The 57671-nt window shown below is 53.1% G+C and carries 53 protein-coding genes (2 of these 53 running past the window's edge); 40 read left to right on the top strand and 13 right to left on the bottom strand.

Features of this window, described 5'->3' with window-relative positions; genetic code table 11:
• Together rlmM and QQZ17_RS00830 are read left to right on the top strand one after the other, a co-directional pair.
• Positions 1–549, top strand: the end of a protein-coding gene (rlmM, locus tag QQZ17_RS00835) for a 23S rRNA (cytidine(2498)-2'-O)-methyltransferase RlmM (protein WP_152402390.1). 552 nt of this gene lie to the left of the window's left edge; only the last 549 of its 1101 coding nucleotides appear in the window; the start codon falls outside the window, past its left edge; the stop codon is at positions 547–549.
• 578 nt (positions 550–1127) lie between these two features.
• Positions 1128–1295, top strand: a complete 168-nt coding sequence (locus QQZ17_RS00830; RefSeq protein ID WP_061075167.1) for a YhfL family protein — start codon at positions 1128–1130, stop codon at positions 1293–1295.
• A gap of 584 nt (positions 1296–1879) precedes the next feature.
• Here the strand turns inward: QQZ17_RS00830 and fucR are convergent.
• The 4 genes from fucR to fucI form a co-directional block, all read right to left on the bottom strand.
• Entirely contained in the window at positions 1880–2590 is a 711-nt protein-coding gene (fucR, locus tag QQZ17_RS00825; protein ID WP_152402392.1) for an L-fucose operon activator, read from the bottom strand.
• Positions 2591–2632: 42 nt separating this feature from the next.
• Positions 2633–3055 (bottom strand): L-fucose mutarotase, encoded by a 423-nt coding sequence (gene fucU / locus QQZ17_RS00820; protein ID WP_152402395.1) that lies wholly within the window; start codon positions 3053–3055, stop codon positions 2633–2635.
• Between the two features lie 10 nt (positions 3056–3065).
• Positions 3066–4463, bottom strand: a complete 1398-nt coding sequence (fucK, locus tag QQZ17_RS00815) for an L-fuculokinase (protein WP_152402397.1) — start codon at positions 4461–4463, stop codon at positions 3066–3068.
• Positions 4464–4569: 106 nt separating this feature from the next.
• Complete coding sequence (gene fucI, locus QQZ17_RS00810) at positions 4570–6345, bottom strand: L-fucose isomerase (protein ID WP_152402399.1); 1776 nt, start codon at positions 6343–6345, stop codon at positions 4570–4572.
• Positions 6346–6823: 478 nt separating this feature from the next.
• Between fucI and QQZ17_RS00805 the strand changes: the two genes are divergently transcribed.
• The 5 genes from QQZ17_RS00805 (at position 6824) to fucA (ending at position 12179) form a co-directional block, all read left to right on the top strand.
• Complete coding sequence (locus QQZ17_RS00805; RefSeq protein ID WP_152402401.1) at positions 6824–8323, top strand: sugar ABC transporter ATP-binding protein; 1500 nt, start codon at positions 6824–6826, stop codon at positions 8321–8323.
• 3 nt (positions 8324–8326) lie between these two features.
• Positions 8327–9310, top strand: coding sequence for an ABC transporter permease (locus QQZ17_RS00800; protein WP_152402403.1), 984 nt, complete (start codon positions 8327–8329; stop codon positions 9308–9310).
• Positions 9311–9383: 73 nt separating this feature from the next.
• Complete coding sequence (locus QQZ17_RS00795; RefSeq protein ID WP_046486542.1) at positions 9384–10334, top strand: ABC transporter substrate-binding protein; 951 nt, start codon at positions 9384–9386, stop codon at positions 10332–10334.
• A gap of 141 nt (positions 10335–10475) precedes the next feature.
• Positions 10476–11474 carry a LacI family DNA-binding transcriptional regulator gene (locus QQZ17_RS00790; RefSeq protein WP_152402405.1) on the top strand — a complete coding sequence of 333 codons (999 nt, stop codon included), beginning with the start codon at positions 10476–10478 and terminating at the stop codon, positions 11472–11474.
• A gap of 57 nt (positions 11475–11531) precedes the next feature.
• Entirely contained in the window at positions 11532–12179 is a 648-nt protein-coding gene (fucA, locus tag QQZ17_RS00785) for an L-fuculose-phosphate aldolase (RefSeq protein WP_152402406.1), read from the top strand.
• A 64-nt stretch (positions 12180–12243) separates the two neighbouring features.
• Here fucA and xni read toward each other — a convergent pair whose 3' ends face one another.
• The 5 genes from xni to queF all read right to left on the bottom strand — a co-directional run bounded on the left by xni (position 12244) and on the right by queF (position 18704).
• Positions 12244–12999, bottom strand: a complete 756-nt coding sequence (xni, locus tag QQZ17_RS00780; protein ID WP_152402408.1) for a flap endonuclease Xni — start codon at positions 12997–12999, stop codon at positions 12244–12246.
• Positions 13000–13153: 154 nt separating this feature from the next.
• Positions 13154–14521 (bottom strand): L-serine ammonia-lyase II, encoded by a 1368-nt coding sequence (gene sdaB / locus QQZ17_RS00775; protein WP_152402410.1) that lies wholly within the window; start codon positions 14519–14521, stop codon positions 13154–13156.
• A 60-nt stretch (positions 14522–14581) separates the two neighbouring features.
• On the bottom strand, positions 14582–15871 hold the full coding sequence (locus QQZ17_RS00770) for an HAAAP family serine/threonine permease (protein WP_046486535.1): 1290 nt from the start codon (positions 15869–15871) through the stop codon (positions 14582–14584).
• Positions 15872–16378: 507 nt separating this feature from the next.
• Complete coding sequence (gene ppnN / locus QQZ17_RS00765) at positions 16379–17743, bottom strand: nucleotide 5'-monophosphate nucleosidase PpnN (protein ID WP_152402412.1); 1365 nt, start codon at positions 17741–17743, stop codon at positions 16379–16381.
• 112 nt (positions 17744–17855) lie between these two features.
• The gene (gene queF / locus QQZ17_RS00760; protein WP_152402414.1) at positions 17856–18704 is read right to left on the bottom strand and encodes an NADPH-dependent 7-cyano-7-deazaguanine reductase QueF; all 849 of its coding nucleotides are present in this window, start codon (positions 18702–18704) and stop codon (positions 17856–17858) included.
• Between the two features lie 68 nt (positions 18705–18772).
• Between queF and syd the strand changes: the two genes are divergently transcribed.
• The 8 genes from syd to QQZ17_RS00720 all read left to right on the top strand — a co-directional run bounded on the left by syd (position 18773) and on the right by QQZ17_RS00720 (position 27304).
• Positions 18773–19318: a SecY-interacting protein gene (gene syd, locus QQZ17_RS00755; protein WP_152402416.1), complete on the top strand. Its 546-nt coding sequence runs from the start codon at positions 18773–18775 to the stop codon at positions 19316–19318.
• A 636-nt stretch (positions 19319–19954) separates the two neighbouring features.
• Entirely contained in the window at positions 19955–20284 is a 330-nt protein-coding gene (locus QQZ17_RS00750) for a YqcC family protein (protein WP_152402418.1), read from the top strand.
• Positions 20284–21078, top strand: a complete 795-nt coding sequence (gene truC / locus QQZ17_RS00745) for a tRNA pseudouridine(65) synthase TruC (RefSeq protein ID WP_152402421.1) — start codon at positions 20284–20286, stop codon at positions 21076–21078. Before QQZ17_RS00750 ends, truC begins: the two co-directional genes overlap by 1 nt.
• 6 nt (positions 21079–21084) lie before the next feature.
• Positions 21085–21534: a flavodoxin gene (locus QQZ17_RS00740; protein ID WP_061075142.1), complete on the top strand. Its 450-nt coding sequence runs from the start codon at positions 21085–21087 to the stop codon at positions 21532–21534.
• 482 nt (positions 21535–22016) lie between these two features.
• Positions 22017–23375, top strand: coding sequence for a galactarate/glucarate/glycerate transporter GudP (gene gudP, locus QQZ17_RS00735; RefSeq protein ID WP_152402423.1), 1359 nt, complete (start codon positions 22017–22019; stop codon positions 23373–23375).
• Positions 23372–24712, top strand: a complete 1341-nt coding sequence (locus QQZ17_RS00730; protein ID WP_152402426.1) for an enolase C-terminal domain-like protein — start codon at positions 23372–23374, stop codon at positions 24710–24712. Before gudP ends, QQZ17_RS00730 begins: the two co-directional genes overlap by 4 nt.
• A gap of 20 nt (positions 24713–24732) precedes the next feature.
• The gene (gudD, locus tag QQZ17_RS00725; RefSeq protein ID WP_152402428.1) at positions 24733–26073 is read left to right on the top strand and encodes a glucarate dehydratase; all 1341 of its coding nucleotides are present in this window, start codon (positions 24733–24735) and stop codon (positions 26071–26073) included.
• Positions 26074–26161: 88 nt separating this feature from the next.
• Positions 26162–27304 carry a glycerate kinase gene (locus QQZ17_RS00720; RefSeq protein WP_152402430.1) on the top strand — a complete coding sequence of 381 codons (1143 nt, stop codon included), beginning with the start codon at positions 26162–26164 and terminating at the stop codon, positions 27302–27304.
• A 38-nt stretch (positions 27305–27342) separates the two neighbouring features.
• On the opposite strand, the gene barA is transcribed toward QQZ17_RS00720, so the two are convergent.
• Positions 27343–30099 (bottom strand): two-component sensor histidine kinase BarA, encoded by a 2757-nt coding sequence (gene barA, locus QQZ17_RS00715; protein WP_152402432.1) that lies wholly within the window; start codon positions 30097–30099, stop codon positions 27343–27345.
• A 57-nt stretch (positions 30100–30156) separates the two neighbouring features.
• Here barA and rlmD point away from each other — a divergent pair, with 57 nt between their 5' ends.
• The 8 genes from rlmD (at position 30157) to queE (ending at position 40150) form a co-directional block, all read left to right on the top strand.
• Positions 30157–31452 carry a 23S rRNA (uracil(1939)-C(5))-methyltransferase RlmD gene (gene rlmD / locus QQZ17_RS00710; RefSeq protein WP_152402434.1) on the top strand — a complete coding sequence of 432 codons (1296 nt, stop codon included), beginning with the start codon at positions 30157–30159 and terminating at the stop codon, positions 31450–31452.
• A 259-nt stretch (positions 31453–31711) separates the two neighbouring features.
• Positions 31712–33946: a GTP diphosphokinase gene (gene relA / locus QQZ17_RS00705; protein ID WP_152402437.1), complete on the top strand. Its 2235-nt coding sequence runs from the start codon at positions 31712–31714 to the stop codon at positions 33944–33946.
• A gap of 117 nt (positions 33947–34063) precedes the next feature.
• Positions 34064–34891: a DUF4225 domain-containing protein gene (locus tag QQZ17_RS00700; protein WP_152402439.1), complete on the top strand. Its 828-nt coding sequence runs from the start codon at positions 34064–34066 to the stop codon at positions 34889–34891.
• 2 nt (positions 34892–34893) lie between these two features.
• Positions 34894–35217, top strand: a complete 324-nt coding sequence (locus tag QQZ17_RS00695; RefSeq protein WP_152402441.1) for a hypothetical protein — start codon at positions 34894–34896, stop codon at positions 35215–35217.
• A gap of 68 nt (positions 35218–35285) precedes the next feature.
• Entirely contained in the window at positions 35286–36095 is an 810-nt protein-coding gene (gene mazG, locus QQZ17_RS00690; RefSeq protein ID WP_152402443.1) for a nucleoside triphosphate pyrophosphohydrolase, read from the top strand.
• 224 nt (positions 36096–36319) lie between these two features.
• Entirely contained in the window at positions 36320–37957 is a 1638-nt protein-coding gene (pyrG, locus tag QQZ17_RS00685) for a glutamine hydrolyzing CTP synthase (protein WP_152402445.1), read from the top strand.
• An 88-nt stretch (positions 37958–38045) separates the two neighbouring features.
• Complete coding sequence (gene eno / locus QQZ17_RS00680; RefSeq protein ID WP_042322547.1) at positions 38046–39341, top strand: phosphopyruvate hydratase; 1296 nt, start codon at positions 38046–38048, stop codon at positions 39339–39341.
• Positions 39342–39478: 137 nt separating this feature from the next.
• Complete coding sequence (gene queE / locus QQZ17_RS00675) at positions 39479–40150, top strand: 7-carboxy-7-deazaguanine synthase QueE (RefSeq protein ID WP_152402447.1); 672 nt, start codon at positions 39479–39481, stop codon at positions 40148–40150.
• 84 nt (positions 40151–40234) lie between these two features.
• Here the strand turns inward: queE and queD are convergent, their stop codons facing one another.
• On the bottom strand, positions 40235–40597 hold the full coding sequence (gene queD, locus QQZ17_RS00670; RefSeq protein WP_152402449.1) for a 6-carboxytetrahydropterin synthase QueD: 363 nt from the start codon (positions 40595–40597) through the stop codon (positions 40235–40237).
• A 305-nt stretch (positions 40598–40902) separates the two neighbouring features.
• Between queD and cysJ the strand changes: the two genes are divergently transcribed.
• From cysJ to QQZ17_RS00650, 4 genes are all read left to right on the top strand, one after another.
• Positions 40903–42702 carry an NADPH-dependent assimilatory sulfite reductase flavoprotein subunit gene (gene cysJ, locus QQZ17_RS00665; protein ID WP_152402451.1) on the top strand — a complete coding sequence of 600 codons (1800 nt, stop codon included), beginning with the start codon at positions 40903–40905 and terminating at the stop codon, positions 42700–42702.
• On the top strand, positions 42702–44414 hold the full coding sequence (cysI, locus tag QQZ17_RS00660; RefSeq protein ID WP_152402453.1) for an assimilatory sulfite reductase (NADPH) hemoprotein subunit: 1713 nt from the start codon (positions 42702–42704) through the stop codon (positions 44412–44414). Before cysJ ends, cysI begins: the two co-directional genes overlap by 1 nt.
• Positions 44415–44574: 160 nt before the next feature.
• Complete coding sequence (gene cysH / locus QQZ17_RS00655) at positions 44575–45309, top strand: phosphoadenosine phosphosulfate reductase (RefSeq protein ID WP_152402456.1); 735 nt, start codon at positions 44575–44577, stop codon at positions 45307–45309.
• 113 nt (positions 45310–45422) lie between these two features.
• On the top strand, positions 45423–45704 hold the full coding sequence (locus QQZ17_RS00650; RefSeq protein ID WP_152402458.1) for a DUF5339 domain-containing protein: 282 nt from the start codon (positions 45423–45425) through the stop codon (positions 45702–45704).
• Positions 45705–45804: 100 nt separating this feature from the next.
• On the opposite strand, the gene QQZ17_RS00645 is transcribed toward QQZ17_RS00650, so the two are convergent.
• A complete protein-coding gene (locus QQZ17_RS00645; protein WP_152402460.1) occupies positions 45805–46842 on the bottom strand; it encodes an aminopeptidase in 1038 nt (345 codons plus the stop codon).
• A 274-nt stretch (positions 46843–47116) separates the two neighbouring features.
• Between QQZ17_RS00645 and cysD the strand changes: the two genes are divergently transcribed.
• The 12 genes from cysD (at position 47117) to rpoS (ending at position 56869) form a co-directional block, all read left to right on the top strand.
• The gene (cysD, locus tag QQZ17_RS00640) at positions 47117–48025 is read left to right on the top strand and encodes a sulfate adenylyltransferase subunit CysD (RefSeq protein ID WP_152402462.1); all 909 of its coding nucleotides are present in this window, start codon (positions 47117–47119) and stop codon (positions 48023–48025) included.
• 9 nt (positions 48026–48034) lie between these two features.
• Positions 48035–49462: a sulfate adenylyltransferase subunit CysN gene (gene cysN, locus QQZ17_RS00635; protein ID WP_152402464.1), complete on the top strand. Its 1428-nt coding sequence runs from the start codon at positions 48035–48037 to the stop codon at positions 49460–49462.
• Positions 49462–50067, top strand: a complete 606-nt coding sequence (gene cysC / locus QQZ17_RS00630; protein WP_152402466.1) for an adenylyl-sulfate kinase — start codon at positions 49462–49464, stop codon at positions 50065–50067. The genes cysN and cysC overlap by 1 nt, the downstream gene beginning before the upstream one ends.
• 46 nt (positions 50068–50113) lie before the next feature.
• Entirely contained in the window at positions 50114–50437 is a 324-nt protein-coding gene (locus tag QQZ17_RS00625; RefSeq protein ID WP_152402468.1) for a DUF3561 family protein, read from the top strand.
• Positions 50438–50620: 183 nt separating this feature from the next.
• On the top strand, positions 50621–50932 hold the full coding sequence (gene ftsB, locus QQZ17_RS00620) for a cell division protein FtsB (RefSeq protein WP_042288707.1): 312 nt from the start codon (positions 50621–50623) through the stop codon (positions 50930–50932).
• A gap of 18 nt (positions 50933–50950) precedes the next feature.
• A complete protein-coding gene (gene ispD / locus QQZ17_RS00615) occupies positions 50951–51661 on the top strand; it encodes a 2-C-methyl-D-erythritol 4-phosphate cytidylyltransferase (RefSeq protein ID WP_152402470.1) in 711 nt (236 codons plus the stop codon).
• Positions 51661–52140: a 2-C-methyl-D-erythritol 2,4-cyclodiphosphate synthase gene (gene ispF / locus QQZ17_RS00610; protein WP_152402472.1), complete on the top strand. Its 480-nt coding sequence runs from the start codon at positions 51661–51663 to the stop codon at positions 52138–52140. The genes ispD and ispF overlap by 1 nt, the downstream gene beginning before the upstream one ends.
• Entirely contained in the window at positions 52137–53186 is a 1050-nt protein-coding gene (truD, locus tag QQZ17_RS00605) for a tRNA pseudouridine(13) synthase TruD (RefSeq protein ID WP_152402474.1), read from the top strand. The genes ispF and truD overlap by 4 nt, the downstream gene beginning before the upstream one ends.
• On the top strand, positions 53167–53928 hold the full coding sequence (gene surE / locus QQZ17_RS00600; protein ID WP_152402476.1) for a 5'/3'-nucleotidase SurE: 762 nt from the start codon (positions 53167–53169) through the stop codon (positions 53926–53928). Before truD ends, surE begins: the two co-directional genes overlap by 20 nt.
• Positions 53922–54548: a protein-L-isoaspartate O-methyltransferase gene (gene pcm / locus QQZ17_RS00595; protein ID WP_042322593.1), complete on the top strand. Its 627-nt coding sequence runs from the start codon at positions 53922–53924 to the stop codon at positions 54546–54548. Before surE ends, pcm begins: the two co-directional genes overlap by 7 nt.
• Positions 54549–54737: 189 nt before the next feature.
• A complete protein-coding gene (gene nlpD / locus QQZ17_RS00590) occupies positions 54738–55814 on the top strand; it encodes a murein hydrolase activator NlpD (RefSeq protein WP_306464037.1) in 1077 nt (358 codons plus the stop codon).
• A 62-nt stretch (positions 55815–55876) separates the two neighbouring features.
• Complete coding sequence (rpoS, locus tag QQZ17_RS00585; protein WP_000081550.1) at positions 55877–56869, top strand: RNA polymerase sigma factor RpoS; 993 nt, start codon at positions 55877–55879, stop codon at positions 56867–56869.
• A 118-nt stretch (positions 56870–56987) separates the two neighbouring features.
• On the opposite strand, the gene QQZ17_RS00580 is transcribed toward rpoS, so the two are convergent.
• Positions 56988–57395 (bottom strand): MarR family winged helix-turn-helix transcriptional regulator, encoded by a 408-nt coding sequence (locus QQZ17_RS00580; protein WP_152402480.1) that lies wholly within the window; start codon positions 57393–57395, stop codon positions 56988–56990.
• 171 nt (positions 57396–57566) lie between these two features.
• Between QQZ17_RS00580 and QQZ17_RS00575 the strand changes: the two genes are divergently transcribed.
• Positions 57567–57671 carry the beginning of a non-oxidative hydroxyarylic acid decarboxylases subunit B gene (locus tag QQZ17_RS00575; RefSeq protein ID WP_152402482.1) on the top strand. It continues 489 nt past the right edge of the window, so only the first 105 of its 594 coding nucleotides appear in the window; its start codon is at positions 57567–57569; its stop codon lies beyond the right edge, outside the window.

Raw genomic sequence — 57671 nt, 5'->3', positions numbered from 1 at the left:
CCAAGCCGCTCGACGCTGAAGCTGGAAGAAGCGCTGCACGTGTTTATTCCGCAAGATGAGTGGGATGAGCGTCTGGCAAACGGGATGTACGCGGTGGATTTAGGGGCCTGCCCCGGCGGCTGGACCTATCAACTGGTCAAACGCAATATGTGGGTGTATTCAGTCGATAACGGCCCGATGGCGCAAAGCCTGATGGATACCGGGCAGGTCACCTGGCTTCGCGAAGACGGCTTCAGGTATCGCCCCAACCGCAGTAACATCTCGTGGATGGTGTGCGACATGGTTGAGAAGCCGGCGAAAGTGGCGGCGCTGATGGCGCAGTGGCTGGTCAACGGCTGGTGCCGGGAAACCATCTTTAACCTCAAGTTGCCGATGAAAAAACGCTACGAAGAGGTTTCGCAGAACCTGGCCTATATCCAGGCGCAACTCGACGAGCACGGCGTGAATGCGCAGATTCAGGCGCGTCAGCTGTATCATGACCGTGAAGAAGTGACGGTGCACGTCCGCCGCCTGTGGGCAGCGGTCGGTGGGCGTCGCGACGAGCGCTAGCGTCTGCTTTTGTCTTTTGCCAGAGTAACCACAGCGCCGTCAGGCGCTGTTCTTCCCATCAGTATTTCTTATTTTCATCAGCATTAATCCGGCCTGAGAATGGGACACATCAATATTAGTATCATTAAAATGCTAATTATTTACTTTGGCAGGTATAATTAATACCCTAAAGATAAAACGCTGGTTTGTGTAGTTTTGAATGGACAAAACACTGAATGTTGCCATGGAATAAGATATTCATGTATCCATCAAGGAATGTTATTAGACTGATAGTCATATAAACGTCCAAAAACAGATAAAGTCGATAATGTTTATATTGTCCTAATTTTCTTTTATGTATTGCGTTCGTCAGAGCTTGTTGATAATAATAGTTGCACGTTTTCCCGGTCAGGTTTGTTATCTGAACGAAAAACAGCAAAGCTGACATTGTATTGAATGTGAATAATCGTGGTACTCTGGATTTTTTGATGTTAAGGATAAAACGTAATGTTAAATTCCATAATATGGCAGGTTAAATTGCCAGGGCTTAATGGCTAAAAACGTTAGGTTGGCATCATTTTTTATACCAAGGAGACAACATGTCAAAGGTAATTAAATTCTCGCTGCTTGCTATTGCTATCTCTGTGATTTCTGGTTGCACAGGTAGTGTCTATAACAAACAAAAAAATTGTGATTACGATTATTTGTTACACCCGGCAATTTCTATTTCTAAGATTATTGGCGGTTGTGGTCCTGTAGATCAGTAATCCTTTGTCTGAGCCAACCGCTCTGGTTGGCTCAGCATCTGTCTTACCCACGTAAAGTCAGCACACTCTGAGAAATCATTCTTTTATCCAGCAGATCAATGCGTAAGTACCACGTTACTATGACACAGTAAAAACTCAACTTTTGCCTGAATATCATTGATTGAAACCGATGATGTGAAGAAAAGGGTGACGTGTTATAATTTCGGTCTAATGACTTAATTATTCATCTCGTCTTGTCAGCGAAGAGAAATATTGACGGAATCTGTTTTATCGGGGAGATGAAGGCGTATTTCACCTTCCGACAGCCATTCCACACGCCAGGCCATTACCTCTGTTGAACCCACACGATCTGGGGTTGCAATCAAAAAGAAGATTGTTATCTTTATGTGTTTTTAATGGTTTTTTTCTTGCTTTGTATTTTACAGAGGAGTTGAGTTAATGAACTATTTTAATTTATTATGTTAAATAATAATTTTGTGGTTAATTATTCTTATGATTGTTTCTGGCGCGATAGATGATATTGTCAGGGACATTGCCACTGTAGCGAGAGCAATGACTTTTATTTGTTGAATGTGATGACCTGATTACATCGACGTACTGTCCGACACAATATGCGTTACGTCATCCAGATGCCCGAGTCGGGCTTCTCCTGAGCGATTGAATTTACTCTTATCGATCAGCAATAACGACTGCGACGCGCGTTTCAACAGGACCGATTTGAAATCGGCGTTAAAGGTGCTGGAATCCCATAGTGCGCCGCCGCCGTCGATCCCTTCGCAGGAAAAAATAAACAGGTCGACCTCAAGGGATTTGAGCTGCGAAATGAGCGCAGGATTGACGTAACAGCCATGCTTGCGCTCGAGTCTGCCGCCGGAACTGATGAGCTGAATATGCTGGCGCTTACCGAGTTCCTGGCAAATGGGCTGGCTGTTGGTAAAGACCTGTATATTGATATCCGGCAGTTGCCGAGCCAGATACCAACAGGTAGAACTGGCATCCAGCGCAATGACCATGCCTTCTTCAATCCAGCTCAACGCCTTTCTGGCGATATCGGCTTTATGCGCGTAATGGCTCTTCAGGCGCATATGAAAGGGATCGCCGCTGTCCGGATTTTCCCGCAGGATCCCTTTCGCGCGCCCGTGGTTGCGCAGTATTTTTCCTTGAATCTGCAGTTCGCTGAGATCGCGGCGGATGGTCTCTTTACTGACGCTGAGCTGAACGGCCAGTGTCTCGGTGGTCAGGCTTTTATACTGACTGAGCAGATCCACGATCGCCTGCTGACGTGCCGCTTTCATCTCTTATCACCTCTCAATCAAATGCCCCAACCGCGATTGAGATTACGGTGTTACCCCTTTTTTTAAAAGAATATTCCCATACTTTGCGCACTCGCCGGTGATGACAATCGCAAAAGCCTTTTGCGCACGCTCGTAGAAGGCGAAGCGATCGATACGAGTAATCTCCGGACACGGCGTCTGTGCGGAAAGTGCATCGCGATAGCGCGCTTCAACGCGCGGGTCGAGCGTGTCGCCTTCGACGGCAGCCATCATGACCAGCGGTGGCGCATAGCTGTCGAGCTCAAACAGCGGGATCACGGCTCGCAGCAGGTCGCTGACGCTGAGACCATCGGCACGGATCACCTGCGGTCCCATGCTGTGCGCCGGGAAGTGCGCGTCTGAGAAAATAATTTCATCGCCGTGACCCATTTGCGTCAGAACTTTAAGCAGTTCTGGTGAGATGAGAGGAGAAATGGTTTTAAGCATATATATTCCTTTACTCTGTGCGGGGATAGAAATAACGGTACTGGTAGCGCACCTGTTCTCTGGCCTGCTGCGGACTGGAAAACGCGCCGATGCCATACCAACCGTACATCGCCGCGCCGGCAACGGTGGTTTCCGCGTCATCCAGCACTTTGATAGAGATCTCAAGAGTATTGGCCTTGATCTGATTCCACAGCGCATTGCGGCTCCCGCCGCCGACCAACAGCAGTTCCGTCGCGCTGAATTGACCAATTTTTTCCAGCGTATGCAGGTTATGTCGCAGTTGCTCCGTTAATCCTTCCAGCGCCGCGCGATAGAAATGCGCGCGGGTGGTATTGAGCGTAACGCCTCGCCAGCCTGCGTTTGCAGAAGAGAGCAGTTCGCACTGCATCTGCACGCCATCGGACCCGGCAGGAATCGCTTGCGCTTGTGCAATCAACGTTTGCCAGGGGGTTTCGGGTGTCCACAGCAGCTTGCGCACCCATTCAAGTACGCCGGAAGCAAGCCACTGCATCCCCGGATTATAAAGTCCTGACTGGCTGTCCAGTTCACAGGTTGAACCCGCATGTCCGCTCAATAGCGACGTATCAACCCTCGCGCTACGCACCATCAGGATCTCCCACGTGCCGGAAGAGAGAACCGGTTCGTCTTGCTCCGCGCCGGCGCCAAACAGCGCAAACTGGGTATCGTGTCCGGCGGAGATCACGGGAATTCCCGGCGGGAGACCGAGTATCGTTGCCATAGCAGGCTGTAGCGAACCTGTCTGTTCACCCGCCTCTACAAGTCGCGGGAAGAGCCGTCGCGGCAGTCCTGTGGCCTGTAAAATATCGGTACTGAAATCCCGCTGCTGGATATCCAGCATCTGGCTGGTGCCAGCCATGGTGATGTCAGTGGTGAATTCGCCGGTCAGACGATGATTAATGAGTGAAGAGATAAACAGCCAGGCGTGGGCCCGCTCCAGCAGCTGTGGGTAATTTTCTTTAAGCCATATCAGCTTGTACAGCGTGTTGAAGCTAAATGCGCCGACGCCGGAAAGGGTCTGAAGTTGACGCGGCGACATAAAACGACGGATGTTTTCCATCACCGAGGCGGTGCGTGGGCATTTCCAACTGATGATGGGGTAGAGTAACTCGCCGCGTTCATCGACCAGCGCGCCGTCAACGCCAAAAGTGGTGACCGTGATGCCGCGAATCCGACAGGCCGAGAGTTCAGCGGATAGTTTCTGGCAGCATTGTGCAAAACGTTGCAGGATGGCATCCAGCGACCATTGGTGCCAGGCACTGTTTTCTACGGCAATCTCGCTGGCATTGGCAACCGCAGCACGGGCGACAATGTGTCCCTGACGATCGACGGCAATGGCCCGCACGTTTGTTGCGCCGCAGTCGAGAACCAGGATGATTTCATTTTTCATTATGACTCCCGTTGCCGGATGGCACTGCGCTTATCCTGTCTACACGTTGTTTACCCGTAGGCAGGATAAGCTGTCTCAGCGTCGCCATCAGGCAATTGCGCAATGCTTAACGTTTATACAGTGGCCCGTAGTTCTGACAGGCGCGGTAATCCTGGCCTTCTGTATCCATACCGTGCGCGGCCCAGGCGGAGGGGCGGTAAATTTTCGCCTCTTCCACGTTGTGCATGCAGACCGGAATGCGCAGCATGGCGGCGAGGGTGATAAAGTCTGCGCCGACGTGGCCGACGGTCAGGACGCCGTGGTTCGCGCCCCAGTTAGCCATCACGGAATAGACGTCGGAGAATGGTCCTTTACCGGTAAGGCGTGGTGCAAACCAGGTGGTGGGCCAACTGGAATCGGTGCGTTTGTCGAGGGTGTCATGCACCGCTTTCGGCAGTTCGACGCTCCAGCCCTCTGCAATTTGCAGTACCGGCCCCAGACCTTTGATGATGTTCACGCGGGTCATGGTGAACGGTACGCCGCCTTCAGTCAGGAAGCGTGATGAATAGCCGCCGCCGCGGAAATATTCATGGATAGCCGGACACCACTCTGTGGCCGCCAGGCAGGCGTCAGCCTCCTGCTGTGTCACCTCCCAGTGCGGTTTCACCGTCGGTTTTCCTTCGCTGTCGCGCTGTTTACAGGTACCATCCAGCGCGGCGGAACCGGAGTTGATCAGATGGATAATGCCGTGTTCTGCACGTCCGGTCAGCGCTTGACCCGTCACACGTTCAACCGCTTCTGGCGACCAGTAGGTACGCACATCGGCAAAGACCTGTGCGGTGCCGGTCAACTGATGTCCAAGCAGCATGGCGACGCCGTTCAGACTGTCGTTTTCGGTGGCGACCACAAATGGTTCGCGCACGCCGTTCCAGTCAAACGAACTGTTCAGCAACGCTTCGGCGGTATCGCCGTTGGGGTATTGATCGGTCCAGTGACGTTGCCCCTGAAAGCCCGCGGCAATCGCGTTATAGCCGAGTGACTCTTCCACGCGTCCCTTTTCTGCCAGCTTAGGGTTCCCTTGCATCATGTCGCGAATGCACATTGCCATCAGCAGGCTTTCCCGCAGGATCGCCCGGCTTTGTTCGGCGTTACGCTGATACTGTTTAGCATTTTTATCTTCGCCATAGCGGAAGTGTTTATCCGCCCATGCCAGCGCCATTTCCAGTTCAGCTTCGTCATAGATTTTTTGATCGATGCGGCGACGCAACTCGGTCATATCGACGGACTGGACCTTCATCCCTAGCCAGGACTCAAAGAAATGATGATCGACGATGGAACCGGCGATCCCCATCGACACCCCGCCCAGAGAGAGGTAGCTCTTACCCTTCATGCTGGCGACGGCAAGTCCTGCCCGGGCGAAGCGCAGCAGTTTTTCCTCAACATCGTCCGGGATAGACGTATCGCCGGCATCCTGTACATCCTTGCCGTAGATGGAGAACGCAGGGATCCCCTTTTGGCTATGCGCCGCCAGCGCCGCAGCCAGGTAAACCGCGCCCGGGCGTTCAGTGCCATTAAAGCCCCAGATGGCTTTCGGACGTAGAGGATCCATATCGATGGTTTCGCTACCGTAGCACCAGCACGGCGTCACGGTGATCGTCAGACCGACATTCTGACGACTGAATTTTTCCTCACAGGCGGCGGATTCCGCCATTCCGGCAATACAAGTGTCGGCAATAACACATTCAACCGGCGTGCCGCAGGCGTAGCGCAACTTCTCCGTCAGCAGGGCTGCAGTCGCCTTTGCCATATTCATCGTCTGTGCTTCCAGTGATTCACGAACGCCCATTCGGCGTCCATCAATGACCGGACGAATACCAATTTTCGGTAGGCTGATCTTCTTCATTCGGGGTTCCTCATCTCACGTATTGGCGCGCTGCTCAGGCGGATGAAAAGAGCACCACCGCAGCAGGCGGCTGAAACAGATAAAATTGCTAACTCGAGTTAGCTTAGATATTGGTGTGTTTTTTACACAACTTTTTTCTGATGGGATTGTGAGTGGCTTCACGAGAAGTGGTTAAAATTCGATCTGCATCAAATAATTCAGAGGCAGTCAAATTTATTAAAATATTTAAAATCAAATAATTAGAAATAAATGTCTGTCCGGTATCACAGTTTTAACCCAAATGATTTGGCTATTTTTGGTGGCTAAAATAGCTTTAAAAGGGCAAATCGCTAACTCGAGTTAGCAATATCTGGCAACATATCGACGTGACGTATACGTGTTTTCAGGAAGTATTCACATTCATGGTGACGCTCGCTCCCTGAGAATGCACTTCGCCTGATTCACTGCCTGCAGTTTCTGATTATTGAGGAAAGCAGCAATGTCCGAAACATTTTTACAGATGAATCATATAACCAAACGCTTTCCCGGCGTATTAGCGTTGAGCAATGTGAACTTTACTCTTCGCAAAGGCGAAGTGCATGCGCTATTAGGCGAAAATGGTGCAGGAAAGTCCACGCTAATGAAAATTTTATCCGGTGTTTATCAACCGGATGAAGGGAATATTATATTTGAGGATCGTCCTGTGTCATTCAGCGATCCGCTCAGTGCGAAAAATGCCGGGATCACTATTATTCATCAGGAATTTAATCTCTTTCCGGAATTAACCGTGGAAGAAAATATCTTTATTGGCAGAGAGTTTTGTAAAAATAACCGTTGGCGACTGGATGAAAAGCAACAGCGACAGGCGGCAAGCGAGATTTTGCAGAAATTAAACCTGAATATTTCGCCAGAAACGCTGGTGGCAGACCTGACGGTGGCACAACAGCAGATGGTGGAAATCGCGAAAGCGATATCCGTCAATGCCAAAATCCTGATTATGGATGAACCTACGGCGGCGCTGACGGAAACGGAAATAGAAAGTTTATTCCAGGTGACCCGGTTGCTTAAAGCACAGGGAACCGGGATTGTCTACATCTCGCATCGTCTGGAAGAACTGGCGCTGATTGCCGATCGCGCGACGGTTATGCGCGACGGCCAGTACATTGATACCGTTGATTATGAAAACGTGAAGATAAGCGACCTGATTGCGATGATGGTCGGGCGTGAATTGGGAAACATCTATCCTCGCCGCGAAGCGCGGGCACATCAGGAACCGGTGCTGGAAGTCAGCGGCCTCACGCGCAAAGGCGTTCTCAATAACATCGACTTTACGTTGAATCGGGGAGAGATCCTGGGTTTTGCCGGTTTGATGGGCGCCGGGCGTACGGAACTGGCGCGGGCCATTTTTGGCGCCGATCCTATCGACAGCGGGACCATTACGCTGAACGGCAAGGTCATTGTGATAAAGAGTATTTCTGACGCCATTGCGCAAGGTATTAGCTATTTAACCGAAGATCGCAAAAAAGAGGGGCTGGCGCTTAATTTGTCCGTTGAGCGCAATATCATGTTGGGGAATTACCCTGAATACGCCGACCGTTTTGGTAACGTTGATTCGAAACGCTGCCAGCAAACCAGTGAAGAACAGGTCAGGGCGCTCAGAATTAAAACGCCGCACCTTGAACAGGCGGCCCTGAATCTGAGTGGGGGAAATCAGCAAAAAATAATTATTGCCCGCTGGGTGTGTAAAGATACCGATATTCTTATTTTTGATGAACCCACCCGGGGAATTGATGTCGGCGCAAAATTAGAAATCTATGAATTAATGAATCGTCTTGTGGCGAAAGGGAAGTCGATCATTATGATTTCCTCGGAATTACCGGAGGTTCTGGGCATGTGCGATCGTATCTTAGTCATGCGCAGTGGTCGTATTACCGGAGAATTAACTGCTGATAACGCCACCCAGGAAAAAATCATGCAATATGCGACGTTAGAGGATTAAATCATGACCATCTCTGTAACCTCTTCAGACAGCAATAATAAGAAAATAAAAATTAATAAAGAACTTTTAATGCGCCTTGCGCCGCTGTTCAGTTTGATTATTTTGGTTGTCTTCTTCAGTTTCAGCTCGCCGTTTTTCTTTAATACCGAAAATATTATGACGATTGCGCTGCAAACGTCGGTTATCGGCATTATGGCCATTGGCGTCACGTTTGTGATTATTACGGCAGGAATCGACCTCTCCTTAGGGTCGGTGGTGGCGTTTTCCGGCGTTGCGGTGGGCATCTGCGCGACACTCGGACTGCCCCTGCCGGTCTGCATTCTGGCTGGCGTGCTGGCCGGGGGATTATGCGGCTACGTGAACGGTTTGCTGGTGACCAAAATGACGATCCCGCCGTTCATCGCTACGCTGGGGCTGATGATGTCCGTCAGGGGAATCAACATGGTGATGACCGACGGTCGCGCCATCTATTTTGCCGATTACCCCACCTTTAAATTGCTGGCGCAGGGACGTTTATTCGATGTGCTGCCGTATCCGGTGTTCTATCTGGTGATTGTCGCCCTGGTTGCCGGTTACATCCTCAAGAAAACGGTGATTGGTCGCTACGTCTATGCCGTGGGCAGTAATGAAGTGGCGGCACACCTTTCCGGGATCAAAGTCCAGCGCGTCAAAATTTTTGTCTATGCCTTTTGCGGGCTGTTGACTGGTATTGCCGGGGTGATTCTGGCCTCGCGCCTGAACTCCGGTCAGCCAACGGTCGGTGTTGGTTATGAACTGGAAGCCATCGCGGCAGTGGTGATTGGCGGCACCAGTCTGATGGGCGGGATTGGCACCATCGGCGGCACCATCATTGGCGCATTCATTATGAGCGTATTGAAAAACGGCCTGAACCTGATGGGGGTCTCCCAGTTCTGGCAAATGGTTGCGATGGGGGTTGTGGTCGTCGCCGCCGTCTATCTCGATACATTACGCAAAAAGATTCGTTGATTTACGCTCCCGGCAGTCACGGGGAACACTGACCCTGACGTTAAGGGTGACACACTTACAACGGAGTACCACAATGAAAACCAGGCATTTTGTCTACGCGTTATCCCTGCTGGCGTGCATCACGTCCAGCGCGTTAGCGAAAGATTTGAACCTTCCGGTCATCAGTAAAGGTTTCCAACATGAATTCTGGCAAACCGTGAAAATGGGGACGGAAGCGGCGGCGAAAGAGTTGGGCGATAAAACCAGCTATGTCGGACCTGCGGACGAAACCCAGATTGCGGAGCAAATTCAGCTGGTTGAAAACGCCATGGCGCAAAAACCGAACGGCCTGCTGCTGGCCGCGCTGGATGCGAATGCGCTTGCTCCGCTGGTGGAAACGGCAAATTCACGTGGCATTAAGGTTGTCACCTTTGACTCTGGCGTGAACTCCGATATTCCAGTCAGCTTTGTCGCGACCAATAACCGTAAAGCTGGCGCTGAAGCGGCAGATGCGCTGGCGGCGCAGGTGAATAATAAAGGTAAGGTCGGCATTATCGCTCACGTCGCCGGAACGTCATCGGCGATTGAGCGCTCGGAAGGGTTTATCGCCCGCATGAAGGAAAAGTATCCGGATATCAAGGTGCTGCCCGTGCAGTACAGTGATGGCGATCCGCAAAAAGCGATGGATAAGACCATTGATATGATTCAGGCCAACCCCGATCTGGCTGGGATCTATGGCACCAATGAAGGCTCAACGCTGGGCGTCGCTAACGCTATCGACAGTCAGAATCTGAAAGGGAAGGTGAAAGTCATTGGTTTCGACAGTACCGAAGCCATTATTAACTTCCTCAACACCGGGGTTATCCAGGGCTTTGTCGTCCAGGACGCTTATCAGATTGGTTATCAGGGGATCAAAACCCTGAATGCCGCGCTGTCCGGGCAAACGGTCGCGAAAGAGATCGATATCCCGGTGAAATTCGTCAGCGCTCAGAACATCAATACGCCAGAAATTGACAAGCTGTTACATCCTTTCGGCAAGAAATAAACAGGCAGGGGGCGGCGTCTGCGCCCCCGCTTAGCTGGTGAGATCAACAGCGTGCGCTTAACCGACTGATGCGGTAAGACAAAAGTGTAAAATGCTTTTATGATTGTCAATTGACGCGTGGACGGTGACTGGGGCACATATATGGCTAAAACAGTAGAACAGATAGCCAGCGACCTGAATTTATCGGTGACAACCGTGAGACTGGTGCTAAACGGAAAAGCTGAACAGTATCGGATCAGCCTCAAAACGCAAACGCGTATTAATGAATATGTTGAGCGATATGGTTATGTGATTAACCATTCCGCCCGCAGTCTGAAGCTGAATAAAACGGATACGCTAGGTCTTATCGTACCGAATATTTCTAACGTCTTCTTTGCCACGCTGGCGGAGAAACTGGAGCAGCGCTGTCGCCGCTCCGGTTACCAGTTGATGATTAGCTGTACCTATGATGATGTCGATTACGAAAACAAAATAACTAAGGCCTTAATAGCCCGTAATGTGGACGGCCTGTTTATTGTCCCGTCGACGTTAGAAAATCAGCAGCATCATTTACGTCAGGTGAGAAAACCGATGGTATTGCTGGACCGTGATTTTAAGTACACGGATAACGCGCTGGTGGAAAGTCACAATATTTCAGGCGGTGAACAATTAACCCAAAATCTACTGGATGCAGAAAAGCTGCCGATCTGGTTTCTGGTCGGCGACACCGGTTTGCCGAGTATCAGCGATCGTCTGTCGGGCTATCTGAATGCGCTCAGTAAAAAAGGGATTCATCACCGCGACTGGGTGCGTGAAGGACCGGTGAATACCCCGGAAGGGGGATACCAGATCATGCAGGCGCTGATCGACGAAGTGGGATGCCCACAGGCGTTTATCGCCTCGTCGTTACCGGTGCTGGAAGGCGCGGTAAGAGCCATCCGCGACCGTTTTGGCGTCATTCCACCCGAGATCAATATCGGCACGTTCGACGAACATCCGATGCTGGGATTTCTGTCCAATAACGTGTGGTCAATGCAGCAGGACGAGAATGCCTGGGCGGAAAAAGCCTTCGCGATGATGCTCAATGCCATTGAAGATCGTCCCGTCCATGAGACGGTAAAAGTGGAAATGAAATTAATTAAGCGCTTAAGACAAAAATAATACGCGCGATAAAAAGAGCGTTATCAGTCATTGAACCGATTACCCCGGAGAACTGAGATGGAAAGAACTCGTTTATCTCGAGAAATTATCGAAACCTGTCTGGAAATGACGCGCCTGGGTTTAAACCAGGGGACCGCGGGAAATGTGAGCGCGCGTTATCAGGGCGGTATGCTGATTACCCCGAGCGGTATCCCTTATGAGCGAATGACCGAACAGATGATTGTCTACGTGGATAACGACGGCAAATACGAAGAGGGGAAATTACCGTCCAGCGAATGGCGTTTTCATCTGGCGGCTTATCAGACTCGCCCGGAGGCGAATGCGGTTGTGCATAATCACGCCATTTACTGTACTGCGGTGTCTATTCTCAACCGACCTATTCCGGCAATCCATTATATGATTGCGGCGGCGGGGGGAAATTCTGTTCCCTGCGCGCCTTATGCTACCTTCGGAACCCGCGAGCTCTCTGAACATGTCGTCGTGGCACTGAAAAATCGCAAAGCCACGCTGTTGCAACATCACGGTTTAATTGCCTGTGAGGCGAATCTGCAAAAGGCGCTGTGGCTGGCACATGAAGTAGAAGTGCTGGCGCAACTCTATATGAAGACGCTGGCGGTGGTGGATCCGGTGCCTGTGTTATCCGATGAAGAGATCGCCGTTGTGCTGGAGAAGTTTAAAACTTACGGATTACGCATCGAAGAATAAGCGGCGGAGAGTCCGTCGCTGTTTGTGTGTCGGGTCAGACGGTCTGCGCCATCTGGCCCTGACACTACCGCGTCAGGCGTAACTGTTGCAGGTTACCGTCAAGATGCAAATCGGTTTGCAAACGCGCGATATCACGGCACAGGAATGCCATCTCCTGGTGAGCTTCCAGTTTCTTGCGCCATTTATCCGGCACCTCATCCAGATGCGCGTAGAGACCTTCCAGCGTCTGAAACTGCACCAACAGTTGGGTTGCGCTTTTCGGGCCAATACCGGCGACGCCTGGCACTTTTGAACTGCTGATCCCCGCCAGTCCCCAGTAATCCGGCAACTGCTGCGGTTGAACGCCAAACTCTTTTTCGATGAACGGTGCGTCCAGCCAACGCTTCTGAAAGTAATCACGAATGCGTAAGGTTGGGGAGAGCAACTGGCAATAGCCTTTGTCAGTCGACACGATGGTGGCCTGATGGCCCGCTTGCGCAACTTTTACCGCCAGCGTTGCCGCCAGGTCGTCGGCTTCATTGCCGCTCGACACCCAACACGCGACGCCTCGCTGTTCGAAGGCGGCACGCAGGGCGGGCATCTCATCGTGCAGTTCGTCAGGCATGGGGGGGCGACCGGCTTTGTAGTCCGGAAGGCGTTGATGACGCCAGCCGCTGCTCCGCGCTTCATCATCAAACACCGCCACGGCGTGGGTGGGCTGACTGTGGACAATCAACTGATCAAGCGCGTGCAGACAGGTCTGCGCACAGGGCGACCCCTGAACGGCGTGGATCCGGCGAATTAAATTGAGCGCGTCGACGATGAGCAGATGGACAGCCACGGTGTTCTCCCTTACCAGTCAGCGTATAGGGTAACATTCACCGCAAATTGTGGCTAATGTCAGGAGTCAGTCCGTAGGTCTGATAAGCGTAGCGCCATTAGGTAAAACAAAGCCGGATAAGGCGCATGCGCCTTATCCGGCCTACAGGCAGGTCTTAATCGCAGGTGACAATCTTCATGGCCAGGCCGCCGCGAGAGGTTTCGCGATACTTGGCGTTCATGTCTTTGCCGGTTTCATACATGGTTTCGATGACTTTATCGAGGCAGACGCGCGGTTCACTGGTGCGACGCAGCGCCATACGCGCCGCGTTGACCGCTTTGACGGAAGCAATCGCGTTACGCTCGATGCACGGTACCTGAACCTGGCCCGCAACCGGGTCGCAGGTCAGACCGAGGTTATGTTCCATGCCGATTTCCGCTGCAATACACACCTGTGTCGGACTGCCGCCCAGCAGTTCTGCCAGACCGGCTGCCGCCATCGAACAGGCCACGCCGACTTCACCCTGACAGCCCACTTCCGCGCCGGAAATGGAGGCATTCATCTTGTACAGTGAGCCAATCGCGCTGGCGACCAGCATATAGCGCGCCAACGAGTTAGCATTCACTTCGCGGATGAATTTGTCGTAGTAGGCGAGGACTGCCGGCACGATACCGCAGGCACCGTTCGTTGGTGCGGTAACCACGCGTCCGCCAGCGGCGTTCTCTTCATTCACCGCCAGCGCGAACATGTTGATCCAGTCAACAACCGCCATCGGATCGGTGGTGGTTTTGTCACTGCTTACCAGCATACGACGCAGCGCCGCAGCACGGCGTGGTACGCGCAGTTTTCCTGGCAGTACGCCTTCGGTGGTGATGCCGCGCTCAATGCCGCCGCGCATCACGTCCCAGACGTTAGCAAAGTGCTGTTCCAGCTCTTCTTTGCTGTGCAATGCCAGTTCGTTTTGCATCATCAGGCCGGAAAGAGAAAGCCCGGTTTCCTGGCAGTGTTTCTGCAGATCGGCAGCCGATTTGTACGGATACGGTACGTTGACCGGCGCACTGTTCGGTAAACCGAAATGTTCTTCATCAACGATGAAACCACCGCCAATAGAGTAGTAAGTCTGGCTGTAGAGAACGTTATCGCCCGCCAGCGCGGTAATGCGCATCCCGTTCTCGTGCAGAGACAGGTTATCAGCATGGAAATTCATGCACTTATCAACCGGGAATTCGACTTCATGCTGCCCATTCGCCAGCAGCAGCCGCCCGTGGGTGTTCACATCCTGGATAAAGCCCGGGATGGCGTCGATGTCGACGGTATCCGGCAGATTTCCCGCCAGACCCATGATAATCGCGATATCAGTGTGGTGGCCTTTACCCGTCAGCGACAGGGAGCCATACACATCCACCACGACGCGGGTGACATCCGTCAGAATATTGCGGGCAATCAGGTCATCCGTGAAATGTTTGCCGGCTTTCATTGGTCCAACGGTATGTGAACTGGAGGGGCCAATGCCGATTTTGAAAATATCGAATACGCTAATCATAGGGCATCCATTGCGGTTATATCAGGGAGGAAGCGCCGCCCGAAAGCGGCGCTAAAAAACTTAGCTGAACAGGGAGTAGAAAATCGCGGAGATAGCAATCAGACCCATCACGACAACGAACACGTTGCTGATGTGACCGCTGTATTTACGCATTGCAGGTACTTTCTGGATAGCGTACATCGGCATCAGGAACAGGATCATCGCGATGATTGGACCGCCCAGGGTTTCAATCATACCGAGGATGCTCGGGTTCAGGGTGGCGACAATCCAGGTCGTAACCAGCATGAACAGCGCAGTGATTTTGTTCAGTTTGTTGATTTCGATGGATTTGCCTTTACCGCGCAGCGACTTAATCACCATACCGTTAAAGCCTTCACGCGCGCCCAGGTAGTGGCCGAGGAAGGATTTAGTGATAGCGATAATGGCGATAATTGGCGCCATCCATTCGATGAACGAGACGTTAAAGTGGTTCGCCAGGTAAGACAGAATTGAGATGTTCTGTGCTTTTGCCGCCGCCAGGTCTGCCGGCGTCAGGCTCAGTACGCAGCTGAAGACGAAGAACATAACGGTCAACACCATCATGATGTGCGCGCAGGCCAGAATTTTGGAACATTTCTTCTCAGCACCCTGACCGTATTCTTCACGTTTCGCCACTGCGAAAGAGGAGATGATCGGAGAGTGGTTGAAGGAGAAAACCATCACCGGAATTGCCAGCCACAGCGTCATCCACAGGCCGTTGCCGGTTGACGCGGCAGTGTCAAAGGACAAGGTTTCCAGCGCCGCACCGCTCCACTGAGGGATCAGGTACACCGCCAGCAGCATCAGCGCCGCAACAAACGGGAACACCAGGATACTCATCGCCTTCACGATCATCTGCTCACCGAAGCGGACGATGGTCATCATACCGACAATCAGAATCAGCGACAGAATCGCACGCGGCGGCGCAGTCATTTGTAACTGGTGGGTCATGAAGCTTTCAACGGTGTTGGTAATCGCGACGCTGTAAACCAACAGAATTGGATAGATCGCGAAGAAGTAGAGCAGGGTAATCAGTTTACCTGCACCAACGCCAAAGTGCTCTTCAACCACTTCTGTAATGTCTTCGCCCGGGTTTTTGCCGGACAGCACGAAGCGAGTCAGACCACGGTGGGCGAAGAAGGTCATCGGGAAGGCGATAATTGCCATGATGATCAGCGGGATCATACCGCCGACACCTGCGTTGATTGGCAGGAACAATACGCCCGCACCGATAGCCGTGCCATAAAGGCCCAGCATCCACATGGTATCAGTCTTGCGCCATGCGCTTCGTGTTTCAGTCGAAGCAATCGTGCTGGTTTGAATGGTTTCCATCTGTTTCTCCTGGAGGAAGCTAAAAATCAGGAAAAAATTCCTGACAGTAAAACGAAATTCTTGCAATGACGATTTTTATAAAATTTTTAACCGTAGTAATTTGCGGGCAGAAAGATACATTTAACTAATGAATCTATCAGTGATCGCGATCCCAAATGCAATAATCCACTTCTAACATGGATATGTTTGGATCATTAGTCTGTTAAAAAAACATCAAAGCGAATTTACGCGCGCGAAGGCTAGCATTAACGACATATCAGCTGAAAGTATTGCGAGGTAGATGCGGAGGTTGCGTTGTAAAAAGCGTTGTTTTTGGTGGTTTATGATGACTAAGTTAAATTTAGACTGATAAAACGCGGTTGCATTAGGTGGGTAATCGTTTGCGTTGCGATAATTTTTGTATGATGTATTAGCTACCTTAATAAAGTAAAGACGTTATCTCTTTGGTAATTATAAAAAAAACGGGAGAGGCAGTAGCCGCTCCCGATTCATGAAACGCTTTACGCGTCAGGCGCTGATTTCGTAGCAGGGGATATAGGCGGTGCCGGGTAGCTTCATACGGTGCTGCGCGACAAAACCTTGCAGGAGATCGTCCATGCGACGCATCATTTCACTGTCGCCATGGATTTTGTATGGGCCAAACTCTTCAATGGCGCGGATGCCCATTTCCTTGACGTTACCCGCCACAATCCCGGAGAAGGCGCGACGCAGGTCTGCTGCCAGCACCTCAACCGGTTGGTCGGGATACAGCTTCAGGTTGGCCATGTTCTCGTGGGACGGTTCGAACGGCATTTGCAGATCCGGCGTGATACGAATCGACCAGTTGAAGCTGTAGGCGTCACCGGTGTCACGACGGTTCTCTTTGACCAGCGGCATCGCTTTTTTCATCAGACGCGCCACTTCTGCCGCGTCATCAATGATAATGCGGTAATGCGAGCGCGCGGCTTCTCCCAGCGTATGCACGATGAACTCATCCAGCACGCGGAAGTAGTCGGCACTCTCTTTCGGGCCGGTCAGGATGAGCGGCAGAACCTGATCTTTGTTCGCCGGGTTCATCAGGATCCCCAGCAAATACAGCAGCTCTTCTGCCGTTCCCACACCGCCCGGGAAGATGATAATGCCGTGGGCGATACGCACGAAAGCTTCCAGACGTTTTTCAATGTCCGGCATGATGATCAGCTCGTTAACCAGCGGGTTCGGTGGTTCAGCGGCGATAATCGACGGTTCGGTCATCCCAATAAAACGGCTGTCTTTATAACGCTGCTGAGCATGCCCCACCGCCGCGCCTTTCATGGGTGCTTCCATCGCACCTGGTCCGCAACCGGTGCAGATATTCAGCTCGCGCAGACCTAACTGCGTCCCGACGCGTCGGGCGTACAGGTATTCGTTTTCATTAATGGAGTGGCCGCCCCAGCAGACAACCATGTTTGGCGCTTCGCCCACGTGCAGCGCTCTGGCATTACGCAAAATAGAGAACACCAGGTTAGTAATGTGCACGGAGCTTTCGAGATCCAGATGCTGGAAACGACCCGCGTTATGAATCTGACCATTAACAAACAGAATGTCGCGCAGTACAGCAAACAGGTTTGCCTGTAGGGCGCGGATGATACGACCATCAACGAATGCATCTTCTGGCGGGTTGATCAGTTCCAGCTTCACGCCGCGTTCGCGACGCAGCACGTTAATGTCGAAACTTTCAAAGCGGGACAGCAGCTCTTTGCTGTTGTCAGTCAGACTGCCGGAGTTTAAAACGGCAAGCGAACAGTTACGAAACAGTTGATACAGATCGCTGCTGGCCGTGCGTTTAAGCATATCGACTTCCAGCTGCGACAACATGTCCATTGAGCCAAGCGGGCTAATATGTGTAATCAAGTAAACTCCTTATGGGACGCAAAACGTCATTCCCTGTAGATTACAATAGCCCTGGCTTATGACCTTTCACAACCTTGCGCGTGGAATCCGGCGCGCAAAATGGTGAAATAATTCACTGTCGAACTAATCTGCCGGTTGCCGGAACGAAGTTGGTGTTGCTTCGCCATGGATTAATATCCAGACCTCCACGGCGTGTATAGCGTGCATAAACACTCAGTTTCTCTGGCTGGCAGAAGCGTAGCAGGTCATTGAAAATGCGTTCCACGCACTGTTCGTGGAACTCGTTATGATGACGGAAAGAAACCAGATAACGGAGCAACTTCTCTCTGTCAATTTTACGTCCACGATACTGAATTTGTATGGAGCCCCAGTCCGGCTGATGGGTGATCAGGCAGTTTGATTTCAACAAATGGCTTACCAGCGTCTCTTCCACTACTTTTTCCCCGCTGGCGGCGGACTGCAGAGAGTCAGTGGTGAACTGGTAGTTGTCGATGTCGATGTCTTGAAAATCAATGCAGGTGCCGTGAAAATGCGCGACAGGTTGTCCTTCCAGTTCGTCGAGACGGTACAACGCCACGGTCACATCCCCTTCGGCACAGGCGCGCAGATCGTTTTCCAGCGTCTGTTGTACCGCCTCCCAGGAATCAAACCGCGTCTGGTTGAAGCTGTTCAGGTACAGCTTAAAGCTTTTGGATTCAATCAAATTAACGCTGGTGTAATCCAGTTCAACATGGCCTACCGCCACCTGCGGTAATCCTCTGGCATTCAGCCATGACAGTTCATACAGCGTCCAGATATCGGCACCGTGAAACGGCAGACTGCCTGCTTTTAATCCCAGCGGGTCGCGATTCAAACTGCGGGGTACACCCTGTAGCAGGCTGGGGTCGTAAAGATCCCGGTAATCGGTTGATTTACCGAGCGTCAGGCCGTCAAGAGCCTGATGGTTTTCATAAGAAGACATGTTTCACCGTCATAAACCAGATACACTATGCGTCAAGTGTATCCTGGCTTTTATGAAGAGAGAAACCGGTGGACGAACAGACAGCTCTGGCCCTGAAGGACTTTACGACGCGCTACTGCAACGAATGGCACGAAAAACACGCAAGCTGGCCCATGAGCGAAGAGCTGTACGGGGTGCCTTCTCCGTGCATTATTTCTACAACCCGTGATGCCGTTTATTGGCAACCGCAGCCGTTTGAAGGTGAACAGAATGTAAACGCGGTTGAACGTGCCTTCGATATTGTGATACAACCAGCCCTTCATGCATTTTATACCACGCAGTTTGCCGGGGACATGCGTGCACAGTTGGCCAGTGAAACGCTGACGCTGTTGCAGACCTGGAGCGCGGATGATTTCAGACGGGTTCAGGAGAACCTGATTGGTCATCTGGTGACGCAGAAACGTTTGAAACTGTCGCCGACCCTTTTTATTGCCACGCTGGACAATGAACTGGAGGTGATTTCACTCTGCAATCTGTCCGGTGAAGTGATCAAAGAAACGCTGGGAACCCGTAATCGTTCCGTTCTGGCGCCTTCTCTTGCGGATTTCCTTACGCGACTTAAGCCTCTTCTGTAATCCATTTACCCCATCAGTGTGTGAGAGATCTCTTACAAGCCCTGTAGGAGATCGCCAGGTGATAACGGAAGACATCGCGAAACAAAAATCGCTAATATTCTAATAAATCATAAAGTTAATCATTTTCTGTCAACTTTCATATGAAATTTTCCTTAAGGCATTGCCTATAAGCACCTTGTAAGACGGCGTGAAAAAGGCGATTCTATCTACGTCGACAAGGAGTCGCACAACGAAGTGAACATCAGGATGATGGCACTTCGGCAGGACACACCAGGACGGTGTTACAGGGAAAGGCTTCAGGATGAAGTGAAGAGGAAAACGCAGGAGCGCGTTAAAGGACACCTCCAGGAAGGAGAACGAGAGCCGGTCAGGATAGTCGGTGGGTCAGGATGGCCAGGACGCTTCGGGATGAAGTCATCACATCGGGGTGGTGTGTGCAGGACGCAAATGTTCAGGATGAACAACAGGTCGCAAGACCACAGGAAAAGTTGTCACGGATGAGCAGGGAGCACGAAAAGTAGCTGGAATGCTGCGAAACGAACCGGGAGCACTGTTTTTACAGTGCTCCCTTTTTTTGTTTCTTTTTTTACTGGTGGTATCCTTCGCGCCAGATTTTTCATCATTGAGGTGACTTTCATGACGACTCATGACCGTGTGCGTCAGCAGCTCCATGCACTTGAAGCGCTGCTGCGTGAGCATCAACACTGGCGGATGGATGAACCCGAAGCCCACCTGTTTTCCAGTACCCAACCGTTTTGTATGGATACGATGGCGCCGATTGAGTGGCTGCAATGGGTTCTGATCCCTCGTATGCATGCTTTACTGGACAGCGCGCAGCCGCTGCCAGAGGCGTTTGCCGTCGCACCCTACTACGAAATGGCGCTGACCGCCGATCATCCGCAGCGTGAAATCCTGCTGGCGGCGTTGCAGGCACTGGATGCGCTTTTTGCGCAAGATGAATCCTGATGCTGGAGATTTTGTATCAGGACGAGTGGCTGGTTGCGGTCAACAAACCCTCTGGCTGGCTGGTGCACCGCAGTTGGCTGGATCGCGACGAAAAAGTGGTGGTGATGCAGACGATACGTGACCAGATTGGTCAGCACGTGTTTACGGCCCATCGCCTCGACAGACCAACCTCCGGCGTGCTGCTGATGGGCCTATCCAGCGAAGCCGGGCGCCGCCTCGCACAGCAGTTTGAGCAACATCAGATCCAAAAACGCTATCACGCTATTGTCCGCGGATGGCTAATGGAGGAGGCGGTACTCGATTATCCGCTGGTGGAAGAGCTGGATAAAATCGCCGATAAGTTTGCCCGCGAAAACAAGGATCCGCAGCCTGCGGTGACCCATTATCGCGGCCTCGCCACCGTTGAAATGCCTGTGGCAACCGGGCGTTATCCGACGACGCGTTACGGACTGGTGGAACTGGATCCGCAAACAGGACGCAAGCATCAGCTCAGACGCCATCTGGCGCACCTGCGCCATCCGATTATTGGCGACAGCAAGCATGGCGATTTACGGCAGAACCGCAGCGCGGCGGAACATTTTTCCTGCAACCGGCTGATGCTGCACGCCAGCCAGCTTTCGCTGACGCACCCGTTTACCGGTGAATCGTTGACGATTCATGCCGGGCTGGATACGGTCTGGATGCAGGCACTATCACAGTTTGGCTGGCAGGGACTTCTCCCTGAGAATGAAAGGGTTGAGTTAAGTGAGCCAGCAGGTCAGGATGAAGGCATAAGTTCTTCATCCAGGGAGTAATTAAGCATGGCGGAAATTGGGATTTTTGTCGGGACGATGTATGGCAATGCGCTGCTGGTTGCCGAAGAGGCAGAAGCGATCCTGACGGCACAGGGGCACAAAGCGACTGTTTTTGAAGATCCTGAACTGACGGACTGGCAGGAATATCAGGACAAAATCGCGCTGGTGGTCACCTCCACGACCGGGCAGGGCGATTTACCTGACAGCATTGTGCCGCTGTTTCAGGGGATCAAAGACCAACTGGGTTTTCAGCCCAATCTGCGTTACGGCGTGATTGCGTTGGGTGACAGCAGTTACGTCAATTTCTGCAATGGCGGTAAACAGTTTGACGCCCTGTTGCAGGAACAAAGCGCACAGCGCGTGGGGGAAATGTTGCTGATTGATGCCAGTGAGCACCCGGAGCCCGAAAGCGAATCCAATCCCTGGGTTGAACATTGGGGCACACTCTTACCCTGAGAGTTAACCCTCCCCCTACCGGGAGGGACTCCCTTGTGACGCCAGGCACGGGAACGACCTGTCTCTAGTCTACCCAATACTGAATCGTGTTAGCCTCGGGCGAACGCCCCTAAAAGCCTTCGCTATTGAAGGGTTTTTAGGGGCGTTTTCATAGGGTCAAGCGACCTGTTTCACACTCCTGCCTTTTCCACGTAAGCCCTGCGCGATTTCCGTTATATGTTTTCATTTCCGTGAAGTCGCTTCCATCACCCTGGGCTTTTGCCATAAACATAAGTGATACGTTGTCTAAATGTTGGGTTCTTGCACGGTGAGCAAGAACCTGGTGCTTTTTATACTTCTCCTGCCAGTTATAAAAAAATGCAGTTAGCAAGGCGAACGACCTAATAAAAGCTGCAAAAAAACACGAAACGTCACCTCTGATCCCCTACCAGTTGTGCTGTTCAGAGTGAGCGTGACTAACGCGAAAATTCAGGAGTGCAACAATGAGTTCATTAAGTCAGGCTGCGAGCAGTGCGGAAAAACGCACAAATGCTCGCTACTGGATAGTGGTGATGTTGTTTATCGTCACCTCCTTCAACTATGGCGACCGCGCCACTTTATCCATTGCCGGTTCGGAGATGGCCAAAGACATTGGTCTGGATCCGGTCGGTATGGGTTACGTTTTCTCTGCGTTCTCATGGGCCTACGTTATCGGGCAGATCCCGGGCGGCTGGCTGCTGGACCGTTTTGGTTCCAAACGTGTTTACTTCTGGTCCATCTTCATCTGGTCCATGTTTACCCTGTTACAGGGCTTCGTCGATATCTTCAGCGGATTCGGCATTATCGTCGCGCTGTTTACCCTGCGCTTCCTCGTCGGTCTGGCGGAAGCGCCGTCCTTCCCCGGCAACAGTCGCATTGTTGCGGCCTGGTTCCCGGCGCAGGAGAGGGGAACGGCAGTCGCGATCTTCAACTCTGCACAGTACTTTGCCACCGTTATTTTCGCCCCGATCATGGGCTGGCTGACGCATGAAGTGGGTTGGTCGCACGTGTTCTTCTTTATGGGCGGCCTCGGGATTGTTATCAGCTTTATCTGGCTGAAAGTGATCCACGAACCAAACCAGCATCCGGGTGTGAACAAAAAAGAGCTGGAATATATTGCAGAAGGCGGTGCGCTGATCAACATGGATCAGAAAGACACCAAGGTCAAAGTGCCGTTTAGCGTGCGGTGGGGGCAGATCAAGCAGTTGCTGGGTTCCCGCATGATGATCGGCGTATACATCGGCCAGTACTGCATCAACGCGCTGACTTACTTCTTTATCACCTGGTTCCCGGTTTATCTGGTGCAGGCTCGCGGCATGTCGATCCTGAAAGCGGGCTTCGTGGCTTCGGTTCCGGCCGTGTGCGGATTTGTCGGCGGAGTGCTGGGCGGCATTATCTCCGACTGGCTGATGCGTCGGACCGGCTCGCTGAACATTGCGCGTAAAACGCCTATCGTGATGGGGATGCTGTTGTCGATGGTGATGGTGTTCTGTAACTACGTTAACGTCGAGTGGATGATCATCGGTTTCATGGCGCTGGCGTTCTTTGGCAAGGGCATCGGAGCGCTGGGCTGGGCGGTGATGGCCGATACCGCACCGAAAGAGATCAGCGGCCTGAGCGGCGGTCTGTTCAACATGTTCGGCAACATCTCCGGTATCGTAACGCCCATTGCGATTGGCTATATCGTCGGCACGACGGGCTCCTTTAACGGCGCGCTGATCTATGTGGGCGTGCATGCACTGGTGGCGGTACTGAGCTATCTGGTGCTGGTGGGTGATATTAAACGTATCGAACTGAAACCTGTCGCAGGACAACTATCATGACGACACAATCCAGTCCCGTTATCACGGACATGAAGGTCATTCCGGTCGCCGGACATGACAGTATGCTTCTCAATATTGGCGGCGCGCATAACGCGTACTTTACCCGCAACATCGTGGTCCTCACCGATAACGCCGGCAACACCGGCGTAGGTGAAGCACCGGGCGGTGAGGTGATCTACCAGACGCTGGTGGATGCCATCCCGATGGTGCTCGGTCAGGAAGTGGCCCGACTGAACAAAGTGGTTCAGCAGGTGCACAAAGGCAATCAGGCCGCTGACTTTGATACCTTTGGCAACGGCGCATGGACCTTCGAACTGCGCGTAAACGCGGTAGCCGCGCTGGAAGCAGCCCTGCTTGATCTGTTGGGCAAAGCGCTCAACGTACCGGTCTGTGAACTGTTGGGGCCTGGCAAACAGCGCGATGCGGTGACCGTGCTCGGATATCTCTTCTACATCGGCGATCGCACAAAAACCGATCTGCCCTATCTGGAGACCACCCCGGGCAATCACGACTGGTATCACCTGCGTCATCAGGAAGCGTTGAACAGCGATGCCGTGGTTCGCCTGGCGGAAGCCTCACAGGATCGCTACGGCTTTAAAGATTTCAAACTCAAAGGCGGCGTGCTGCCTGGCGAGCAAGAGATAGACACCGCCCGTGCGCTGAAAAAACGTTTTCCGGATGCGCGGATTACCGTTGATCCCAACGGTGCTTGGCTGCTTGATGAGGCCATCACGCTGTGTAAAGGGCTGAACGATGTGCTCACGTATGCAGAAGATCCGTGCGGCGCAGAGCAGGGATTCTCCGGTCGCGAAGTGATGGCGGAATTCCGCCGGGCCACGGGGTTGCCGGTGGCGACGAACATGATCGCCACCAACTGGCGTGAAATGGGCCATGCGGTGATGCTCAATGCTGTCGACATCCCGCTTGCCGATCCGCATTTCTGGACACTTTCCGGTGCGGTGCGGGTGGCACAGTTGTGCGACGACTGGGGGCTGACCTGGGGTTGTCACTCTAACAACCACTTTGATATTTCACTGGCGATGTTTACCCACGTTGGTGCCGCGGCGCCGGGTAAACCGACTGCCATCGACACGCACTGGATCTGGCAGGAGGGCGATTGTCGCCTGACGAAAAATCCCCTTGAGATTAAAAACGGAAAAATTGCCGTTCCCGACGCGCCTGGACTGGGTGTTGAACTGGACTGGGATCAAGTGCAGAAGGCACATGAAGCTTATAAAAAACTGCCGGGCGGCGCGCGAAATGACGCAGGTCCGATGCAGTACCTGATCCCCGGCTGGACTTTTGACCGTAAACGTCCCGTTTTCGGCCGTCACTGATTTTGTATAAGGACTCAATAATGAACGCACAATTTACCACCCCAGTGGTTACGGCCATGCAGATTATCCCGGTTGCGGGACACGACAGTATGCTGATGAACCTGAGCGGTGCGCATGCGCCATTCTTTACGCGTAATATTGTGATTATCAAAGATAATTCTGGTCATACTGGCGTTGGTGAAATCCCCGGCGGCGAGAAAATTCGTAAGACGCTGGAAGATGCGATCCCACTGGTGGTGGGTCAACGGCTTGGCGAGTACAAAAACGTGCTGAATGCGGTACGCAATACCTTTGCCGATCGTGACTCAGGCGGTCGTGGCCTGCAAACGTTTGACCTGCGTACCACCATCCACGTCGTCACCGGGATTGAAGCTGCGCTGCTGGATCTGTTGGGACAGCATCTGGGCGTTAACGTGGCTTCTCTGTTGGGCGACGGTCAACAGCGTAATGAAGTGGAAATGCTGGGTTATCTGTTCTTCGTCGGTAACCGCAACGCCACGCCGTTGCCGTATCAGAGCCAGCCCGATGAGAAGTGCGACTGGTATCGTCTGCGTCATGAAGAGGCGATGACGCCCGATGCGGTCGTCCGTCTGGCTGAAGCCGCATACGAAAAATACGGTTTCAACGACTTCAAACTGAAAGGCGGCGTGCTGGCAGGGGAAGAAGAGGCAGAATCCATTGTGGCGCTGGCAAAACGCTTCCCGCAGGCGCGCGTCACGCTGGATCCCAACGGCGCATGGTCGCTGAATGAAGCGATCAAAATCGGGAAGTACCTGAAGGGTTCGCTGGCCTACGCGGAAGATCCGTGCGGTGCTGAGCAGGGCTTCTCAGGTCGTGAGGTGATGGCGGAGTTCCGTCGCGCTACCGGTTTGCCGACGGCGACAAACATGATCGCCACCGACTGGCGTCAGATGGGTCATACGTTATCGTTGCAGTCGGTGGATATTCCGCTGGCTGACCCGCATTTCTGGACGATGCAGGGCTCTGTACGCGTCGCGCAGATGTGCCATGAGTTCGGTCTGACCTGGGGTTCACACTCCAACAACCACTTTGACGTTTCACTGGCGATGTTCACCCACGTCGCGGCAGCGGCTCCGGGCAAGATCACGGCGATCGATACCCACTGGATCTGGCAGGAGGGCAACCAACGCCTGACTAAAGAGCCGTTTGAAATTAAAGGCGGCATGGTGCAGGTACCGGCGAAACCAGGCCTGGGCGTTGAGCTGGATATGGACCAGGTGATGAAAGCCCATGAGTTGTATCAGAAGCATGGGTTGGGCGCGCGCGATGACGCGATGGGGATGCAGTATCTGATCCCGAACTGGACGTTCGATAACAAACGTCCGTGCATGGTTCGTTAAGATAGACACCGGTCCCAAAAGGACCGGTTATTTTTTATCTGTAAACCGGGTGTATGCTTAGCTGAGTCAACATGCGTAAGGACGGCTTATGAAAATAGTGATCGCACCGGACTCGTATAAGGAAAGTTTGAGTGCTCTCGAGGTGGCGAATGCCATTGAGCAAGGTTTTCGTGAAATCTGGCCCGATGCGGATTACGTAAAACTTCCGGTTGCTGATGGGGGGGAAGGAACGGTCGAAGCCATGGTTGAGGCGACGACGGGACGCATTGTTGAAGTCGATGTTACGGGCCCTCTTGGGGAACCGGTCACCGCGTTTTATGGTTTATCCGGTGACGAGCGCACGGCTTTCATTGAGATGGCGGCGGCCAGCGGTCTGGAGCAGGTGCCTGTCGCGTTACGCGATCCATTAAAGACAACCTCCTGGGGAACCGGGGAGTTGATTCGTCATGCGCTGGATGCGGGCGTAGACCATATTATTATCGGGCTCGGCGGTAGTGCGACCAATGACGGCGGCGCAGGCATGGTGCAGGCGTTAGGGGCAAAATTGCTTGATGCTCAACAGAATGAAATTGGTAAGGGCGGTGCGGCGCTCGACGCGCTTGCACAGATCGATATCAGCCGGTTGGATCCGCGTCTTGCCGCATGCCGTATTGAAGTGGCGTGTGATGTGACCAATCCGTTGATCGGAAAAGAGGGGGCGTCGGCCGTGTTTGGCCCACAGAAAGGTGCAACGGCCGAGACAATCGATCGTCTGGATACGGCACTGGCGCATTATGCGCAGATTATTGCCCGTGACCTGGAGGTGGATGTCCTTGAACTGGCAGGCGGCGGCGCGGCAGGCGGTATGGGGGCGGCGCTGTACGCGTTTTGCGGTGCGCAACTGCGGCGCGGGATTGAGATTGTCACCGATGCGCTGCAACTGGATGAGTGCGTTGCCGATGCCGATTTGGTGATCACCGGGGAAGGGCGCATCGACAGCCAGACTATCCACGGTAAAGTTCCGGTAGGCGTGGCGAAGGTGGCGAAACGCTACAACAAACCGGTGATCGGTATTGCCGGCAGCCTGACGGCCGATGTCGGCATTGTCCATGAGCATGGACTTGATGCCGTATTTAGCGTGATTTATACCATCTGTACGCTGGACGATGCGTTGAAGAGCGCCGCAGAGAACGTGCGCATGACCGCGCGCAACGTCGCGGCGACGCTCAAAATGGGACAGACGCTACGCTGAAGCGATCGGCAGACCGGATGGCGCGATGCCTGTCCGGCCTATAACAGCCATTTGCGCGCTTCACGCGCTACGTTATCCATCTCGTCAAGCAGTTCCAGAAACTCGGGTTCCAGATCCTCTTCTGACGTGCCTTCTCGTAATTGATTTTCCAGCAACTGACACAGATTTTTCATGCGCGGTACGCCGCTATAGCCGCAACTGCCATGCAGTTTATGAATCAGGTCGATTAAGCCTTGCGGGTTTTCACCCACCAGTTGCTCTTCAATTTTATTACGCACTTCCGGCAGAAAATCGATCAGCATTTGCAGCATATCCCGTGCCAGATCCGGTTTCCCGGCGGCCTGGCGCAGCGCCAGTTGCCAGTCCAGCGTGGCGTTCGGGTTGAAGATCGGTTCGATCGTTTCTGCACCGACCTGGCGCGTCGGGGCGCTTGCGCCAGGTTTATAGCGTTGCAGCAGGTTACACAGCTTCTCTTCTTCGATCGGTTTTGCCAGGTAGTCATTCATTCCGGCACTCAGTAATTTTTCTTTCTGACCCGCCATCGCGTGCGCCGTGACGGCAATTACCGGGGTTTGCTGTTGATGCGGAAGCTGGTGGATCAGTTCGCAGGCCCGAATGCCATCCATATCCGGCATCTGAATATCCATCAGGATCAGATCAAACTGCATTTGCTTCGCGCGATCGACCGCCTGCTGGCCGCTATCACACAGCTCAACGTGTTGAACCAGATCGTCCAACAGTGCACCAATCAGCTTCAGGTTCGCCGGATTATCATCGACCGCCATGACGGTCATGGCGATTTTACTTTCGTCTGATGTCAGCATGCTTTCGTGGTGGTTTTGACGACACAAATCCACCAGTGCGGGCAGCAGACGCGTAGAGGTCAGGGGTTTTAGCAGACAGCTGGCAACGCCGTCCTGCTTGAGTTTTTCGGCATTCACCTGAGCGTGGCACGGCAGCGCCAGCATCAGGAAATCGGTCATTTTGGTCGCCTGTATTAGCCGCTCGTGCTGCATCGTCAGCGGTTCTTTGAAGGTGACGGCAACGCCGAGCAGCATAAAGTCGTAATGCTCAACGGTCAGCGCGGAAAACGTTGGGCTGTAGACCACGTCCAGCGGCGTTTCGCTGAGAATATCCAGCGTGCATTGCGCGGCGGCGGCATTCGGCTCGATGTAGGCAATGCGTTTACCGGCCAGGCATGCGGTGGCCGGGCCGTCGCTGATCACATTCGGATTCAGATCGAGATTAATATGGAACCAGAAGGTTGAACCGCGATGCGGCTGACTGTGGAAGGAGATATCCCCTCCCATCTCGTTGACCAGTTTTTGCGTGATCACCAGTCCCAGCCCGGTGCCGCCGTGGCGACGGGAAATACTGGCATCGGCCTGACGGAAAGCCTGGAACAGGCGCGACTGATCGCGCTCAGGGATGCCGATGCCGGTATCGCGGATCTGCACTTCGATCTGCACTTTGGTGTTACTCAGCGAGCGCTTCTCCACCAGAATGTCGATGTTGCCGCTCTCGGTGAATTTGATCGCATTGCCGACCAGATTGGTGATCACCTGCTGTAAACGCAGTGGGTCGCCAATCACGTTATCCGGTACGTCATTCTTAATATTGAGCGTCAGCTCCAGCCCTTTGTCGTGCGACGAATGCGCCAGCAGCGTCACCACTTCATCGAGCGTATTGCGAAGCGCGAAGGGAATGCTTTCGAGAATGAGTTTACCCGCTTCCAGCTTGGAGAAATCCAGGACGTCATTGATGATCGCCAGCAGATTATTGGCCGACCGCTCGATGGTATTCAGGTGATCGCGCTGCGTGGTATTCAGTTCGGTTTTCAGCGTCAGGCGCGTAAAGCCGATCACGCCATTCAGCGGGGTACGTAGCTCATGGGACATGTTGGCCAGAAACTCAGATTTGATGCGCGCGGCTTCCTGCGCGCGTTTTTTCGCCAGGTCCAGCTCGACGTTCTGGATCTCCATCTGTTCGAGCGTTTCACGCAAATCGGAGGTGGCCTGATCGATATTGTGCTGCATCTCTTCATGATAGGCGGCGAGCGACATGGCCATCGAGTTAATGCCGTTTTTCAACATATCCAGCTCGCCGAGCATAAAGCCCTCGACGCGGCTGTCGAGTTGCCCTCGTCGGATACGGTCAACCGTATTGACCATGTTGCGAATCGGCCCCGTCACGTCGCGCATCAGACGCCAGCCAAAGATGAGCGCAATGCCGATACAGAACAGCATCATGACGGAGGAGATGAAGATTTCTTTATACTGTTGTAAGCGGACCGACTTGAGATCGAGCTCAAGCGCCACATATCCCAACATATTACCCGCGTTTTTTGCGTCAGTGGCTGGGGATTCGTCCAGCGAATAACTTTCCGAAACGATCGGTGTTCGCAGGATTAAAATATCACCATGACGCTCAACGTTCAGTCGGCGCGGAAACGGTGAGCCCGGGGGCAACTGCATTTCCGACGGGTTGAGATTGAAATTCGAGGTGACGAAGAGGTGATTACCCTCATCGTAGACTGAAATCGCCCGCACGATATCAGAGTGGCGGCGATGTAGAACGCTGATGAGTTGGCCGATGGATTCGCGGTTTTGCAGGTTCATACCGTATTCGGTAGAGACCGCGAGAGGCTCGATGATACTGGCACCGGCATCTTCCAGTTGACGCTGCAAGTCGTGGTAGCGATGCACAACAAAAAAGATACTGAGCAGTAAACCAATAAGTACGGTTGGGGCCAGGATCAGAATCATCATGCGAGCGCGCAGGCTGTAGTTGGTCATGGAGTTCCGTTATGGGACAATTAGGGTCACACTGTTAAATTGAGAACAATCTCGTCGATGGCGCAATTCTACTCTGCAAAACGGCGCGTGACGACGCGCCAGATCATAACCGTTACCGTCAATGACCTCGATGCTTTTGGTCAGGGCGTTGCGCGGCACAACGGAAAGACGCTGTTTATCCCCGGTTTGCTGCCGCAGGAAAGTGCGGACGTGGCGATCACCGAAGATAAAAAACAGTACGCGAAAGCTCAGGTTAAGCGCCGTTTGAATGATAGTCCGGATCGCGTAACGCCGCGCTGTCCACACTTTGGCATTTGCGGCGGCTGTCAGCAACAGCATGCCAGTATCGAACTGCAACAGCGCAGTAAAAGCGCCGCGCTGTCGCGCCTGATGAACCACGATGTCACTGAGGCGATCGCCGATGCGCCGTGGGGCTATCGTCGTCGCGCGCGGTTAAGTCTCAACTTCCAGCCGAAAACCCAGCAGTTCCAGATGGGGTTTCGCAAGGCGGCGTCCAACGACATCGTCGATATCAGACAGTGCCCTATTTTGGTGCCCCAACTTGAAGCGTTGCTGCCCGAACTCAGGGCATGCCTCAGTAGCCTGCAGGGAATACGCCATCTGGGACACGTTGAACTGGTGCAGGCGGGCAGTGGCACGCTGATGATACTGCGCCATACCGCGCCACTCACTGCGCAGGATAACGAAAAACTGGAACGCTTTTCGCATTCAAAGGGACTGTCTCTGTATCTGGCGCCGCAAAGCGAGATACTGGAAACGGTATCTGGTCAGACGCCCTGGTATGAGTCAAACGGACTACGCTTAAACTTCAGCCCGCGTGATTTTATTCAGGTCAATGAAGGGGTGAACCAGAAAATGGTGGCCAGTGCGCTGGCGTGGCTGGACGTACAGCCAGGCGATCGCGTGTTGGATCTCTTTTGCGGGATGGGCAATTTCACGCTCCCGCTGGCGACCCGGGCGGCAAGCGTCGTCGGGGTGGAAGGCGTGCCTGCGCTGGTGGAGAAAGGGCGCGAAAACGCGCAACAAAATGAATTACACAATGTGACATTCTTTCATGAAAATCTTGAAGAGGATGTTACCCGACAGCCGTGGGCCAAAAACGGTTTTGATAAAGTCTTGCTCGACCCTGCGCGTGCAGGGGCTGCAGGCGTAATGCAACATATTATAAAATTGCAGCCTGGCCGCATTGTTTATGTATCCTGTAATCCTGCCACGCTGGCGCGTGATAGCGAGGCGTTATTACGCGCAGGATACCAAATTCAGCGGCTGGCGATGCTCGACATGTTCCCCCACACGGGACACCTGGAGTCAATGGTGTTGTTTGAGCATTAAAAATAAATCTAATACCCAAAGGATTTCGGGTTGCATTGAGGCGGCAACAGAGAGAGTCCCCAGGAACTTACGGAAGTCAATTGACTGGGGTGAAAGACAAATCTGTCAGGAACAGATTTGAACGTCGCGGAGCGACGGCCCGAAAGGGCGAGTCTCATGGATGAGACGAGTAACTCAGAAGCCAACAAAAATGCAGCGTGAAAGACGACGGGTATGGCTTGTCGACTTCGACAGGCCAGATCCCCTTAAGGAGAGGACAATGGTTGCGGTAAGAAGTGCACATCTAAATAAAGCTGGGGAATTTGACCCGAAAAAATGGATCGAAAGTCTTGGGATCACCAGCCAGCAGTCATGTGAACGCTTAGCCGAAACCTGGGCGTATTGCCTGCAACAGACACAGGGGCATCCGGATGCGGAACTGCTGCTGTGGCGTGGCGTGGAGATGGTGGAAATCCTCTCAACGCTGAGTATGGATATCGACACGCTGCGGGCTGCGCTGCTGTTCCCTCTGGCAGATGCCAATGTCGTTAGCGAAGATACCCTGCAGGAAAGCGTAGGTAAGTCTATCGTCAACCTGATTCACGGCGTGCGTGACATGGCGGCCATTCGCCAACTGAAAGCGACCCATACCGATTCCGTCTCCTCAGAGCAGGTCGATAACGTGCGGCGGATGCTGCTGGCGATGGTCGACGACTTCCGCTGCGTGGTTATTAAACTCGCCGAACGCATTGCCCATCTGCGCGAGGTGAAAGACGCGCCGGAAGATGAACGCGTACTGGCGGCGAAAGAGTGCACCAACATCTACGCTCCGCTGGCGAACCGATTAGGTATCGGCCAGTTGAAATGGGAACTGGAAGATTATTGCTTCCGCTATCTGCATCCTGCCGAGTACAAACGCATTGCCAAACTGCTGCACGAACGACGTATCGACAGGGAGCATTACATCGAAGAGTTCGTCGGTCATCTGCGATCGGAAATGAAAACCGAAGGCGTGAAGGCGGAAGTGTACGGACGCCCGAAACACATCTACAGCATCTGGCGAAAAATGCAGAAAAAGCATCTGGCGTTTGATGAGCTGTTTGATGTCCGCGCCGTACGTATTGTCGCCGAGCGTTTGCAGGACTGCTACGCTGCGCTGGGGATTGTGCACACCCACTATCGCCATCTGCCGGATGAGTTTGACGACTACGTTGCCAACCCGAAACCGAATGGCTATCAGTCGATTCATACCGTGGTATTGGGGCCGGGCGGCAAAACGGTTGAGATCCAGATTCGCACTAAGCAGATGCACGAGGACGCCGAACTGGGCGTTGCCGCGCACTGGAAGTACAAAGAAGGCGCGGTCGCGGGCGGAGCGCGTTCTGGTCATGAGGACCGCATTGCCTGGCTGCGTAAGCTGATCGCCTGGCAGGAAGAGATGGCGGACTCCGGCGAGATGCTCGACGAAGTACGCAGTCAGGTTTTTGACGACCGGGTCTACGTCTTTACACCGAAAGGCGATGTGGTGGATCTGCCCGCCGGCTCCACGCCGCTCGATTTTGCGTATCACATTCACAGTGACGTAGGGCATCGTTGCATCGGGGCGAAAATCGGTGGGCGCATCGTACCGTTCACCTATCAGTTGCAGATGGGCGATCAGATCGAAATTATCACCCAGAAACAGCCAAACCCCAGTCGTGACTGGCTGAACCCGAATCTGGGCTATGTGACGACCAGCCGTGGGCGCTCGAAAATTCACGCCTGGTTCCGTAAACAGGATCGGGACAAGAACATCCTCGCCGGACGGCAGATTCTGGATGATGAGCTGTCGCATCTCGGTATCAGTCTGAAAGAAGCGGAAAAGCACCTGCTGCCGCGCTACAACTTTAACGAACTGGAGGAGTTGCTGGCGGCGATTGGCGGTGGAGATATCCGTCTGAATCAGATGGTGAATTTCCTGCAATCGCAGTTCAACAAACCGAGCGCCGCCGAAGAGGATGCCGCCGCGCTGAAACAGCTTCAGCAGAAAACGCATTCCCCGCAGAACCGCCGTAAAGATGATGGTCGCGTTGTTGTGGAAGGGGTCGGCAACCTGATGCATCACATTGCCCGTTGCTGCCAGCCGATTCCGGGCGATGAGATTGTCGGGTTCATCACCCAGGGGCGCGGGATTTCCGTCCATCGGGCAGACTGTGAGCAGTTGGTCGAACTGCGCGCGCATGCGCCGGAGCGCCTCGTGGAGGCCGTCTGGGGCGAAAGTTACTCGGCGGGATACTCGCTGGTGGTGCGCGTACAGGCCAACGATCGCAGCGGCTTACTGCGTGATATCACGACGATTCTGGCGAACGAGAAGGTCAACGTGCTTGGCGTTGCCAGCCGCAGCGATACCAAACAGCAGCTTGCCACCATCGACATGACGATTGAAATCTATAACCTGCAGGTACTGGGACGCGTGCTCAGCAAGCTGAATCAGGTCCCCGATGTGATTGACGCTCGTCGTTTGCACGGCAATTAATAAATCAGAGGCCACTGAAGTTTTTTTGGTGGCCTCTCCTTTTAAGTGGGCACATTTCCGAATTTTTATCTGATTGCCCAAAGTTCCCTTTTTGCGCAGTAAACTCTCTACGGTATTTTGTTTAAAACATTTAAATGTTATTTAGCCGCAGCAGAGGCACTTATGATTTATGGATCAAAACAAGAGTTTGAGATTCAGAAAAATGAATTCATGTCTGTAGCACAGCGTCTGTGGATGACAGAACCTTTTTACTTTAAACAATCAGATTACTTTAGTCGAGTTATTGATGTGGTTAGGCAGATCGAGACTGAAATTCAGATGCATTGCCTATCATGGTTGGGAGGGGAGGAAATATTAAAATACAAAACTGCCGTTCTGAATTATCAGCGCTCGGTAATTATGAATAATAAAATTTATTCACGATGGATGGCTGAACAGGAGTACAAAAACAAAAGAGCCGCAGAGTTATATAAGCTATACACCAAAATAATAGGATTCTTATCAGGCATAGGCCAGGTTACTACCGGTGTGGGACTATGTGTATCAACTGGTGGAAGTGCAACGGTACCGGGTACTGCAATGATTCTGCAAGGCCTGAACAATATCTATGAGAACGGGTATTATCTTGTAGTTTATGAAGAGGCCTCAGGTCCACTCAGAGAAGCATACTATTATGCAGCAAATAAGGCCGGTTATGACAAGAATCAAGGGGATATTGCATATAGTACAATAGATCTTGTCCTATCAGGATATGGTATGGCCAGAAGGATCCCTACGCCGAGAGAAAGATCATGGAATCTGTTTGGTATCCAATCACACCAGACAGATTATGTTAGGGGGGTGAGTGGCATGACAAAACCTGTGTTTATGCTTGAGATTATCAGCGATGAAGTGACTGTTTTATCATTGATGCCTGCTTATAATGAAAATGACTTGAGGCACTAAGTATGGAGCAAGATATTATTTTCTTTTCAAAACCGTGGTTACCGGTCATGTTGTATTATTTAATGGGGGTAATTGTTTTTATTGGTTGTTATTTGTGGTATCGTTTCATTAAATTTCATTCAAATACGCTTTGTCGGTTTTTATTTATTATTGTAACAACGCTTTCCTGTGTCGTTCACATTGTCACTGGATACTACGATGTGGTGGGCTATCACGGCTATGGCAATAGTATTTTGCGAGCGTACTACTTAACTGATTACGAAACGATCCGTTACGGCGTTATTTTGTTCGTCACCCTGAATGGATTATTAATCTGTCGAATATAATATTAGGGGATGGCAGTCATCCAGCAACACGCTATCATGAGCGAAAGTGAAGATGATAAAGAGGCTGTATGACTGTCACCATCAATAAAACTCAAATTGACCGCCTGCTTGGCATCATGCAACGCCTGCGCGACCCGGAAACCGGCTGCCCGTGGGATAACGAACAGACTTTCGCCACGCTTGCCCCCTACACCCTTGAAGAAACCTACGAAGTACTCGACGCGATTTCTCGTGAAGATTTTGACGATCTACGCGGTGAACTGGGCGACCTGTTGTTCCAGGTGGTGTTTTACGCGCAGATAGCCCAGGAAGAGGGGCGCTTTGATTTCAATGACATTTGTGCCGCCATCAGTGACAAACTGGAGCGCCGACATCCGCACGTTTTTGCCGATGCTCAGGCTCATAACAGCAGCGAAGTGCTGGCTCGTTGGGAGCAAATTAAAACCGGCGAACGGGCACAAAAGGCGCAGCATTCTGCCCTTGATGATATTCCGCGTAGCTTACCGGCGTTAATGCGGGCACAGAAAATCCAGAAGCGTTGTTCGAATGTTGGCTTTGACTGGACGACGCTGGGCCCGGTGGTTGACAAGGTGTACGAAGAGATTGACGAGGTCATGCACGAGGCGCGGCAGGTCGTGGTCGACCAGGCTAAACTGGAAGAGGAAATGGGCGATTTGCTCTTTGCCACTGTCAATATGGCTCGTCACTTAGGCACCAAAGCGGAGACCGCCCTGCAAAAAGCCAACGAAAAGTTCGAGCGGCGTTTTCGTGAGGTCGAGCGGATTGTGGCGGCACGGGGCCTGGAAATGACGGGTGTTGATCTGGAAACCATGGAAGAAGTCTGGCAGCAGGTAAAACGGCAGGAAATTGATCTCTAAGGAGTTTGAGCGGTCAAGGGCGTTTTGTGTGATTTTTTAAATAACAAGCTCTTGATTTGCGTCAAAAACATTTACCCCAAAGGGGCTATTTTCTCACTCCCGATGTTAAATGTGAGCTGACGAAGAGGAGGGATAATGAAAGTTTGTGGCGTACGTCATGTTCGGGTATACTACTTTCCCGTCCTGGTTATTCCATCGTTTCACCCTAACTTCTCAGGTTCAGCATGACAACGAACTATATTTTTGTGACCGGCGGGGTCGTCTCCTCTCTGGGTAAAGGCATTGCCGCAGCCTCCCTCGCAGCCATTCTTGAAGCCCGTGGCCTCAACGTGACCATCATGAAACTGGATCCGTATATCAACGTCGATCCGGGTACCATGAGCCCAATCCAACACGGGGAAGTGTTCGTTACTGAAGACGGCGCTGAAACCGACCTGGACCTGGGTCATTACGAGCGTTTCATTCGCACCAAAATGAGCCGCCGCAACAACTTCACTACGGGTCGTATCTACTCTGACGTTCTGCGCAAAGAGCGTCGTGGCGACTATCTGGGGGCGACCGTACAGGTTATCCCGCACATCACCAACGCTATCAAAGAACGCGTGCTGGAAGGCGGCGAAGGCCATGACGTTGTCCTGGTTGAAATCGGTGGCACCGTCGGTGATATCGAATCTCTGCCGTTCCTTGAAGCGATTCGACAACTGGCGGTTGATATCGGTCGTGAACACGCGCTGTTCATGCACCTGACCCTGGTGCCTTACCTGGCCGCCGCGGGTGAAGTTAAAACCAAACCGACCCAGCACTCTGTGAAAGAACTGCTGTCCATCGGTATTCAGCCTGATGTCCTGATTTGTCGTTCCGATCGCACCGTTCCGGCAAATGAGCGCGCAAAAATTGCATTGTTCTGTAACGTGCCGGAAAAAGCCGTTATTTCAATGAAAGATGTCGATTCCATTTATAAAATTCCAGGCCTGTTGAAATCGCAGGGCCTGGACGATTATATTTGTAAACGATTCAGCTTGAACTGTCCGGAAGCTAACCTGTCTGAATGGGAACAGGTTATTTATGAAGAAGCGAATCCGGCAGGCGAAGTGACTATCGGCATGGTGGGCAAGTACATCGAACTGCCGGATGCCTACAAGTCCGTTATCGAAGCGCTGAAACACGGTGGCCTGAAAAATCGTGTGACCGTTAACATTAAGCTTATCGATTCGCAGGATGTTGAAACGCGTGGTGTCGAAATCCTGAAAGATTTGGACGCTATCCTGATCCCTGGCGGCTTTGGCTACCGTGGTGTGGAAGGGAAGATCGCCACTGCACGCTATGCGCGTGAGAACAATATTCCTTATCTGGGCATTTGCCTGGGTATGCAGGTTGCGTTGATTGAGTTTGCGCGTAATGTCGCCGGTATGGACAACGCCAACTCGACGGAATTTGTGCCAGACTGTAAGTACCCGGTTGTGGCGCTGATTACCGAATGGCGTGACGAAGAAGGCAACGTTGAGGTTCGTACTGAGAAGAGCGATCTCGGCGGCACGATGCGTCTGGGCGCGCAGCAGTGTCAGCTTGGCGACGATAGTCTGGTTCGTCAGCTGTACGGCGCACCGATCATTGTTGAGCGTCATCGCCATCGTTACGAAGTCAACAATATGCTGTTGAAACAGATTGAAGCTGCGGGTCTGCGTGTTGCAGGCCGTTCCGGTGATGATCAGTTGGTCGAGATCATTGAGGTACCGAATCATCCGTGGTTCGTGGCCTGTCAGTTCCATCCGGAATTTACTTCCACGCCACGTGATGGCCATCCGCTGTTTGCTGGCTTTGTGAAAGCCGCCAGCGAGCATCAGAAGCGTCAGGCGAAGTAAGAAGTAAAAAAGTTAGAACGGCAACGCGTACCAAAGGTACGCGTTGTTTGTCTGGAGTTTTAGTTTAACTTGTACTGAGGAAAACCTAATGTCCAAAATCGTTAAAGTCATCGGTCGTGAAATCATCGACTCCCGTGGTAACCCGACTGTTGAAGCCGAAGTACACCTGGAAGGTGGTTTCGTCGGTATGGCAGCAGCTCCGTCAGGTGCTTCTACGGGTTCCCGCGAAGCGCTGGAACTGCGCGATGGCGACAAATCCCGCTTCATGGGTAAAGGCGTACTGAAAGCTGTTGGCGCGGTTAACGGCCCGATTGCTCAGGCAATCCTTGGCAAAGATGCCAAAGATCAGGCTGGCATCGACAAAATCATGATCGACCTGGACGGTACTGAAAATAAATCCAACTTCGGTGCAAACGCCATCCTGGCTGTGTCTCTGGCAAACGCCAAAGCTGCTGCTGCCGCTAAAGGCATGCCGCTGTACGAGCACATCGCTGAGCTGAACGGTACTCCGGGCAAATACTCCATGCCGGTTCCGATGATGAACATCATCAACGGTGGTGAGCACGCTGACAACAACGTCGACATCCAGGAATTCATGATTCAGCCGGTTGGCGCGAAAACCCTGAAAGAAGCCGTACGTATGGGTTCTGAAGTGTTCCATAACCTGGCTAAAGTTCTGAAAGCGAAAGGCATGAACACGGCTGTGGGTGACGAAGGTGGCTACGCGCCGAACCTGGGTTCTAACGCAGAAGCGCTGGCTGTTATCGCTGAAGCGGTTAAAGCAGCAGGTTACGAGCTGGGCAAAGACATCACTCTGGCGATGGACTGTGCAGCATCTGAATTCTACAAAGACGGTAAATACGTTCTGGCGGGCGAAGGCAACAAAGCGTTCACCTCTGAAGAATTCACTCACTTCCTGGAAGACCTGACCAAACAGTACCCGATCGTTTCTATCGAAGACGGTCTGGACGAGTCTGACTGGGATGGTTTTGCTTACCAGACCAAAGTACTGGGCGACAAAATCCAGCTGGTTGGTGACGATCTGTTCGTAACCAACACCAAGATCCTGAAAGAAGGTATCGAGAAAGGCATCGTTAACTCCATCCTGATCAAATTCAACCAGATCGGTTCTCTGACCGAAACGCTGGCTGCAATCAAGATGGCGAAAGACGCTGGCTACACGGCTGTCATCTCTCACCGTTCCGGTGAAACTGAAGATGCAACCATCGCTGACCTGGCTGTTGGTACCGCTGCAGGCCAGATCAAAACCGGTTCTATGAGCCGTTCTGACCGCGTTGCTAAATACAACCAGCTGATTCGTATCGAAGAAGCGCTGGGTGAAAAAGCACCGTACAACGGTCGTAAAGAGATCAAAGGCCAGTAATTTATTACTGCCGCTTTACGCTCTGAAAAACCCGCTTCGGCGGGTTTTTTTATGCCTGCGGTTAGCGCAGCCGCTGCGCATGACCAGGAAGACGAAATCTGCGATAATTACAGATTATCCCTTTAACAGAGAACGCTATGCAGTACCCGATTAACGAGATGTTCCAGACCCTGCAAGGTGAGGGTTACTTTACCGGCGTCCCCGCCATTTTTATTCGTTTACAGGGATGCCCGGTCGGCTGTGCCTGGTGCGATACCAAACACACCTGGGATAAGCTTGAGGATCGGGAAGTTTCCCTGTACAGCATCCTGGCGAAAACCAAAGAGAGCGATAAATGGGGCGCGGCGAACAGCGAAGATCTGCTGGCCGTGATTGGTCGACAAGGGTACACCGCGCGTCATGTGGTGATTACCGGCGGCGAGCCCTGCATCCATGACCTGACGCCGCTCACTGATTTGCTGGAGAAAAATGGATTCAGCTGCCAGATAGAGACCAGCGGTACGCATGAAGTGCGCTGCACACCCAATACCTGGGTGACCGTTTCGCCGAAGGTGAACATGCGTGGTGGTTATGACGTTCTCTCACAGGCCCTGGAACGCGCGAATGAGATTAAACATCCGGTCGGTCGCGTGCGTGACATTGAAGCGCTGGACGAACTGCTTGCCACGCTGAGTGACGACAAACCGCGAGTGATTGCGCTGCAACCCATCAGTCAGAAAGAGGATGCCACACGCCTGTGCATCGAAACCTGCATCGCGCGCAACTGGCGCCTGTCGATGCAGACGCACAAATATCTGAATATTGCCTGATAAATAGCCCGGCGCGTTAACCTGTCGGGCTTATCTGTAGGCCGGATAAGACGTTTTGCGTCGCCATCCGGCAAGACGAAACGTTTACTCGCCGCGATAAACGCAGCCCGCCGTACAGGTTTCTTTCACCATTACGGCGCTCAACAGGGGGAGTGACGGTTTGACCTGATCCCAAATCCATTTTGCCAGCACTTCGCTGGTCGGATTTTCCAGACCGGGAATATCGTTCAGGTAGTAATGATCGAGCCTGTCGTAAGTTGGCTTGAACGCGGCTTTTAATTCGGCGAAATCGATAATCCAGCCTGTATGTGGACAGACTTCACCGGTGACTTCAAGGCGCACCATAAAGGAGTGTCCGTGCAGACGGCCACATTTATGCCCTTCAGGAACATGAGGCAAATGGTGAGCGGCTTCGAAGGTGAAATCTTTAAACAGGGTGGTGGTCATCTTAAACTCTCAGTCAGGCAAAAAACCGCCGTAGGGTACCGGAAAGTACATTTTTTATCATTAACTAAAACGGCTTTCCGTCGCAGATTACGTCATTCATCAACTTTATAGGAGATAACTTCATATATTTCATGTGGTTATTCAATCGTTTTTGTTGTTAATAACTATAACTAAAACAGGTTAGTCCATTTGGTTATTTGTTATTTCCATCCCTTCTTTAATTGTTACTATCACCGCCGTTACCCTTATCTTCAGTTTGGGTTTTATTGCTTAAATCCGCTTTGCTTACTGGAACATAACGACGCATGACGACACAGGCCCCACCTTCCGCTTTGCTTCCGCTGAACCCGGAGCAACTGGCCCGCCTTCAGGCGGCCACTACCGATCTCACGCCCATGCAGCTTGCATGGGTTTCTGGCTATTTCTGGGGCACGCTGAATCAGCAACCCGGCGCGACCGTTGCGACGCCGGCCCCCGTTGCTGAAATGCCGGGCATCACATTGATCTCCGCGTCACAAACGGGCAATGCGCGTCGTGTGGCAGAAGCGCTGCGTGACGACCTGCTGGCGGCAAAGCTCAGCGTCACGCTGGTGAACGCAGGCGACTACAAATTCAAACAAATCGCCAATGAGAAACTGCTGGTTGTCGTCACGTCTACCCAGGGTGAAGGCGAGCCGCCGGAAGAAGCCGTCGCGCTGCATAAGTTCCTGTTCTCTAAAAAAGCGCCGAAGCTCGAAAACACGGCATTTGCTATTTTTGGTCTGGGTGATACGTCATACGAGTTTTTCTGTCAGTCAGGCAAAGATTTTGACAGCAAACTGGCGGAACTTGGCGGTGAGCGTTTGCTGGATCGCGTTGACGCCGATGTGGAATACCAGACCGCCGCCGCCGAGTGGCGTACCCGTGTGGTCGAGGTGTTGAAATCACGTGCGCCGGTTGCGACGCAGACTCCGTCGATTGCCAGCGGAGCGGTGAATGAGATCCACTCCAGCCCCTATACTAAAGAAGCGCCGCTGAGCGCGGCGTTGTCCGGGAATCAAAAAATCACCGGCCGTGATTCAGAGAAAGATGTTCGCCATATTGAAATCGATCTCGGTGAGTCGGGTCTGCGCTACCAGCCTGGCGACGCGCTGGGCGTCTGGTATCAGAACGATCCTGCGCTGGTGAAAGAGATGGTGGAACTGGTCTGGCTGAAAGGTGATGAGCCCGTGACGGTCAATGGCCAGTCTCTGTCGCTGTCCGACGCGCTACAGTGGCATGTCGAACTGACTGTCAATACTGCCAATATCGTTGAAAACTATGCCACCTTAACGCGCAGTGAATCGCTGTTGCCGCTGGTTGGCGACAGGGCACAGTTGCAGCATTATGCGACGACAACGCCGGTTGTCGATATGCTGCGTTTTTCGCCAGCACAGCTGGATGCACAGGCGTTGGTCGACCTGTTGCGTCCGTTGACGCCGCGCCTTTACTCCATCGCGTCGTCTCAGGCTGAAGTGGAGAACGAAGTACACATCACCGTCGGTGCGGTGCGTTATGAAGTGGAAGGTCGCGCGCGCGCCGGCGGCGCATCCAGCTTCCTCGCCGATCGCGTTGAAGAAGAGGGCGAAGTGCGTGTGTTCATCGAACATAACGATAACTTCCGTCTGCCGACGAACCCTGAAACGCCGGTGATTATGATTGGTCCGGGCACGGGCATCGCGCCGTTCCGCGCCTTCATGCAGCAGCGCGCCGCTGATGAAGCGTCAGGTAAAAACTGGCTGTTTTTTGGCAATCCCCACTTTACCGAAGATTTCCTCTACCAGGTGGAATGGCAGCGTTACGTCAAAGAGGGCGTACTGAGCCGTATCGATCTCGCCTGGTCACGAGATCAAAAAGAAAAAGTGTATGTACAAGACAAACTGCGCGAACAGGGCGCAGAACTGTGGCGCTGGATTAATGACGGTGCGCATATTTATGTCTGCGGCGACGCTAATCGCATGGCGAAAGACGTTGAGCTGGCATTGCTGGAAGTGATTGCTGAATTCGGCGCGATGGACGCGGAATCAGCGGATGAATTTTTAAGTGAGCTGCGCGTTGAGCGCCGTTATCAGCGAGATGTCTACTAATGAGCGAAAAACATCCAGGGCCCCTGGTGGTCGAAGGTAAACTGACGGACGCCGAGCGCATGAAGCTGGAAAGCAACTATCTGCGCGGCACCATTGCTGAGGATCTGAATGACGGTCTCACCGGCGGTTTTAAAGGTGATAACTTCCTGCTGATCCGTTTTCACGGCATGTACCAACAGGATGACCGTGATATCCGCGCCGAGCGTGCAGAACAGAAGCTGGAGCCGCGTCACGCGATGCTGCTTCGCTGCCGTCTGCCGGGCGGTGTCATTACCACCAAACAGTGGCAGGCGATTGATAAGTTTGCCCATGACAACACCATTTATGGCAGCATTCGCCTGACCAACCGGCAGACGTTTCAGTTCCACGGGATCCTGAAGAAGAACGTGAAGCCGGTGCACCAGATGCTGCACTCCGTTGGGCTGGACGCGCTGGCAACCGCCAACGACATGAACCGTAACGTGCTGTGCACCTCGAACCCGTACGAGTCAGAGCTGCATGCCGAAGCTTACGAATGGGCGAAAAAGATATCCGAGCATCTGCTGCCGCGTACCCGCGCCTATGCTGAAATTTGGCTCGATCAGGAAAAAGTCGCGACCACCGATGAGGAGCCGATCCTCGGTCAGACCTATCTGCCGCGTAAGTTCAAAACCACGGTGGTGATCCCGCCGCAGAACGATATCGATCTGCATGCTAACGACATGAACTTTGTCGCGGTTGCGGAAAATGGCAAGCTGGTGGGCTTTAACCTGTTGGTGGGCGGCGGTCTTTCCATCGAGCACGGTAACAAGAAAACCTACGCCCGTACGGCGAGCGAATTTGGCTATCTGCCGCTGGAGCACACGCTGGCTGTGGCGGAAGCCGTTGTCACCACGCAGCGTGACTGGGGTAACCGTACTGACCGTAAAAATGCGAAAACCAAATATACGCTGGAACGCGTGGGAGTCGAGACATTCAAAGCGGAAGTGGAACGTCGTGCCGGCATCAAATTCGAACCGATTCGTCCGTACGAATTTACCGGTCGTGGCGATCGTATTGGCTGGGTGAAGGGCATCGACAATAAATGGCATCTGACGCTGTTTATCGAAAATGGTCGAATTCTCGATTATCCGGGACGTCCGCTGAAAACGGGCCTGCTGGAGATTTCGAAAATCCATAAAGGCGAGTTTCGTATTACCGCGAATCAGAATCTGATTATCGCGGGTGTACCGGAGAGCCAGAAGGCGAAGATTGAGAAGATCGCGCAAGTGAGCGGCCTGATGAACATGGTGACGCCGCAGCGTGAAAACTCCATGGCCTGCGTGTCTTTCCCAACCTGTCCGCTGGCGATGGCGGAGGCCGAGCGCTTCCTGCCGACGTTTATCGATAAAATTGATGGTTTGATGGCGAAGCATCATGTCAGTGACGAGCATATCGTAATGCGTGTGACGGGTTGCCCGAACGGCTGCGGCCGCGCGATGCTGGCAGAAGTCGGGCTGGTCGGGAAAGCGCCGGGACGCTACAACCTGCATCTTGGCGGTAACCGAATCGGCACGCGTATCCCGCGGATGTTCAAAGAGAACATCACCGAACCGGAAATTCTCGACTCGCTGGACGAACTGATTGGGCGCTGGGCGAAAGAGCGAGAAGCGGGTGAAGGCTTCGGCGACTTTACGGTGCGTGCGGGCATTATTCGCCCGGTGCTCGATCCTGCCCGGGATTTCTGGGAATAACGTCTTATTGCCGGATGGCGGCGTGAACGCCTTATCCGGCCTACGGATTTTGTAGACGCCCGGTGGCCGTTGTAGGCCTGATAAGCGAAGCGCCATCAGATAAAGCCGTTGTAGGCCTGATAAGCGAAGCGCCATCAGGCAGTCAAACAGTGAGGAACTTATGTCCAGACTCGATCTACACGCTCTGAACGCGCTGCCGAAAGTGGAGCGCGTGATGGCACTGGCTGAAACCAACAGCCAACTGGAAAAACTTGACGCTGAGGGGCGGGTAGCCTGGGCGCTGGAGAATTTGCCTGGCGAATACGTCCTTTCATCAAGCTTCGGGATTCAGGCGGCGGTGAGTCTGCATCTGGTCAATCAGATCCGCCCGGATATCCCGGTGATCCTGACCGATACCGGCTATCTTTTCCCGGAAACCTACCAGTTTATTGATGAGTTAACGGACAAGCTCAAACTGAATCTGAAGGTTTATCGCGCCCCCGAAAGCGCCGCCTGGCAGGAAGCACGTTATGGCAAACTGTGGGAGCAGGGCGTGGAAGGCATTGAGAAATACAATGAGATCAACAAAGTCGAACCGATGAACCGGGCGCTGCAGGAACTCAATGCGCAAACCTGGTTTGCGGGGTTGCGTCGCGAACAGTCCGGTAGTCGTGCGCATCTGCCCGTGCTGGCTATCCAGCGTGGGGTCTTTAAAGTGCTGCCAATTATCGACTGGGACAACCGCACGGTTTATCAGTACCTGCAAAAGCACGGGCTGAAGTATCACCCGTTGTGGGATCAGGGCTATCTTTCCGTGGGGGATACACATACCACGCGCAAATGGGAACCCGGCATGGCAGAAGAAGAGACACGTTTCTTTGGGTTGAAGCGTGAGTGCGGACTGCACGAAGGCTAAAATAAAAATCTGAAAATATTATCCCGGGCTGTTTTATAAATCGCTTTGTTTTACCCTTGGTGACGTTATTGCCGGAGGCAGTGACGTCAATTTAAAACTGAGGGATTAAATAAATGAAAAAGATTTTTTTTGTTGTGATGCTAACTCTGGTGTCTGGTTCTTCTTTTGCAGCAATTACTGATACTTGTCAGCAATACTTTGATGATGTTGATGCGTTGATTGTTCAGGCATCAAAAACCAGCGATCAGGCTAAACAGCAGATGGAAGCAATGAAACCTCAACTGGAGGAGGCTAAGAAGCAACTCGCAGGATTACCGGCTGAAAATCAGGATGCTGGCTGTAAACAAGGCGCTGCTGCGCTGGTACAAATGAAGCAGTCCATGGGCATCCAATAATTTATTATAAAAGAGCGTAATGGAAATAAACGACGCTCAGAATGGTGTCACTCTTCGCGTCTTTTGCCGGATAGCAATATCGCTTTATCCGGCCGTATGATTAGCTCGCTTTCGCTAATTCTTTCACCAGCGGCAGCATAATGCGCATGACGTCGCGATTGCGATGTTCAATACGTCCAGGCAGGGCTTTATCAATATGCTGTTGATTATCCAGACGTACGTCGTGCCAGCTATTTCCTGCCGGGAAAGAGGCGGTTTTGGCGCGCTGCTGGTAACCATCTTTCTTGCCGAGATTCCAGTTCGTCGCCTCGACGGAAAGCACCGAAATTCCCGCTTTATCGAAAACCTCTGCGTCGTTGCAACAACCGGTGCCTTTTGGATAATCCTTATTCAGGCCAGGATTAGTGGTAGCGACAATACCATGACTGCGCGCGAGAGCTAATGCCCGGTCGCGGGTTAATTTGCGCACGGCTTCCGGGGTATTTTGCCCACTATTAAAATACAACTTATCGCCGACGATCAGGTTATCGAGGTTAATCACCAACAGTGTGTTTTTCTTCTCGGCCGCGCTCATGCGTTTGAGCAGGTTTTCGGCCCCCAGTTTTCCCTCTTCCTCGCCGCTGGTGGCAATAAAGCGAATACCGTATTCGGTAGGCACATTTTTCAGGCGTTCTGCCAGTTCGAGCATAACGCCCAGTCCGGCGGCGTTATCATCCACACCTTGCAGTGTCAGACCGCCAAGATTTGCATCGCTATCGGTGTCACTTTGTGGGGCGTAGGTGTCCAGATGCGCCATGATAATAATCTGCTGCGGGGCTTTGCCTTCATGGGCGGCAATGACGGTACTGCCGGTCACGTTATGCCAGTTTTTGCGGTTATTTTTAGCGGTATAAATGTAGCGACTGTTGAACGTGCGGATATCGCTGCGATAGCCCATTTGCTCAAACTGCTGGCGTAAATAGTCGGCAGACAACATTTCTGCCGGGGAACCGGTCATCCTTCCCGGGAAAACGGTCGCAATATGACGGGTCTGCGTTGTCGCAAAATCGCCCGGTTTTGGGGATGACGCCTGAGCGGGGACAATAAAGCATACGCCGAGCGCCAGGAGAGCAGAAAGACGGCGCGTTGCGGAAAACATAGTGAATCCTTAATAGCCAGCGGGGGAAACCCTGAATACAAAGCAAAAATTTTAATCCATCTAGTATGAAACGGTGACCTCGCTAAGACAATTTCATTTGCTCTTAAATGCCCGAATTCCGGCGGGTTAAGCACTTTTTGATATTTGCTTTGCCAGATCGTTATTCCTTTGAGGAACTACTCATTCCAATTCGTAATTTCATTCGTTCTCCTGCGCTCCCTATAGTCGGGTTATCTGACGTGCTCGACATTCGCGGTATTGTAAAGGAACGGTTATGGACCAAAAACGACTCACCCACCTGCGACAGCTGGAGGCCGAAAGCATCCACATCATTCGCGAGGTGGCGGCTGAATTCTCTAACCCGGTAATGCTGTACTCCATCGGCAAGGATTCCAGCGTCATGCTGCATCTTGCCCGTAAGGCATTCTATCCGGGGTCGTTGCCGTTCCCGTTGCTGCATGTCGATACCGGCTGGAAGTTCCGCGAGATGTATGAATTCCGCGATCGTACTGCCAAAGCGTACGGCTGCGAGCTGCTGGTGCATAAAAACCCGGAAGGGGTGGCGATGGGCATCAACCCGTTTGTCCACGGCAGCGCCAAGCACACCGACATCATGAAAACAGAAGGACTGAAGCAGGCGCTGAACAAATACGGTTTTGACGCCGCATTTGGCGGCGCGCGTCGCGATGAAGAAAAGTCGCGGGCGAAAGAGCGCATCTACTCCTTTCGCGACCGCTTTCACCGCTGGGACCCTAAAAACCAGCGTCCTGAACTGTGGCACAACTACAACGGGCAGATTAACAAAGGCGAAAGCATCCGCGTTTTCCCGCTCTCCAACTGGACCGAACAGGATATCTGGCAGTACATCTGGCTGGAAAACATTGAGATCGTCCCGCTGTATCTGGCGGCAGAGCGCCCGGTACTGGAGCGCGATGGCATGTTAATGATGATCGATGACGATCGCATCGACCTGCAGCCCGGCGAGATGATCAAAAAACAGATGGTTCGTTTCCGTACCCTCGGCTGCTGGCCGCTGACCGGCGCCGTGGAGTCAAACGCGCAAACGCTGCCGGAAATTATTGAAGAGATGCTGGTCTCGACCACCAGTGAACGTCAGGGCCGCGTGATTGACCGCGACCAGGCGGGCTCTATGGAGCTGAAGAAACGTCAGGGGTATTTCTAAGGAGCCGCCATGAACACCACACTTGCACAACAAATCGCCAATGAAGGCGGCGTCGAAGCCTGGATGGTCGCCCAACAACATAAAAGTCTGCTGCGCTTTTTAACCTGCGGCAGCGTGGATGACGGCAAAAGCACGTTGATCGGTCGCCTGTTGCACGATACGCGTCAGATTTATGAAGATCAGTTGTCATCGCTGCACAACGACAGTAAACGCCACGGTACGCAGGGAGAGAAGCTGGATCTGGCGCTGCTGGTGGATGGCCTGCAGGCCGAGCGCGAGCAGGGGATTACCATTGACGTGGCGTATCGCTATTTCTCTACCGAGAAGCGTAAATTTATCATTGCCGATACCCCTGGGCATGAGCAATACACCCGCAATATGGCGACCGGCGCATCAACCTGCGATCTGGCGATCCTGCTGATCGACGCCCGTAAAGGCGTGTTGGATCAGACTCGTCGTCACAGCTTCATCTCAACGCTGCTGGGGATCAAACACCTGGTGGTGGCGATCAACAAAATGGATCTGGTCGACTACAGCGAAGAGACTTTTGCACGCATTCGCGAAGATTATCTGACCTTTGCTGAACAGTTGCCGGGCAATCTGGATATCCGCTTTGTGCCACTTTCTGCGCTGGAAGGTGACAACGTGGCCTCCCAGAGCACCAGTATGCCGTGGTACAGCGGCCCGACCTTACTTGAAGTGCTGGAGACGGTTGAGATCCAGCGTGTGGTCGACAGCCAGCCAATGCGCTTCCCTGTGCAGTACGTAAACCGTCCGAACCTCGATTTTCGGGGCTATTCCGGCACATTGGCCTCTGGTCGCGTTAAGGTGGGACAGCGCGTGAAGGTGCTGCCATCCGGCGTGGAATCAAGCGTGGCGCGGATCGTCACTTTTGATGGCGATCTGGACGAAGCCTTTGCCGGTGAAGCCATTACCCTCGTCCTGAAAGACGAGATTGATATCAGCCGTGGCGATCTGCTGCTGGCGGCGGACGAAAGCCTGCCGGCGGTACAGCACGCTGCTGTCGATGTGGTCTGGATGGCGGAACAGCCGTTGGCGCCGGGACAAAGTTACGAAATCAAAATCGCGGGCAAAAAGACCCGTGCGCGCGTTGATAACGTTCAGTATCAGGTGGATATCAACAATCTGACGCAGCGTGAGGTGGACAATCTGCCGCTGAACGGCATTGGTCTGGTGAATCTGACCTTTGATGAGCCGCTGGTACTGGATACTTATCAGCAGAACCCGGTGACCGGCGGGCTGATTTTTATTGATCGTCTGAGTAACGTCACCGTGGGTGCCGGTATGGTCCGCGAACCGATTGTGCAGGAGACCGCTGCGCCGTCAGAATTCAGCGCCTTTGAGCTGGAGCTGAATGCGCTGGTGCGTCGTCACTTCCCGCACTGGGGCGCTCGCGATCTGCTGGGAGGGAAATAATGGCGCAGCATGACGAAAACATCGTCTGGCATGCCCATCCCGTCACGCCGCAACAGCGCGAGCAACACCACGGTCATCGTGGTGCTGTGCTGTGGTTTACCGGGCTGTCGGGGTCCGGTAAATCGTCGATCGCCGGTGCGCTGGAAGAGGCGCTGCATCAACGGGGCGTCAGTACCTATCTGCTGGATGGCGATAACGTTCGCCATGGCCTGTGCAGCGATCTGGGGTTCAGCGATGCCGATCGTAAAGAGAACATCCGTCGCGTGGGCGAAGTGGCAAACCTGATGGCGGATGCCGGTCTGGTGGTGCTGACGGCGTTCATTTCTCCGTACCGCGCGGAGCGGCAGATGGTGCGTGAGCGCGTCGGTGAAGGACGCTTCATTGAAGTGTTCGTGGATACGCCGCTGGAAATCTGCGAGGCCCGCGATCCGAAAGGATTATATAAAAAAGCGCGCGCCGGCGAGTTGCGCAATTTCACCGGAATTGATTCCGTATACGAAGCGCCTGAATCGCCTGAGGTTCATCTTAATGGCGAACAATTAGTAACAAATTTGGTCGCCCAATTATTAGACCTGCTCAGACAGAGCGATATTATCAGATCCTGAGACACCTGACTTGTGTGTACAGTCAGTCAAGGTTACAGGATTTAATATGCGCGATAGCCAGAACATCACACTCACAACGACAGACGCGTTTGCTACTGATGACGAAACCACCTGGTCGCTGCCGGGCGCCGTGGTGGGTTTCGTGTCATGGTTGCTGGCGTTGGGGATCCCCTTTCTGGTGTATGGCCCTAACACATTGTTTTTCTTCATCTACACCTGGCCTTTCTTCCTGGCGCTGATGCCCGTTGCGGTCGTCGTGGGTATCGCGCTGCATTCCCTGCTCAACGGCAAATTGCGCTACAGCATTATCATAACCCTGCTGACCGTTTGCGCGATGTTCGGCGCATTGTTTATGTGGCTGCTGGGCTAAAGCGCGACCACTGTCCATAATTCAAACCGTAACTAACAATGAGATGATGTTCTCAGGGTTCTGGGTATACGTTATAAAGGGCAATTGTGGTACATTTGCCCGCGTTGTTGCGGCTTTCCCGCCCGCAAACGTCGTGTCGTTTGCGGAAGTATGGGAGGATGATGCCGTTTTTCAGGGGGCAGGATGGGTAAACTAACGCTGCTGTTGCTGGCTTTACTGGTCTGGCTACAGTATTCGCTGTGGTTCGGTAAGAACGGCATACATGATTACAGTCGCGTCAATGATGACGTGGCGGCGCAGCAGGCGACAAACGCCAAACTTAAAGCACGTAACGATCAGCTCTTTGCCGAAATTGACGATCTCAATGGCGGTCAGGAGGCTATCGAGGAGCGTGCACGCAACGAACTCAGCATGACTAAGCCGGGCGAAACGTTTTATCGTCTGGTGCCCGACGCGTCTAAACGCGCGCAAACTGCGGGGCAAAATACTCGTTAAACCAGCCCAGGAAATCACATGGCAGCCACTTTTTTGGATGTTTGCGCCGTGGTGCCGGCGGCCGGATTTGGCCGCCGTATGCAAACGGAATGTCCGAAGCAATATCTCTCAGTCGGTAATAAAACCATTCTCGAACACTCGGTCTCTGCGCTGCTGGCGCATCCCCGGGTGACCCGCGTGATCATCGCTATCAGCCCTGGCGACAGCCGCTTTGCTCAACTTCCTCTGGCGCAGCATCCGCACATTACCGTCGTGGACGGGGGAAATGAACGGGCAGACTCCGTGCTGGCTGGATTACAGGCCGCCGGAAACGCTGAATGGGTGCTGGTGCATGATGCGGCGCGTCCCTGTCTGCATCAGGATGATTTAGCGCGCCTGCTGGCGATTAGCGAAACCAGCCGCACCGGCGGGATCCTCGCCGTACCGGTGCGCGACACCATGAAACGCGCGGAGCCGGGCAAAACGGCTATCGCCCATACCGTTGAACGCAACGATTTATGGCACGCGCTGACGCCGCAATTTTTCCCTCGTGAACTGCTGCATGACTGCCTGACGCGTGCGCTGAATGAAGGGGCGACCATCACCGATGAAGCGTCGGCGCTGGAATATTGCGGCTTCCATCCACAGCTTGTTGAAGGACGAGCTGATAACATCAAAGTGACGCGTCCGGAAGATTTAGCGCTGGCTGAATTTTATCTGACCCGAACAATCCATCTGGAGGATGCATAATGCGAATTGGACACGGTTTTGACGTACACGCCTTTGGCGGTGAAGGCCCAATTATCATTGGTGGCGTGCGCATCCCGTATGAAAAGGGGCTGCTGGCGCATTCTGATGGCGATGTTGCGCTGCATGCGCTCACCGACGCGCTGCTTGGCGCGGCGGCGCTGGGTGACATTGGCAAGCTGTTTCCGGATACCGATCCGGCGTTTAAAGGCGCGGACAGTCGCGAGTTGCTGCGTGAAGCCTGGCGTCGGATCCAGGCCAAAGGCTACGCCCTGGGCAACGTCGATGTGACTATTATTGCTCAGGCACCGAAGATGCTGCCGCACATTCCGCAAATGCGCGTGTTTATTGCTGAAGATCTCGGTTGTCACATGGATGATGTGAACGTGAAAGCAACCACCACTGAAAAACTCGGTTTTACCGGGCGTGGGGAAGGGATTGCCTGCGAAGCGGTGGCGTTACTCATTAAGGCCGCGAAATGACAGAGTTTGATAATCTCACGTATCTCCACGGAAAACCGCAAAGCACTGGGTTGCTGAAAGCCAGTCCGGAAGATTTTGTGGTGGTCGAAGATTTAGGTTTCGAACCGGATGGCGAAGGTGAGCACATTCTGGTGCGTATTCTCAAAAGCGGCTGTAATACCCGTTTTGTCGCCGACGCGCTGGCGAAGTTTCTGAAAATTCATGTCCGCGAAGTGAGCTTCGCCGGGCAAAAGGATAAGCATGCGGTCACTGAACAGTGGCTATGCGCGCGCGTACCGGGTAAAGAAATGCCCGACCTGAGCGCTTTCCAGCTTGAAGGCTGCAAGGTGCTGGAATACGCACGTCACAAACGCAAGCTACGTTTAGGCGCGCTGAAGGGCAATGCGTTCACGCTGGTGCTGCGCGAAGTCAGCCATCGTGACGAGGTAGAATCTCGTCTGCAGGCGATAAACACCGGCGGTGTACCAAACTATTTTGGCGCTCAGCGTTTTGGCATTGGCGGCAGCAATCTGCAAGGCGCGCTGCGCTGGGCGCAAAGCGATGCGCCTGTGCGGGATCGCAATAAACGCAGTTTTTGGTTGTCGGCGGCCCGCAGTGCGTTGTTTAATCAAATTGTCAGCGAGCGTCTGAAAAAAACAGACTTTAATCAAGTTGTTGACGGCGATGCGCTACAATTAGCGGGACGCGGAAGCTGGTTTGTCGCCACACAAGAAGAATTGGCGGAATTACAGCGTCGTGTCGATGAAAAAGAATTGATGGTGACGGCTTCGCTTCCCGGCAGCGGCGAGTGGGGAACCCAGCGGGATGCGCTGGCGTTCGAACAGTCCGCGATTGCCGAAGAGTGCGAGTTGCAGTCACTGCTGCTGCGCGAAAAAGTCGAGGCTTCTCGAAGAGCGATGCTGCTCTATCCGCAGCAATTAAGCTGGAACTGGTGGGATGATGTCACTGTTGAGTTACGTTTTTGGCTGCCCGCGGGGAGCTTCGCCACCAGCGTTGTGAGGGAACTGATCAACACAATGGGTGATTATGCGCATATTGCTGAGTAACGATGATGGGGTCCACGCGCCCGGTATACAAACGCTGGCAAAAGCCCTGCGGGAGTTTGCTGACGTACAGGTCGTCGCCCCGGATCGGAACCGCAGTGGCGCGTCAAACTCGCTGACGCTTGAATCTTCTCTCCGGACGTTTACCTTTGAAAACGGCGACATCGCCGTGCAGATGGGGACGCCCACCGACTGTGTTTATCTGGGCGTCAATGCGCTCATGCGTCCGCGTCCAGATATTGTGGTGTCAGGAATTAACGCCGGCCCTAACCTGGGGGATGACGTTATTTATTCCGGCACCGTCGCGGCGGCGATGGAAGGGCGTCATCTTGGTTTTCCTGCGCTTGCCGTATCGTTAGACGGACATCAGCATTACGAGACTGCTGCGGCCATCACCTGTCGGATCTTACGCGCACTGCGTCGGGAACCGCTGCGTACCGGGCGGATCCTCAACATCAACGTGCCCGACTTACCGCTGGAGCAGATCAAAGGCATCCGCGTGACGCGCTGCGGTAGCCGTCATCCGGCAGACAAAGTGATCCCGCAGGAAGATCCGCGCGGTAACACGTTGTACTGGATTGGCCCACCGGGCGATAAATGCGACGCCGGGCCTGATACCGATTTTGCGGCCGTAGATGAAGGTTACGTGTCCATTACGCCGTTGCATGTGGATTTAACCGCGCACAGCGCGCATGATGTGGTTTCCGACTGGTTAGATAGCGTGGGAGTTGGCACGCAATGGTAAGCAGACGCGTACAGACGCTTCTTGAACAATTGCGCGCGCAGGGGATTCGCGATGAGCAGGTGCTTAATGCCCTGGCCGCGGTGCCGCGTGAGAAATTTATTGATGAAGCGTTTGAACATAAGGCCTGGGACAATATCGCGTTGCCGATAGGTCAGGGACAGACGATTTCGCAACCGTACATGGTGGCGCGAATGACCGAACTGCTCGAACTGACCCCGCAGTCGCGGGTGCTGGAAATTGGCACCGGTTCCGGGTATCAGACGGCGATACTGGCGCATCTGGTACAGCAGGTTTGTTCCGTCGAACGCATTAAAGGTCTGCAATGGCAGGCGCGTCGCCGTCTGAAGCAGCTCGATTTACACAATGTTTCAACTCGTCACGGTGATGGATGGCAAGGCTGGCAGGCACGCGCGCCATTTGACGCTATTATTGTGACGGCAGCTCCGCCGGAAATTCCGACCGCGTTGATGACGCAACTGGATGAAGGCGGCATTCTCGTCTTGCCCGTGGGGGATGAGCATCAGTTTCTGAAACGGGTGCGTCGTCGGGGCGGCGAATTTATTATCGACACCGTGGAGGCGGTACGTTTTGTTCCCTTAGTAAAAGGGGAACTCGCGTAAGACGCGGTTCCGAATACCTGGAGTTTTCCTGGAGTTTTTGGAACGGGTCAGCGTATCGTGGTCACATTTTCCAGTGCCCATTTGCTGTCTGCACGATTATACGTCACTGGTTGTTAACCAATTTTTCCTGGGGGATAAATGAGCGCGGGAAGCCCAAAATTCACCGTTAGCCGCATTGCGGCACTGTCACTGGTTTCGCTATGGCTGGCGGGTTGTTCAAATTCATCGAATCCGCCTGCGCCGGTAAGCTCAGTCAATGGTAATGCCCCGGCGAATACCAGTTCCGGTATGCTGATCACGCCGCCACCGAAGATGGGGACGTCGTCATCCGCCTCGCAGACACCACAAATTCAACCGGTGCAGCGCCCGACGACGCAACCGACGCACGTTCAGCCGGTAGCCGAGCAACCCGTGCAGATGGAAAACGGACGAATTGTCTACAACCGCCAGTATGGGAACATTCCGAAAGGTAGCTACAGCGGCGGCAGCACCTACACCGTTAAAAAAGGCGACACGCTTTTTTACATCGCCTGGATAACCGGGAACGATTTCCGTGACCTGGCGCAGCGCAACAATGTCCAGGCACCGTATGGCCTGAACGTCGGACAAACGCTACAGGTAGGTAACGCATCAGGTGCGCCAATTACCGGTGGTAATGCGATTACCCGGGCCGATGCAGCAGAGCAAGGAGTTGTGACCAGGCCTGCACAAAATTCCGCCGTTGCTGTTGCGTCTAAACCGACAATTACGTATTCTGAGGATTCAGGTGAACAAAGTGCTAACAAAATGTTGCCGAACAACAAGCCTGCTGGGACAGTCGTCACAGCGCCTGTAACGGCTCCAGCAGTTAGTGCAACCGAATCGACAGCAAGCAGTTCGTCTACCAGTTCGCCAATCTCCACATGGCGCTGGCCGACTGACGGCAAAGTGATCGAGAACTTTGGGGCTTCCGAGGGAGGCAATAAAGGGATCGACATTGCGGGCAGTAAGGGACAGGCTATTATCGCGACCGCCGATGGGCGCGTGGTCTATGCCGGTAACGCTCTGCGCGGTTACGGTAATCTTATTATCATCAAACACAACGATGATTACCTGAGTGCCTACGCTCATAACGATACAATGCTGGTCCGGGAACAACAAGAAGTGAAGGCAGGACAAAAAATAGCGACGATGGGTAGCACCGGAACCAGTTCTACACGTTTGCATTTTGAAATTCGTTACAAGGGGAAATCCGTAAACCCGCTGCGTTATTTACCGCAGCGATAAAGCGGCGGAACCAGGCTGACACTTGCTAGTTCCGTCAAGGGATCACGGGTAGGAGCCACCTTATGAGTCAGAATACGCTGAAAGTTCATGATTTAAATGAAGATGCGGAGTTTGATGAGAACGGAGTTGAGGTTTTTGACGAAAAAGCCTTAGTTGAAGAGGAACCCAGTGATAACGATTTGGCTGAAGAAGAGCTGTTATCGCAGGGGGCCACACAGCGTGTGTTGGACGCGACTCAGCTTTACCTTGGTGAGATTGGTTATTCGCCACTGTTAACGGCCGAAGAAGAAGTGTATTTTGCGCGTCGCGCACTGCGTGGAGATGTCGCCTCTCGCCGTCGGATGATTGAAAGTAACCTGCGTCTGGTGGTGAAAATTGCCCGCCGTTATGGCAATCGTGGTCTGGCGCTGCTGGATCTGATTGAAGAGGGCAATCTGGGGCTTATCCGTGCCGTCGAGAAGTTTGACCCGGAACGCGGGTTCCGCTTCTCAACATACGCAACCTGGTGGATTCGCCAGACGATTGAACGGGCTATTATGAACCAAACCCGTACTATTCGACTGCCGATTCATATTGTTAAAGAGCTGAACGTCTATCTGCGTACCGCGCGTGAGTTGTCCCATAAACTGGACCACGAACCCAGCGCGGAAGAAATTGCAGAGCAACTGGATAAGCCGGTTGATGACGTTAGCCGTATGCTTCGTCTTAACGAGCGCATTACCTCGGTAGACACCCCGTTGGGTGGCGATTCCGAAAAAGCGTTGCTGGATATCCTGGCCGATGAGAAAGAGAACGGTCCGGAAGACACCACGCAAGATGACGATATGAAACAGAGCATCGTCAAATGGCTGTTCGAACTGAACGCCAAACAGCGTGAAGTGCTGGCACGTCGTTTCGGTCTGCTGGGTTATGAAGCGGCGACACTGGAAGATGTAGGCCGTGAAATCGGTCTGACTCGTGAACGTGTTCGTCAGATTCAGGTTGAAGGCCTACGCCGTCTGCGTGAAATCCTGCAGACTCAGGGGCTGAATATCGAAGCGCTGTTCCGCGAGTAAGTACTGTTCTAACAAGAAAGGCCAGCCTCTTTGAGGCTGGCCTTTTTCTTTCTGGCTTTTTTGCTGTGGTTTCGCAGGTGAAAGCAGACGGGTGCATTTTCATGCATACTCAGGTTCGTCAATCGGGCATCATTTTCTTGATTAACAGGGCGAATTGCGCACGTTCCTTGTCATTCAACCGTCCCAGAAATTCCTCATCCACCTGGTTTCCCAGCGGCATGCATACTTTCAGCAAGGCTTCTCCCTCCGTGGTCAGATAAACGAAGCGGCGACGTTTATCCAGCGGATCGTTCTCACGCCTCACCAGCCCGCGTTTTTCCATCCGGCTCAGCATTTCAGCCAGCGTCGCTTTGGTACTGACGGCGGCCTCCATCAGATTAACCTGTTCAATGCCGGGACGTTCCGCAATGGCACGCATCACTGCGTATTGCGGTTTAGTGAGATCCGGCAACTCGTGCTGCCAACGCGCCGTATGTTGCTGAAAAAGCTGGCGTAACAGGTGAAACGCTTTATTCCGTAACTCCATGAAAACTCCAGGCTAAAAATCGTGTCTCCTATCATAACGGGTAACGTCGCGTTTTTTAACGAGGAAAGCTTAAGCTATACGTGCGAAAAAGAGTGGGCGATCTTGTCGCTGCGGTTGTATAGGGGTAATTTAGATAAAACGTTCGTATACGAACAATTTGTGGAGTGATGGATGAGATTGATTGTGGGGATGACGGGGGCAACGGGTGCGCCGCTGGGCGTGGCGCTGTTGCAGACATTGCAAAAAATGCCGGATGTGGAAACGCATCTGATGATG

The organism is Citrobacter sp. T1.2D-1, from assembly GCF_950098555.1.
GTDB lineage: Bacteria > Pseudomonadota > Gammaproteobacteria > Enterobacterales > Enterobacteriaceae > Citrobacter_A > Citrobacter_A telavivensis.
Note: the sequence above shows the minus strand (reverse complement) of the source record. Positions and strands in the feature narration are given on the sequence as shown.

Excerpts from the sequence above, each read along its gene's own strand:
- pyrG (WP_152402445.1), top strand. The coding sequence starts at position 36,320 with ATGACAACGAACTATATTTTTGTGACCGGCGGGGTCGTCTCCTCTCTG.
- gudD (WP_152402428.1), top strand. The coding sequence starts at position 24,733 with ATGAACGCACAATTTACCACCCCAGTGGTTACGGCCATGCAGATTATC.
- fucI (WP_152402399.1), bottom strand. The coding sequence starts at position 6,345 with ATGAAGAAGATCAGCCTACCGAAAATTGGTATTCGTCCGGTCATTGAT.
- QQZ17_RS00625 (WP_152402468.1), top strand. The coding sequence starts at position 50,114 with ATGCGCGATAGCCAGAACATCACACTCACAACGACAGACGCGTTTGCT.
- barA (WP_152402432.1), bottom strand. The coding sequence starts at position 30,099 with ATGACCAACTACAGCCTGCGCGCTCGCATGATGATTCTGATCCTGGCC.
- surE (WP_152402476.1), top strand. The coding sequence starts at position 53,167 with ATGCGCATATTGCTGAGTAACGATGATGGGGTCCACGCGCCCGGTATA.
- QQZ17_RS00580 (WP_152402480.1), bottom strand. The coding sequence starts at position 57,395 with ATGGAGTTACGGAATAAAGCGTTTCACCTGTTACGCCAGCTTTTTCAG.
- QQZ17_RS00805 (WP_152402401.1), top strand. The coding sequence starts at position 6,824 with ATGTCCGAAACATTTTTACAGATGAATCATATAACCAAACGCTTTCCC.
- QQZ17_RS00800 (WP_152402403.1), top strand. The coding sequence starts at position 8,327 with ATGACCATCTCTGTAACCTCTTCAGACAGCAATAATAAGAAAATAAAA.
- mazG (WP_152402443.1), top strand. The coding sequence starts at position 35,286 with ATGACTGTCACCATCAATAAAACTCAAATTGACCGCCTGCTTGGCATC.
- QQZ17_RS00695 (WP_152402441.1), top strand. The coding sequence starts at position 34,894 with ATGGAGCAAGATATTATTTTCTTTTCAAAACCGTGGTTACCGGTCATG.
- QQZ17_RS00740 (WP_061075142.1), top strand. The coding sequence starts at position 21,085 with ATGGCGGAAATTGGGATTTTTGTCGGGACGATGTATGGCAATGCGCTG.
- QQZ17_RS00795 (WP_046486542.1), top strand. The coding sequence starts at position 9,384 with ATGAAAACCAGGCATTTTGTCTACGCGTTATCCCTGCTGGCGTGCATC.
- cysC (WP_152402466.1), top strand. The coding sequence starts at position 49,462 with ATGGCGCAGCATGACGAAAACATCGTCTGGCATGCCCATCCCGTCACG.
- ftsB (WP_042288707.1), top strand. The coding sequence starts at position 50,621 with ATGGGTAAACTAACGCTGCTGTTGCTGGCTTTACTGGTCTGGCTACAG.
- QQZ17_RS00730 (WP_152402426.1), top strand. The coding sequence starts at position 23,372 with ATGACGACACAATCCAGTCCCGTTATCACGGACATGAAGGTCATTCCG.
- QQZ17_RS00720 (WP_152402430.1), top strand. The coding sequence starts at position 26,162 with ATGAAAATAGTGATCGCACCGGACTCGTATAAGGAAAGTTTGAGTGCT.
- cysJ (WP_152402451.1), top strand. The coding sequence starts at position 40,903 with ATGACGACACAGGCCCCACCTTCCGCTTTGCTTCCGCTGAACCCGGAG.
- gudP (WP_152402423.1), top strand. The coding sequence starts at position 22,017 with ATGAGTTCATTAAGTCAGGCTGCGAGCAGTGCGGAAAAACGCACAAAT.
- queF (WP_152402414.1), bottom strand. The coding sequence starts at position 18,704 with ATGTCTTCTTATGAAAACCATCAGGCTCTTGACGGCCTGACGCTCGGT.
- truD (WP_152402474.1), top strand. The coding sequence starts at position 52,137 with ATGACAGAGTTTGATAATCTCACGTATCTCCACGGAAAACCGCAAAGC.
- rpoS (WP_000081550.1), top strand. The coding sequence starts at position 55,877 with ATGAGTCAGAATACGCTGAAAGTTCATGATTTAAATGAAGATGCGGAG.
- fucA (WP_152402406.1), top strand. The coding sequence starts at position 11,532 with ATGGAAAGAACTCGTTTATCTCGAGAAATTATCGAAACCTGTCTGGAA.
- queD (WP_152402449.1), bottom strand. The coding sequence starts at position 40,597 with ATGACCACCACCCTGTTTAAAGATTTCACCTTCGAAGCCGCTCACCAT.
- sdaB (WP_152402410.1), bottom strand. The coding sequence starts at position 14,521 with ATGATTAGCGTATTCGATATTTTCAAAATCGGCATTGGCCCCTCCAGT.
- queE (WP_152402447.1), top strand. The coding sequence starts at position 39,479 with ATGCAGTACCCGATTAACGAGATGTTCCAGACCCTGCAAGGTGAGGGT.
- relA (WP_152402437.1), top strand. The coding sequence starts at position 31,712 with ATGGTTGCGGTAAGAAGTGCACATCTAAATAAAGCTGGGGAATTTGAC.
- fucK (WP_152402397.1), bottom strand. The coding sequence starts at position 4,463 with ATGAAAAATGAAATCATCCTGGTTCTCGACTGCGGCGCAACAAACGTG.
- QQZ17_RS00645 (WP_152402460.1), bottom strand. The coding sequence starts at position 46,842 with ATGTTTTCCGCAACGCGCCGTCTTTCTGCTCTCCTGGCGCTCGGCGTA.
- pcm (WP_042322593.1), top strand. The coding sequence starts at position 53,922 with ATGGTAAGCAGACGCGTACAGACGCTTCTTGAACAATTGCGCGCGCAG.
- QQZ17_RS00790 (WP_152402405.1), top strand. The coding sequence starts at position 10,476 with ATGGCTAAAACAGTAGAACAGATAGCCAGCGACCTGAATTTATCGGTG.
- ispF (WP_152402472.1), top strand. The coding sequence starts at position 51,661 with ATGCGAATTGGACACGGTTTTGACGTACACGCCTTTGGCGGTGAAGGC.
- QQZ17_RS00830 (WP_061075167.1), top strand. The coding sequence starts at position 1,128 with ATGTCAAAGGTAATTAAATTCTCGCTGCTTGCTATTGCTATCTCTGTG.
- ispD (WP_152402470.1), top strand. The coding sequence starts at position 50,951 with ATGGCAGCCACTTTTTTGGATGTTTGCGCCGTGGTGCCGGCGGCCGGA.
- QQZ17_RS00750 (WP_152402418.1), top strand. The coding sequence starts at position 19,955 with ATGACGACTCATGACCGTGTGCGTCAGCAGCTCCATGCACTTGAAGCG.
- QQZ17_RS00650 (WP_152402458.1), top strand. The coding sequence starts at position 45,423 with ATGAAAAAGATTTTTTTTGTTGTGATGCTAACTCTGGTGTCTGGTTCT.
- cysI (WP_152402453.1), top strand. The coding sequence starts at position 42,702 with ATGAGCGAAAAACATCCAGGGCCCCTGGTGGTCGAAGGTAAACTGACG.
- cysN (WP_152402464.1), top strand. The coding sequence starts at position 48,035 with ATGAACACCACACTTGCACAACAAATCGCCAATGAAGGCGGCGTCGAA.
- QQZ17_RS00770 (WP_046486535.1), bottom strand. The coding sequence starts at position 15,871 with ATGGAAACCATTCAAACCAGCACGATTGCTTCGACTGAAACACGAAGC.
- cysH (WP_152402456.1), top strand. The coding sequence starts at position 44,575 with ATGTCCAGACTCGATCTACACGCTCTGAACGCGCTGCCGAAAGTGGAG.
- cysD (WP_152402462.1), top strand. The coding sequence starts at position 47,117 with ATGGACCAAAAACGACTCACCCACCTGCGACAGCTGGAGGCCGAAAGC.
- eno (WP_042322547.1), top strand. The coding sequence starts at position 38,046 with ATGTCCAAAATCGTTAAAGTCATCGGTCGTGAAATCATCGACTCCCGT.
- fucU (WP_152402395.1), bottom strand. The coding sequence starts at position 3,055 with ATGCTTAAAACCATTTCTCCTCTCATCTCACCAGAACTGCTTAAAGTT.
- truC (WP_152402421.1), top strand. The coding sequence starts at position 20,284 with ATGCTGGAGATTTTGTATCAGGACGAGTGGCTGGTTGCGGTCAACAAA.
- rlmD (WP_152402434.1), top strand. The coding sequence starts at position 30,157 with ATGGCGCAATTCTACTCTGCAAAACGGCGCGTGACGACGCGCCAGATC.
- fucR (WP_152402392.1), bottom strand. The coding sequence starts at position 2,590 with ATGAAAGCGGCACGTCAGCAGGCGATCGTGGATCTGCTCAGTCAGTAT.